Origin of the sequence: Synechococcus sp. 60AY4M2 (assembly GCF_002760375.1) — a bacterium.
GTDB lineage: Bacteria > Cyanobacteriota > Cyanobacteriia > Thermostichales > Thermostichaceae > Thermostichus.
The window spans coordinates 1,018,436-1,072,948 of the sequence record NZ_AUMZ01000001.1 but is presented as its reverse complement, the minus strand read 5'-3'; the positions used below and the strand labels follow the sequence as shown (position 1 = coordinate 1,072,948).

Here is a 54,513-nt window from a genome sequence, read left to right as displayed (position 1 = left end):
TGGGCCAAGTTGAGGTCGAAGTGCCCGCAGCCAAGGCTCGGTTTCGCAACCCAGATGTGATGGTTTTACATCCTGACCATGTGAGCTTGCTGGGGAACGGTCGCGGAACCCTTCGGCTGCCCATGCCCCCGCCGCTGCTGGTGGTGGAAGTGGTTTCTCCTGGAATAGACAATGAAAAACGTGATTATAACGTGATTATCAAGACAAGCGCAAAGACTATGCTGCCCGTGGGATCCTGGAATACTGGATTGTGGATCCCGCCAAGCAGTCGGTGTCGCGCTGGGTTGGCGGGGAATACGAAGACGAGGTTAAAACCGGCCCTGAACGCATTGTTTCCTCGGTTTTGCCCCAGCTAGATTTGAGCGCGCAAGACCTCTTGCAAGCGCATCGTTCTGTGTAGTGTTCTGTACTTTGCCAGGAGAAACTTATGCCGATTGGAGTGCCTCGCGTTCCCTACCGTCTGCCCGGTGAGCCCTACAGCCAGTGGATCAGCCTCGACGACCGCCTGTACCAAGAGCGGATCTTGTTTATCGGCGAGCCCATCGACGACAACCTGGCCAATACCATCGTGGGGGTGATGCTCTACCTCAACTCCCAGGATCCGCAAAAGGATATTGTGATGTACATCAACTCTCCTGGTGGCTCTGTAACGGCGGGCATGGCCATTTACGACACCATGAACCACGTCAAGCCCGACATTGTTACCGTTTGCGTGGGCCAAGCAGCCTCGATGGGGGCCTTCTTGCTGGCTGCCGGCACCAAGGGAAAACGCTTTGCCCTGCCCCACTCCCGCATCATGCTGCACCAGCCTTCCCTGGGGATGATCCAAGGTCAGGCCAGCGATATCGAAATTCGCGCCCGCGAAACTTTGCGGGTCAAGCGGCGTATGAATGAGCTCTTGGCGCAAATGACTGGCCAGCCGCTGGAGAAAATCGAGCGGGATGTGGAGCGGGATTTCTACCTCTCGGCTACGGAAGCCCAAGCCTACGGCATTGTAGACCGAGTGATCCAAGAGCGCTCGGAAGCAATGGCCGGCTAAGGGGGATTTTGGCTCGCTGCAAAAAGACGGCCTGGGCAAGATCCCGAGTAAGATTAGGGAGCTGAGGACTGGCTCGCTGTGGTTTGACCGTTTGACGGGCCTGGATTCCGGCAGGTGTGATGTTCCCCGGCTTATACGGTACTGGTTCTAGGGTGCCGGGAGAGGGGCTGAGGATCCCTGGGGTAGCTAGGATAAGGCGGAGTGGACCGAGAGATTTGCATCCGGTGAACCGAAAGCATTGGGTCAAAAGGAGCAGTGGATGGGCCAGTCTGCTGGTGTTCCTGCTGTATCCGCCGAATCAGGCCTTGGCTTTGCCCCCGGCTTCTGAAATCCCTGAGGAGGTGCTGCGGGCGCAGCCAGATTTGCAGGCTCGCTCTCCGGTCGATAATCAGCCCCTCACCGCTGGCGAAGCTCTGCAACTCCAGGCAGCCCTGGCAGCCCGGCCCGAAACCGGATCTGTTTCTCCAGAGGTGGAGCGGCTGATCTTTTTGCTCAAGCTGCGCAGGGGTTTCCGCGACCTGTTTCCTTTTTTGTTCCCATAGCCCTCCTAGCTAGCCCAACAGTTTTCCGAACCCTTAGGGGCGAGGGGGAAATACCACAGGGATCCTTTTCTGGTAGCGGTAAGGGCCGGCGCGGGATCCCCAAGTTTGTTGGCCGGTGGTGGCGTCGAAGCCGCGATCCCAGGTGATGAATTCCTGGGCTGTGAGGTCAAACTCGATGTGGATGTAGGTGCTGTCGCCGGGGTTGAGGCGGCAGCCACCGCCCGGCAGCATCTGGCCGTGGTAGCAGTCTGCGCGCTTTTCTACGAGGATGCGACAACCGGGCAAATGCTGCAAGTCAGACAGAGAAAGCTGCGCCAAGCGCTGCAGATCCTGAGAGGCACCTGCCCAAGCCGCTTGATCCCGCAACTTATAGTTCTCGATCCGCAAGGGATCCGCCAATACCTGCAGCACCCGGCTGCGGTAAAACCGGCCCGGCGTGTGCTCGTTAAATTGCTCGGTAAAAAAGCCGATTCCTTCTGAAAACAGGTGGGGAAGGCGCACGTACCAAAGGCTCACCGGTACAAACCACACCGGTTCTGCCATGGCTTGGGCGCGGTTGCTGTAGTAACCTTCCAGCCAATCGGCAAAAGTATTGAGGTCGGAATCGGAAGTTGCCGCAGCAGAAGCTGTCATATGCAAGAAGGAGGATCGCCTGTCTTCGGGATTTCTCGATCCTAGGGTTATTCTCACCCCCAACCCTGCTTCCGGAGGGAGAAGGTTGGGTGCCGAACCGGAGGGCTCAGTGTTGAGGAGCTTGCTCTGCTGAAGGCAATTTTTCTTCTACTATAGAAAGCTATGACAAAACTCACCCCCAGCTCCAGCTACAGCATTGCTCTACGTCTGCGCCTGCCCAACCAGCCAGGAGCGCTGGCCCGTGTTACCCAAGCTATTGCCGAGGTGGGAGGCAGCCTCAGCCAGATCGACCTCATCCACCAATCGGCAGCCGAAACGGTGCGGGAAATCTGCGTGGATGCCGTTAGCAGCGAGCATGCCGAGCAAATTCGCGCCGCTGTTGCCTCTTTGCCCAACGTAAAAGTGGAGCGGGTGGTGGATCGCACCTTTGAGCTGCACCGGGGGGGAAAGCTACAGGTGGTGGCCAAAAGCCGCCTGGAGAGCGCCGCCGATCTGGCCATGGCCTATACCCCGGGCGTGGGTCGGGTGGCGCTGGAAATTGCCGCCGATCCCAGCGCTGTGTATGAATACACCATCAAGGGCAATTGCGTTGGCATCGTAACCGATGGCAGCGCCGTGCTGGGCCTGGGGAATATCGGCCCGGAGGCGGCTCTGCCAGTGATGGAGGGAAAAGCAGCCCTGTTCAAACGCTTTGCTGATATCGATGCTTTCCCGCTCTGCCTGGCCACCCAGGAGGTGGGGGAAATTGTGGAGACGGTGGTGCGCCTGGCGCCGGGGTTTGGCGGCTTCAACCTGGAGGACATCAGCGCCCCCCGCTGCTTTGCCATCGAGTTGCAGCTCAAGGCCCGTCTCAACCTGCCGGTGTTCCACGACGATCAGCATGGCACCGCCATTGTGGTGCTGGCAGCGTTGTTGAATGCCTTGAAGGTGGTTAAAAAAAGCCTAGAGGAGGTGCGCATTGTCCTCAACGGGGCAGGAGCAGCCGGTATTGCGGTAACTCAACTGCTGCGACGGGCCGGGGCCAGACATATCCTGGTCTGCGACCGCCAAGGGATCCTCAGCCGCTCCCGCGCCGACCTCACCCCCGAGAAAGCTGCCGTTGCCGTTGAGGAGAGCGGATCCCTGGCAGAGGCTTTGGTGGGAGCAGATGTGTTCATCGGGGTGAGCGTGGCCAATGCTTTGACACCAGAGATGGTGGAGAAAATGGCGCCGGATCCCATTGTCTTTGCCTTGGCCAACCCGGTGCCAGAGATCCAGCCCGAGCTGGTGGCAGATCGAGTCGCCGTGATGGCCACCGGGCGCAGCGACTACCCCAACCAGATCAACAATGTGCTGGCCTTCCCAGGGGTGTTCCGCGGCGCTCTCGATTGCCGCGCCAAGCAGATCAACACTGAGATGTGCCTGGCTGCCGCCCAGGCCATTGCCAATTTGATCCCACCGGAAGATTTGGATCCCCAGTGGATCATTCCCTCGGTCTTCGATGGGCGGGTAGTTCCTCAGGTGGCTGCCGCCGTGATCCAAGCTGCCCGCCAAACAGGAGTGGCCGGGATCCCTTGAGGGTTCCCCCTGGCCAAAAGCGGGTGGAAGGCAGCAGGCCTCAGCTAGAAGCCGCAGGAGCCCCGCACTGTACCCCCCTCAATCCCCCCGCCCCCCTGCCCCCCGTATACGGGGGGTTGGGGGGGAAGGGGGGCGGTCGGAGCCGGGTAGTTTACGATTTGCTTTTGCGGAGATCCGCACTATCAAATTGCTCTATCCACAACTCCCAGCAATCGGCGCGCCGGTTGCAAAGTTGCTCAAGATATTTGCAATAAGATCTTTGGGCTCTGACAGAGTTAACCGGAGACTTGCTTGTTATTTTTGTTACAAGATCGGGGATCCTCTCTACCTAGAGTCGAGGAAGCCGGACTAAGTCCTGATAGGCTGGAGGAAAGTTTGGGATCCCTGCCATGTTCTACTTGCCGGTCTCGCTGTTGCTGTTTTTGATGCTGGTGCTGCTGCTGCCTTTCCTCTGGCTGGGGCTGGCGGTGGATGTGGTGGCGTTGGCGGTGGGCAAGTTGGGGTTCTCGCGGGAGGGGGCGCTGTTGCTGCTGCTGGCTATCCTGGCGGGCAGCTCGGTCAATATTCCCCTGTATCGTGTGAAGTGCGAGGTAACGCTGGTGGAAGACCTGGCCAGCCTGTGGATACGGCAATTTTGGGGGATCCCGTTGGCCAAGATCTCTCAGGAGACCGTGGTTGCTCTGAACGTGGGCGGGGGGCTGATCCCGGTGCTCTTGGCCCTGTATCAATTTGGCCGGGCCGATGGGCTGTTGATCCTGGCCGTAACGGCGCTGGTGACTGTGGTCAGCTACTATGCTTCCCACGTGGTGCCCGGAATCGGCATTCAGATGAATCCCTTGACCGCCCCGGCTACGGCAGCCTTGGCCGCCATGTTCTGGGCTGGAGATCAGGCGCCGGCGGTGGCCTTTGCTGGCGGGGTTTTGGGCACGGTGATCGGAGCGGATCTGCTGCACTTGCCGGAGGTGCTGCGGCGCAATTGCTCGGGCATTCTCAGCATTGGCGGGGCCGGAGTTTTCGATGGCATTGCTCTCTGTGGCCTGTTTGCCCTGTTGCTGAGCTAAACCAGCAAATAGGTGAGGGAAAGGGTAACAGCCTGGCCGGGATCCAGCCAGCGCAAGTCGGGATCCCCTTCGGGGGCACGCTGGGTCAACTCCTCGAGGAGAATTTGCGTCCATTCCAGCGGCCCATTGAGCAACAGCGGCGAACGGGCTACCCCCAGCTTGCGGGCCATGGTTTTGAGGGCTTCCAAGCTGGCCGACAAGGGGCGAGTGCTGGCCACAAACAGCAGCTCGGTCAGCCCCTGGGCATGGCAGGTGAGCAGATCGGGATTGACGGCAGAGCGCGAATTGCCAGCCATCTCAGGCAGAGGTGGCAAAGTCAGGCTGCTCTTGGCCTCCAGGCGCAGCGGCAGGGCAAAGTCCTCCTGGGGCATGGGGGCCAGCAGGTGCAGTTGCCCGCTGGAATCGACCATCAACAGGTACCCGAACAGATCCTGCTCGCCCTCGTTGCGCAGAGTGAGATAGAGGGGATCCCCGCGCATAAAGCGTGGCATGCCTGGCTCGCCAGGAGCAGCGGCCCCTTGGGCAAGCCGTGACCCCCGCAAGGGTTTGCCCTTGGTGGACAATTCCCCCACCACCGCCAGCGGCGAGATTGCCGCGTTGAGGGTAGCCCGCAGGCGCTTGGCCGCCAGCAGATGGGCCAGACGGGGCACCAGCCGCTGCACTGCCGTAGCGGCAGCTTCCCCAGCCGGCCCGCAGGAATTGAGCAGCAATTCTCGCCCCGGCCAAAAGAGGCTGTAGCTGTTGACTTCCAGGGGTTTGGGCAGAGCGTCCAATTGAAAGGCGGCGGCCATTTCGGGGGTGATGCGGCCCAGCAGGCAATCCACCTGGCGCTCGCGCGGGTTGGCCGTCTCCATCCAGCTGTAGCCGGCGATGGCGTTGGTCAGATCTACTTTTTCAACGCGGCCTAAGTTGTCTTCCAGACCCACCAAAAGCTTGAGGCTGCTGGAGAGGCTGCGCAACTGCTCCCGCACCAGCGTGCCCACGGGGGGAAATTGACCTTCCCCGTTGGCCGGCTGCACCTGTGCCAACAGGCCGCTGCGAGAACGAATCAGCAGCGGCACCGGCGAGGCGGTGGAAGGCTCGGCAGCAATGGGAACCAAAAGAGTACCTGGCTGCAAGCCGCAGAGTGCCGCCGGTGGGATCCCACCCAGCCACACCTGGGCCCGATTCCCCTTCACTTCCTGGATGGCGCCGCTGACTCCCACCTGAGGGGGGGTGAGGAAGTAGGGCGGGATGCGCCGAGCCGTTTCTTTGCCCTCCAGGATGGGGCGCTGACAAGCAAACAGGCCCAGCTCCCGCTGACCGGCCACTTGGTTGAAGGCTATCAGCAGGCGGGTGGCAGGTGTGGTCTCCCACAGGTACTGCGTCAACAGGTAGGTGAGTATCCCTGCATGAAATCCCGGCCAAGCGGCTTCTGCCGCCAAATCTTGGGGGGTGGTGGCGGCAATTAACAACCCCTTGGGCGGAGAGGGCCAAATCTGCTGCACTTCACCAGAAGGCAGGCGACCGGGAGCCACCGCCTCTGGGGAGGTAGAGGCTACTTCCTTGGGGACTTTCGGCGGGCGGGAGCGCAGTTGCAAGTTGCCCCGTACTGCGGGTGCAACATAGGTAAAGCCACAATCGAGTACGGTCGTGAGCTGGGCTGTGCCCAAGCTTTGCACAAGCTGGAAAAAGCGCTCCAGACCCATAGCCGCCGCTTCTTCAGGGCCAGCCAACAGCAGCGCCGGCTGCCAGCGCTCGGGCGAAGATCCCGCCTGCCATTGGCCGTAGCCGCTAAACTGCACCACTACCGTTTCAGCCGTCTGACTTGCACTTCCCAGGTGCTCGGCAAAGGCTGACTGGATCGCGCTTGAAGTGGCAGCTCCATCGGTGAGGATGAGAATGTCTGCCGGGTCAAAGCCAAAGCGATACCGCAGCAGCTCCCGCTGCAGCTCCACATCCGTGACACACCCCTGTAACGGGGATCCCTCGCCGGGGTAGCGGTTAATGCCTATCAAGAGAGCCAACTTGCGGGAGCTGGCCGCCAAAGCTTGCCCGTAGCGCTCAGCCTGACCCACCAACCAGCCGGGAGAGAGACCAAGGCCGGCAGCAACCAGGAGTAACTTTTGTAGAAAAGACCGCCTTTCCATGTCAACCCTGTGGGCTGCCTCGCTGGCGTAACAGCCACCCTGTTGGCGAACGAGCCACAGCTCAACTCTGCACCGGATCTGTTGCTGCCTATTTCAGGATATCCCCACCCCTCCAGCTTTTTCGAGGGATCGGGTGACAGTTTTTGGCGTTTCGTTTACATTCTTGGCGGGATCCCGCCTCAAGTCCTTTCCGTCTGGGGATACCGACGCCAAGGCCGCTTAGGAGTTCAGCTAGAAACGGCAGGAGGCCCGCCCTTTTCCTCCTGTACACGGGGGATACGGGAGCGTGTCAATCAACAGCCGCGCAGCAAAACAGAGCGTTGGCGGTCGAACAGTTGGGCGTTTTCTCAACTGAGGCAGTTTCTGCACTCCAAGGCGGTGGGGCCGGGGTCAAGGTTGTGGTGGTGCCGCCTGCCGACAGTTTGCAAACCGGCCACCGATGTTTATGGCTTGGCCAGCAGGAAGGGAAGCGTTTTCGTTGTGTGAACCCGGCCTGGGGCTGGGAAGGGGAGGCAGATTTTAACGGTGCCAATGTGATTGCGGTTTTGGGGGCTGCTGTAAGCCGGCCTGCCCCCCGTACACGGGGGGTGTGGGGGGCCCTTGGTTGGCTTGCCAACTGCAGGGCTACCCAAAGCCTGCACTCTATGTGTCAGCATGAGTGCGGGCAATTTACAAAATAGGGCAAGTGAGCCCCCCGTTCCGGCCAATCGCAGCGGAGGAAAGGGATCACGATGAACCCAGCCAAAACTAGACAGCACAGGCTGTAGTAGAGGTGAAAGCTCCCGATGGGATCCACCTGTTCCACTACCCCTCCTCCCAGGGATCCCAGCGCTAGAGCCAGGATATTGTTCAAAGCATGGGCCAGGATGGGTAAGCTCAAGGAGCGTGCTTTCAAGTAGAGCAGCCCCATCACCAGGCCAAACACCGTCAGCCCAAGTGGGTTAGGGTGCAGTAGGCCAAAGACCACGGAAGAAGCCAGCAGGCCTCTGTCAAGCCCCCACTTGAGGCTCCAGCGGTGGAGCAAAATGCCGCGAAACAGCCATTCCTCCGTTATGGGGGCCACCACTGCAATCGAGAGCCAGCGCAACCCCTGGTACACCTGCGGCCAGGCTGTCTCCCCCTCCTCTTCCCCCAGGGAGTCCAGCATCGACTCCGCCAGCTCCGGGAAAGACAGCGACACCCAGTAGAGCATCAGCAAAGTGGTGCCCATGGAGAGCACAACCAAAGCCGGCACTACCCGCAGCAGGGATCCCCAGGGAATCGCAGCTCGCCAGTTGCCCCACAGCCGCCTCATCTGCAAATGGGCTCGTCGCCCGCGCTGCCAGCTCCAGATACAAGTGAGCACAAACGTGACGCAATAGACAACGTAGGCCAGCACCGGATCGTCCGAGGGCAGAGGCAACAGCCTGGCCAAAGCGACAACTCCCAGACCCACCCCCCCGTTGATCGACAGGAAAGCCAGCAGCAGATAGCGGGCCTTCAGCGCTGAAAATCCGGCTGAACCCGGCTCGGCAGGCGGCAAGGCGGGGGATCTGGACATAAAAAAGTAAGAGGTAGGAGTTTTCCCATCTTATAAGGGTGGGGGAGAGAGCACCGACTTTGGAAAGCCAATCCTCCGGGCAAGCTACCTCGTGGAAGGGGAAAGCCCCCCTCTTCAAAGGGAGAGGAGGTCACTGCTTGCGCTGAATCCAATAGGTGGTAAATAGCTCGCCACTGGCCTGTTTCTGGATTTTGCCCCCCAAGTCGGCGATGCGCCGCTCCCACTCCTGTAGGGGCGTGAGAATCGGCTCGCTGCCTTTGAAGAGCTCAATCAACCCCCACTGTTCGGCCCACACCGACTCAGGATTGACCACTTCGATAATCACTGGCGCAGCCGGACGCAACACCCGCCTCAGTTCTGCCCAAACCGCGTCAAAGTAGTCTATCGGGTAGTAGTACAAAAATCCTGTAGCAATGGCCAGATCGAACTGCTCTGGCCCGTAGTTTTCCAGGTGATGGGCGGATCCCTGCTGCATCGACTTGAACAGCTTGGAGTTAAGCTGCGGTGCCCGCGAGCGCACAAAGCGCACGATCCCCCCGCTCAGCTCATGGCCGTAAAAGTAGGCCTGCCAATCGTTCCAGGGATAGGTCAGGAAACTCACTCCACAGCCCAGATCCAAGCAGGCTTCCCGCTTTTTGGGGGCGCGCAATTGCCAAAAGGGGATCCCCAGGCGTTCCTGGAGGTGATCCCGCTTTTGGGCTTGCCAAAAGGGCAACTGTTCCAGGTCGGGGGGAAGCTGCCAACTGGCCCGACCCAACTGCACCTCCAGCTCCCGGTTGAAGCGGGCGGCTACGGCGGCAAGATAGGGATCCCAGCGTTCCCCGCTTTGCGGTAGCTCCATCTTTGGCCGGCTCTGTTGTGGAGGCTTGGGCGCTTAACTGGCCTTTAACCTAGACTACCAGGAGGCCCGGCCCATAGGCCCCCGGCTGCAGGGATCCATTGACCCAACTGTAGCTGCCGAGGATGGTGCCGGCGGGGACTTGAGCTTGGGAGCCCAAGCGCGTGTAAGCGCCGATGTAGCAGGGCGCGTGCAATTGAACGTCAGGGTGGATCTCGGCGGTCTTGTGAACCCATACCCCTGGCGCCCGTTCTTCCACATCCTCGAGAGGGAAATCCCTCATCCGGCTCAGGAGAATGTCCAGTTGGCCGTGGTAGTAGCTGGCCGGCGTGCCCAGATCCCGCCAGTAGCCAGTGTGCAGGTAGGCTTGCAGCCGTCGCCCCTGCCGCAGCAAGTCGGGGAAGATACGCCGCTCGAAGCTGAGGGGATCCCCGCTGGGGTAGTCTTTGAAAATAGCCGGATCGAGGACATAGGTACCAGCGTTGATGGTGTTGGTGGTGAGGGTGAGGGCTTCGGCAGCAGTGGGCTTTTCCCGAAAGGATTGGATCCGGCCCCCTTCCCCTACCTCCACCAGGCCGTAGGCGGTGACGTCCTCCACCTGGGCGAGGGTGAGGGTGGCGACGGCCCCGCTCTGCAGGTGGCAGTGTATCAAATCTAATAAATCCAGATCGGTGAGGATATCGGCATTGAAGACCACTAAGGGATCCCCGCTGAAGTAGGGTTGGGCCAGCACCAAAGCTCCCGCTGTATCTAGCGGCGTCTCCTCGACGACGTAGCGGAGCTTTACCCCCCAAGCAGTGCCATCTCCCAGAGCCGCCTCGATCTGTCTGCCCAGATACCCCACGCTGAGCAAAATGTCCGTCAGGCCGGCCCGGCGGCAGCGCCCGATCAGCCAGTGTAAAAAAGGCACCTCTAGCAACGGCAGCAGAGGCTTCGGTTGCCACAAGGTCAGCGGCCGTAAGCGAGTTCCTTGCCCCCCTGCCAAAATCACCGCCTGCATAGCTATCCCCAACCCATTTTCCCAGCCTAGATGGTAGGGGAAAAGGATCCAGCCTGCCACAGCCAACTGGCTGAGGCCAGAGGCAGGGAGAGCCCCCCTTTGCCGCTGTTCTGCTGGGCAGCGAAGGCCCGCTAGGCTGGCGGCGACGGCTGGGGATCCCGGCAGGCGGCCAGGATGGCCTGGGCGGCCAGGTGGCCGGAGAGGGTAGCCCCTTCCATGCTGTCGATATAGTCTTGGGCGGTGTAGCTGCCGGCAAAGAAGAAGTTGGGCACGGGGGTCTTCTGGTGCGGGCGATAGGGATCCATGCCTGGCGCTTCTCGGTAGAGGGAGTGGGCCAGCTTGACGACGCTGTACCAGGTCATGTTCAGTTGCCGCGACGAAGGAAACAGCTCGTGCACTTGGCGCAGCACGTGCCGGGCAATTTGTTCGTTGGACATGGAGATGAAGGGATCCCCCGGCGTGAGCACACACTGCAGCAGGGATCCCTGGCCGGGTTTGTAGTAGTCGGCGGGGCTGGTGAGAGCCAGATCGGCAAAGCAGGAGAAATCGGCATCGGGGGTGTAGAGGAGGTTGTCGATGCCAACTGGCTGCGGGTGGTCAGCGGCGCGTTTGGCCCGGCCCTTCAGCTCCGTCACCCAGCCGTCGAAGCGCAATTGCACCGTTGCCACGGGTACGGATTCCAGCTTGTAGAGGTTGTCGAACTGGGGCCACTGCCGCCACACCTGGGGGATCAGCCGTTTCGCCCCTTCCACGGCTGTTGCACACACGTACACATCCGCTTCCACCCGCTCGCCATTGGCCAAGACCAGACCGGTTACTGCGTAGGGAGGAGAGTCGCTGACTTCAATGCGGCTGACCCCTCTGCGGGTGTAAACCTGGCCGCCGCGGGCTTGCAGGTAGCGGACGATGGGCTGGGTGAGGTAGTTGTCCGGGGATCCCTTGAGGAGGTTGAGCTTGGAGGCATCGGTTTTGCTGGCAAACATCTGAAAAATGGTCAGCATGCAGCGGGCGGAAATCTGCTCCGTATCGATGAAGCCCAGGGCATAGGCAATCGGGTTCCACATCCGCTTCAGGCTGGCCTCGGATCCCCCGTGGCGGCGGAACCACTCGGCAAAGCTCATCCGATCCAAAGCGCGAATCTGCCGCATCGCCCCCTCGTAGTCCAGCAGGCCGCGAATCAGAGGGCTGGTGCCCAGCGCCAGGGCGTTGCGCAGCTTATCGGCCCAAGAGAGCTGCTCGGTGGCAAAAAAAGCCTTGAGGCCGTTGAAGGGCGCCCCTAGCGGGAAGCGAAAATCGAGGCTGGCCACCTGCCCCCCGCGGTTGACAAAGGTGTGGGTGTGTTGCTTGGGCAGCAGGTTCTCGTAGGCCCCCACCTTCTTCATCAGGGCAAACAGGTTGCTGTAGTTGCAGAAAAAAACGTGCAGCCCCATCTCGATGTGGTTGCCCTCGGCATCCTGCCAGGAGCCCACCTTGCCGCCCACAAAGGGCCGCGCCTCGTAGATCTGCACCTGGTGCCCCGCTTCCACCAAATCCACCCCTGTGACCAAGCCGGCCAACCCGGCCCCGATAATGGCTACCCGCATCGTGATCCCCTCAAATGAGCTCAGCCAAAGGCTGAGGCAACTGCAAAGAAAGATAAACTTCTCTCATTCTGGAACAAAATGCGCCAGGGATCCCTGGCTTGACAAACGACCGCAAAACTTGCCATGATAGATGTCCGATGCGGATGTAGCTCAGTGGTAGAGCTTCTCGTTGCCAACGAGACGGTCGCGCGTTCGAATCGCGTCATCCGCTTTTCGATCCCTCACCCCCGTCCCCTCTCCCAAGGGGAGAGGGGAGGTGTTAGCGCTTGTAGAAGGTCTCCAGGCTGTGGCGGTCGCCCACAAAGCGCCAGTGCCAAGGTTCGTAGTTCACCCCCTGCGGATTGTTTCTGGGGAAAGACAGCTCAAAGCCAAAACGGGCGGCATTTCTCTCCAGCCACCGGAAGGCAGGGGTGGTCTCAAAGGCTTCTTGAGTGTCCCACTGAGGAAACTGGGCATCGCCAATATCAATGGCGTAGCCGGTGTGGTGCTCGCTGTAGCCGGGGGGAGCGCTGAGCGCAGCCCGTTCTTCCGGTCGCAAGGCTCGCGATTGGGCCAGTTGAAAAAACAAAAACTCCTGCTCCGCTATCGAGCGAAACCCAGAGATAGGGACAAGGCGGATCCCGTCGGCTTGGGCTGCTTCACTCATGCGCAGGTAGCTCTCGGCAGCCGCCTGGCGCAGGCGCACCTCTCGACCACGGTAGCTGCCCACCACCCGCAAGCTGTCTGCAGGGGCTTCGGAATAGGCATAGTGCCCCAACAGAGAAGGTCGCCCATTCTGCACAGTTGGCTGCGGCAGAGAGGGCTGACCGGCTTCCTCCAGAACTTGGGGATCCGCCGCCTGCTGGGATCCCGGTAACTTCTCTATCCCCCAACCCGCCAGGAGCACTAGCCCAACCAGCACCAGGCCCAAGACTAGACGGGACCTCAGGGCAGGCACCGAACTTTGCGCTTTTTTCGCCGGAGTGGACTGGCGACGGGCGACCGGAATGTCGTCGTTCATGCGCAAAGGCCGGGATCTAGCGAGGAGTACTGAAAAGAGGCAGCGCTTCTACAAACCCAAATCCGCCAAAATATCGCGGGCGTGGGTTTCGGTGTTGATGTTCTGATAGACCTTGGCAATTTTGCCCTCGGCGTCGATGACGTAGGTCACCCGCTTGGCGTAGCCGCCTCCATCCACATCGTAGGCGCGGGCGATCACCCCACTGGTATCCACCAGCAGAGGGAAAGGCAAGTTGTACTTCTCGGCAAACTTTTGGTGAGAGGCCTGGTCGTCCATGCTCACCCCCAACACCACCACGTTTTTGCTTTGATAATCAGCGTAGGCGTCGCGGAAGCCGCAGGCCTCTTTGGTGCAGCCAGGGGTGTCGTCTTTAGGGTAAAAGTAGAGGACAACGGTTTTCCCGGTAAAATCAGCCAGAGAAACTTGGTTGCCGTGGGTGTCGGTCGTGTTGAACCCTGGAGCAACGGTGCCAACAGCGAGAACCATAGACAGGTGACCTGAAGAGTGCAAGAGAGAAAGCTGCCCTCAGCATTTTCTTCAGCCCTGGTCGTCTCTGTCAAGCTGTTGCCGGCCCCGACCCGGCTGCCCGTTGCAACTCGACCACCAGCTCTTGGAACTCCACTGCCAGCCTAGAAGGCAGCCGTCGCCCCAGGATCTCCGCCAGCGACCGGTAGTACCACAGGGATCCCTCTTTGCCGCCGGAGAAGCGCTCCCAGAGCTGATCCCCCAGTTGGCGAAAGTCGCGTAGGATGCAGCGGACGTTGTGCAGCTTGTCGGAGGCGGCCACCAGCAAAACCGAGGCATCTGCGGTTTCCAAGTGCTTGAGATAGGCCACTTTGCGCTCTTTCCAGTCTTCTTTGGGCTCGCCCAGGGAGCTATCGCTGTCGGTGTCCGTGCATCCCAGGACGATCTGCAGCACCCGTTCTCCGAAGTGCTCCCGCAGCTCCCGTTCAATCTGAGCCCGCGGCTCGCCGCTGTAGCGGGGGCCATCCTCCAGGCTGTCGTGGAGGAGGGCAGCAATGGCCTCATCTTCGTCGGCGCCATGCTCCAGGGCGATGGACGCCACCGCCAGCAGGTGGCTGAGGTAGGGGATCCTTGTTCCCTTGCGGGTTTGAGCGGCATGCCAGCGGTAGGCGTAGCGCATGGCCTCGGCAAACCGCGGCGTCAACTGGGTAGACATAGGTATCTCTCCGGTCGAGGTTGGCAGTTGAGGGGATTGGTATTGGTAGGAAATCGTATCCAGAAAGCGTCTATTCCAAACCAAGCTTTGACCTGGTTGCCGAGCGGCACTCTGACTTTTGCTTCTTGGAACTTAAGCCACTTTTTCGGGTATGCTACTGAGAACATCCCCTTCTTACGGTAGCGCGGCAGGTTTGGTCTTAAACTCATTCCTTCTTGCCAGGAGAGCCTCAGCTTTTTCTTAGAGCTACTGAGTGCCTCAGCTACAGACTTACACGTCTGTTGTGCGGCGGAAACATACATTGCGATAAAGTGCTTGTTTTGGGTTCTGGCCATCTCATCACAAAGCTCACCATAGCTTGCCCATCGCTTCGTTTTGAAATAGACTTGTCTCGCATCGTACAGAGCACAGTTGCTTATTAGACTGTTGACACAACTCTAATAGGGGGACTAGCTCCCTGTTCTTGACTCGAACCTGCTGACAGCCGTACTCCATCATTGTTGATGAGCAGTATGATAACTACAGTCTGACATGAGTAAGCGATAATGCGAGAGGAAAGTCAACGGTACAATCACTACAACCATGCTGTGGGGCTAGCGGTTGTTTATCTCATTTTTTGGCCAAAGAGAAGGAAAAAAGTCTTGGTAGGAGAAGTCAGGAAGAGGTTGTTTGAGCTATGAAACTATATCAACGACCCCCATCATGGGTAAGCGACTAAAGTGGCTAGCGGGCTTTTCCGCCCTGCACTCAAGTGCGGGGCTACCAAGCTATCCTTTTGTGTGCAGGTGGGGACTGGCCCGCAGGGCCTGGATCACCGGAGCCAGCTCGATGGCTGCGGGCCGCGTACCCAAGATCACAGAAACCAGGGGAAGGGTGGCCATAGGCTCATGGGCAGCGGCACCTGTAGAGGCTGGAAAGAGCTGATCCACTCCGCGCAGCTCATTGGGGTGAGCCTCTTAAAAACACAGGCAGCATAGGGCAGCGTTTTCCCAAGGTCACAAGCTGCCAGGATGGGGACTCTACTCAGTCAGGCTGCGAGCAGAACCCGGAAGAGGTTGTGCTCTCTTGTTCGCTTACCCCGATCTTAACTCCCCATCTGCTCCGCTGATCGTTCACCGAATATGCCAGAAAAAGGTTGACGGGATCCCCTTCCTGCAACTAGCCTAAAAAGGGCTGAAGAGATCCTCTTCGGGCTGTCCGGGTTGTTCCGGTTCAACTCTTTCGGAGGAAAACGTTCAACAACATGGACGCTTCTGGCAGTTGTAGCACCGGCCAGCGGAGATCGCTCTTAGGAGCTCAAGTCCTTGGAGATCTGCGCCTTCCTGGTGCCTTCCATTTTCCCGCTGACAGCCTCAGTCGTCGCTTGAGAGGATCCCGTTTCGCCAACGCGAAGGGACAGGAGAGCTTTCTCAAATAGCTTCTGGCTTGGGTGGCTCTCTCGGTCGGCGACGAACAGATGGGCTGAGCAGAGCTCGACCTGAGCATCGGAAAAGGGAAAAGCAGGAGTGCTTCAAAGGGGACTTCCCCTAGCCTTGGGTTTTGTATTTGTTGTTCGTGGGCCAGGGGGAGCCCTTTGGATTCCCTTTTATCGACTTGGGCTTGTGGGCGTCGAGTCGGGCCTAAGACGTTGAGAGGCGTTCAGCTTCAGGGCTCCCATGAGCCTCGGAGCAGGGGTTGGTCGTTGCCCTCCGGGTCTTTTATCCGGCTGACTCCAACCTTCGGAGGTTTGTTATGCAGCAAAACATTCTTCGCGATCTTCTCTCTCCTGCCTCTTTGGAAGCCGCCAAGCGAGCGGCCAACCGCGCCCCTATTGCCGAGCTGGTGCAGCAGTTGATGGAGATTTCTCCGCGGCAGCGGGTACTGGCTTTTCGGTTGCTGGAAAAAGACAAGGCCATGGCGGTATTTGAGTATTTGCGGCCTGAAGAACAGGCCGATCTCATCCGCAGCATGGAAAACCCAGAGGTGATCCGGCTGGTGGAAGCATTACCCCCAGACGAGCGGGTGCGCCTGTTTGAGGAGCTGCCGGCCAAAGTTACCAAGCGGCTGATCGCCAACCTCAGCCCAGAAGCCCGCGAAGCCGTGAATATCCTGCTGAACTACCCGGAGCGCAGTGCCGGTCGGCTGATGAACCTGCGCTACTTGGCGGTGCGCGATACCCTCACCGTCGGGGCAGCTTTGGCCAGTGTGCGCGACTCCCAACTGGGGGATGACGAGCTGGATGTGATCTTTGTGGTCGATGACCAGCGGTTCTACAAAGGTCTGGTGCGCACCGTGCGGCTGGTGAAGGCGGATCCCGACCTGCCCATTCGGGAGCTGATCGAGGGATCGGATATTGTTGCTCGGGTTACCGACCGGGATCTCCAGGCAGCTCGTTTGCTCAAAGATTCCGGCTTGCCGGCCATTCCGGTGGTAGACAGCGAAGGGCGCTTGGTGGGGGATATCACCTTTGAGGATGTGATCAACTTGGTGGAAGAAGAAGCCACCGACGCCGCTCTGGCCCAAGCAGGGGTGGGCAACTTGCTCAGCCGAGACAAGGTTTGGAGCGAGCGCCTGGTTAAAGGCTCCCGTTGGTATGCCGTCCGCCTGCGCATCACGTTTTTAGTCATCACCTTGATTGGCGGCATGGTGGTGGGGGGAGTGATCCAAACCTTTGAGGAAGTGTTGGAGGCGGTGACGGCAGCGGCTGTTTTCATCCCCTTGGTCATGGATATGGGCGGTAATGTCGGCACCCAATCTACGACCATCTTTGCCCGTGGCTTGGCTTGGGGCCACATCAACGTGCGGCAGTTTCTCCCCTATTTGCTGCGGGAAGCCAGCATTGGTGGCATTATCGGAGTGATCCTGGGGGTCACGGCTGGGGTGATTGCCTACTTCTGGCAGGGGGCACCCAATGGGATCCCACAATTGGGTCTAGCGGTGGGCTTGGCTCTGGCCATTGTCCTCACTTTGGGGGCTATCTTGGGCGCCATTTTGCCCTGGGTGATGTTAAAGCTGGGCTTTGACCACGCTCCCGGAGCAGACCCTTTCATCACTACCATCAAAGATTTCACCGGCCTCTGGGTGTATTTCACCTTGGTAGCTTGGCTGGTCGGCGTTGAAGTCGAGTTCTGAGGCTGCTCTCTTCGCCTTGCAGTCCAACTTTGGCTCCCAGGCTACCCCCGGCCTGGGGGAGCTGGATTCAGATTGAATCCGATTATTCGTTCAGGAGGTGTGCCATGACTTTGAAAGCTCCTTCCACCACAGCTCAGTTCCGGTTGCTGCTGCAGCGCTACGCCCATCGAGTCAGCATAACCTGCGCTTTAGAAACGGGTGGTAAGCTGGCCCCAGAAGTGGCCTTTGCTCAACTGGAAACCCTCTGGCAGGCTCTGGAACAGGAGGCCAAAGCCCTGGGGATCCCAGATGTGGCCGGCTAGCCCTCACTCCTCCACGGCAACTGGAGCATGCCCTATGACCTGGATTGACTTCACCTTCCGCCTAACGGTTGCCTTTATCTTGGGATCCCTTATCGGGCTGGAGCGCCAGTGGCGGCAGCGCATGGCCGGCCTGCGCACCAACACCTTGGTGGCCACTGGCGCAGCCTTGTTTGTCATGCTCTCAGTGCTCACCCCTGATGAAAGCAGTCCAACTCGCATTGCCGCCCAGGTGGTGTCGGGGATCGGCTTTTTGGCCGGGGGCGTGATCCTCAAAGAGGGGGCCAGCGTGCGCGGCTTGAACACCGCTGCCACCATCTGGTGTGCAGCAGCCGTAGGGGCTTTTGCCGGATCAGGGTACATTCCCCAAGCCACCATTGGGGCAGGAGCCGTGTTGATCGCCAACATTCTGCTGCGCCCCCTGGGCTACCGCATCAACCAACAGCCCCTCAAAGGCACGGAGCTGGAACTGGTCTATGAGTGTTCATTTATCTGCAAAAGCCATGCGGAAGCCCACCTGCGCGCCCTGCTGCTGCAGGGCATAGCGCCCACCCATCTCAAATTGCGAGCCCTCTACAGCGAAGACCTAGAAGACAAACCCGACCTGGTCAAAGTTGAAGCGGAGCTGGTCACCCAAACCCGCGACGACCAGGCTCTAGAACTTGTCGTCAGCCGCCTCAGCCTGGAGCCAGGAGTGATTACTGCCAGATGGCGAATTATCGAACAGGAATTTGGATAATCCGAACTTTTTTTCCGACTTCATGGGAGTTCTGCAGCCAAAAGGCAGAATGTGCCCAGCTCAACAAAGAGCGGACCTTCGCGCCATGAAGCGAGAGGAGATTTTGCAGTCCAAGCGGGAGCAGCTCCTACGGGTATGGTTGTTTCAAACCCGATTAAGACGCTCCTCCAGTGCTCGGCTCCACTGACGCAACGAGCTGTTTCATTGCTCTTTGAAATAACTACAGTTGTTTATCCTAACAATTCCCAACTGGTTACCAACGCAAACAGCAGAAACAAGCCGCCCCCCACCCAATGCACGGCCCGTTCAGAGATGTGGGCTGCTAAGAAGCGACCGCCCACCACCGCCAACCCCACCATCAGCCCATGGCCGAGGGTGGCCCCTGCCCAGACACTCAATCCCGGGTGGGTGGCTGCCAAGGAAACGGTGGCAATCTGGGTTTTGTCCCCGAACTCGGCCAAGGCGGTCAGGCTAAAGGCCTCCCACACAACAGCCCAAGCCCCGCCGCGGCCAGCGCCTTTTGCTTCGGCTTGCTCCACCAGCCTGAGGGCTTCTTCCTCTTCTTCCTTCTCCTGCTGGGGAGTCATTTGGTAAGCTTGCCAGAGCATTCTTAGCCCAAAAGCCGCGAAAACTCCAGCCGATAGCACTCGCACGCCCAGGGGTGGCAGCAGCTCAAAAAGCACTTTCCCGGCCACCACAGCCAGCAAGGTCATCGCGGCCAAAGCCAGCCACGTTCCCAAGAAGACCCAGCGGCGTGGGTGCCGCATAGCCAGAATCAGGGGGGTAAAAAAGGTCTTATCCCCAAACTCAGCTACTGTGACCAACAACAAACTGGACGCAAAACCGGCCCACATCGTTTAGCCTCCAACCTCTCTTGTGTGCAGAATCGGTTCACACCTGGAGGCGAAGGCTGGGAAAGTCAGACGGACTCACCAAGCTCACCTCCGCGTGAACTCAGTGAAAGTCTCGTCACCAAGGCAAGACGATGGGCTTGCCTTGTCTCTGGCACCGGGCTGCTTTTAGCCAGTATGTCGATGCAGAGGGCGGTAAGCCGCCTGACTACTCCCTTTCTAGCCTGAATGGTAGCATGCTCAGCTCATCCAGGAAAGCTCTCCGTTCGCGCCCGTAGGCCTTTGGGATCCCTGCCTTGCCGATGTTGATGCTGCTTCCCACAAGAGGGCTATGCAGGAGAGACAGGCTATCATGGTTACGGTTCAGGAGGAAATCAGGAGAAGGCCACGTGGATGCAAAGCTAGTCTTGGTGGGGGTTGCTTTTGCCCTCTCTTTGGCAAGTTTTTACTTCGGCACCCGCAACGGCTTTTACGACACCGATAAATATCACGGCAACGGCTCTGCCCACTAGGGCCAAGGGGGGAGCGATTCTGAATAGTTCCTTCGAGGAGTTTGTATCTAGGTAGGCTGGGGATCCCTTGCCCAAGCGAACTTCTCTCCAAAACATGGGCGAGGCTGGCGAAGCTTGTGTGCGGCAGTACCTGGAGGAGCAAGGCTGGCAGATCCTGGCGCAACAGTGGCGCTGTCGTTGGGGAGAGCTGGATCTGGTGGCCTCTAGGGCAGGGGAGTTGATTTTTGTGGAAGTGAAAACCCGCAGTGGCCAGGGCTGGGATCAAAAGGGGCTTTTGGCGGTTGGGATCCAAAAGCAGCAGCGCCTAATCCGGGCCGCCCAAGCTTTCTTGAGCCAGCACCCTGATCTTGCTGAACTAGCTTGTCGCTTTGATGTCGCGCTGGTGGAACAGCGACCGGGCAAGGAAGGGGTGAGCTACGCCTTGGCAGACTATCTGCAGGGCGCTTTTGAGCTCTGGGAATAGCGCCGCTCGTCCAGCCAAGTTTGGAGAATCACTGCCGCCGACTGCTGGTCGATAAGCGCTTTCTGGGCCTTAGCCGGGGTCCCGGCCTGGCGCAGATCCCACTCCGCCTGTACGGTGCTCAGGTACTCGTTGACCGTAACCACCGGCAAATCCACGGCCGCCTGCAGCGCCCGCACAAACCGCTGCACCTTGCGGGCCTGGGATCCCACCGATCCATCCGCCAAAAGCGGGATCCCGACCACCACCACGGTGGCTTGGCGGCGGCGGATCCACGCCTGCACTTGGGCGATATCTTCCGGCAGGGAACGGCGCCGGATCACCCCCAGCCCCGTGGCCAGCAGCCCCAGCCCGTCGGAGCCGGCCACGCCGATGCGGCGGTTGCCCACGTCCAGCCCCAGCGCCGAAAAGGGATCCCTTGTGGCAGAATAGTTCAGGTCTGTTGACATCTGTTTGTCCCTCTTGCCGACATTGTAACGGCCTGAAACTCCCTCTCTCTGGCCGTGTAGCTCGGCTGAACCTCTATCCTTTTTCGACAACTCTCTTTGGAGCCTTCTCGATGACCAGCGCCACCCTGTCTCTCCCCAAGCACGAAGTTAAAGACCTGGGCCTCGCCTCTCTGGGCAGGCAACGGATCCAGTGGGCGGCGCGGGAGATGCCGGTGCTGGCCCAGATCCGGGAGCGCTTTGCCCAAGAAAAGCCCCTGGCCGGCCTGCGCCTGGTGGCCTGCTGCCATGTCACCACCGAGACGGCCAATCTGGCCTTGGCGCTGCAGGCAGGGGGAGCGGAGAGCGTCCTCATCGCCAGCAACCCCCTCTCCACCCAAGACGATGTGGCCGCCAGCCTGGTGGCCGACTACGGCATCTCGGTCTTTGCCATCAAGGGGGAAGATGTGGAAACCTACCGCCGCCATGTGCAAATTGCCTTGGATCACCGTCCCAACTTGATCATCGACGACGGCGGCGATGTGACGGCGGAGCTGGTGCAGCATCGCCAGGAGCAGCTCCCGGAGATCATCGGCACCACGGAAGAGACCACCACCGGCCTGGTGCGCCTGCGGGCCATGTCTAAGGCGGGGGTGCTCAGCTTCCCGGTGATGACCGTCAACGATGCCGAGACCAAGCACCTGTTCGACAACCGCTACGGCACCGGCCAATCCACCCTGGACGGCATCCTGCGCTGTACCAACATTCTTCTGGCCGGAAAAACGGTGGTGGTGGCCGGCTACGGCTGGTGCGCCAAGGGGGTGGCGATGCGGGCCCGCGGCATGGGATCCCAGGTAATCGTGACCGAGGTCAACCCGGTGCGGGCCCTGGAGGCGGTGATGGACGGCTTTCGGGTTATGCCCATGGCCGAGGCCGCTTCCCTGGGGGATCTGTTCATCACCGTCACCGGCAACAAGCACGTCATCCGCGGCGAGCACTTCGACCGTATGAAAGATGGGGCGATGGTCTGTAACGCCGGCCACTTCGACATCGAGATCGACCTGGTGGCGCTGCAAGAGCGGACGGTTTCCCGGCAGACGGTGCGCCCCTTTGTGGAAGAATACCGTCTCCAGTCGGGCAAATCGGTGTTCGTCCTGGGAGAGGGCCGGCTGATCAACCTGGCTGCCGCCGAAGGCCATCCCGCCAGCGTCATGGACATGAGCTTTGCCAACCAGGCCCTGGCCTGCGAGTACCTGGTGAAAAACCGTGGCCGCCTGGCGCCAGGGCTGCACCCCATTCCGGCAGAGATCGACGAGGCCATCGCCCGCCTCAAGCTCAAAGCCATGGGGATCTCCATCGACAGCCTTACCCCGGAGCAGATCGAGTACGGCAACACCTGGACGGCAGGAACCTAGAGAGAGCCCCTCACCTCCGCGGTGGCAAACCTGGCCCACCTGCGCCGTCGTGCCAGCAGGCAAGCGGCTTGACACCTCCCCCCCAGCAGGCTAGCCGGTTGACCAGCACCCCGGATGGACAAATTGCCTGGCGGTAGAGTTCAAGCACCACTGCCGCGGTGCACCTGCGCCCAAGTGCGGGTAGGCAGGCCCCAGATGTAGATGAAGCCTTCGGCAGCCCGGTGGTCGAATTGATCCCCTTCCCCGTAGGTGGCCAGCTCCGCGTTGTAGAGGGAGTAAGGGGAGCGGCGGCCCACGCAGACCGCCTGGCCCTTGTGCAGGCGCATCCGCACCACGCCGGTAACGCTTTTTTGGGTGGTGCGGATGAAGGCGTCCAGGGCCTCCCGCAGCGGCGAGTACCAGAGGCCGTTGTAGACCAACTGGCTGTAGGTGGTCTCGATGCCGTACTTGTAGTGGAGGACCTCGCGAGTGAGGGTGAGGCTCTCCAGCTCGCGGTGGGCCTGGATCAACACCGTTAGGGCCGGGCACTCGTAGATCTCGCGCGACTTGATCCCCACCAGCCGATCCTCGATCATGTCGATGCGACCGACACCGTGGCTGCCGGCCAAGGCGTTGAGCCGCTCGAAGAGGGCTCTGGGGCCGAGGCGCTGCCCGTCCAGCTCCACCGGGATCCCCTCTTCAAAGGCGATCTCCACGTAGGCGGGCTCGTCGGGGGTTTGAGCAATAGAGCGGGTGAGGGCGTAGACTTCCTCCGGCGGCTCTTGGTCGGCGTCCTCCAGGATCCCGGCTTCGACGCTGCGGCCCAGGATGTTGAGGTCGATGCTGTAGGGGCTGGATTTTTGTACTGGCATAGGGATGCCGTAGCGCTCGCCGTAGGCGATGGTCTCCTCGCGGGTCATGCCCCACTCGCGCGCCGGGGCCAGCACCTTGAGCTTGGGGTTCAAGGCGGCGATGGCCAGGTCGAAGCGGACTTGGTCATTGCCCTTGCCGGTGCAGCCGTGGGCCACGGCGTCGGCGCCCACCTCTTCGGCCACCTCCACCAACAGCTGGGCGATCAGGGGCCGGGCCAGGGCAGTGGAGAGAGGGTAGCGCTGCTCGTAGAGGGCATTGGCCTGGATAGCGGGGAAGGCGTAGTCGGCAATCAGGGTCTGGACGGCCTCCCGCACCAGGGATTGCTCGGCCCCGGCCCTCAGGGCCTTGGCTTGAATGGCCTCCAGCTCCGCCCCCTGACCCAAGTCCACCGCCAGGGTGACCACCGATTCCACCCCCCACTCGTGCTTGAGATAGGGGATGCAGACGGAAGTATCGACGCCCCCCGAATAGGCCAATACCACTTTCTTTGCCCGTCCCATGCTGCTGCGGATCCCTGTTCAAAAGAAGTTGCTAGCCCATTATGCCCTGTGGCTTGGATCTTGAGGCGGGGGGTGGCAGCGGACGAAGGGGAGACATCACGGTATCGGGGCGCGCCAAGGGATCCCTCCTCGGCCAGGCTTACGGAGGGAGGAAGAACGCCTTGTGCGCAAGGACGGTTTCCACCCTCGACCCAAGCCCAGAGGGCAGGCAGCAAGGCCGAAAAGGCAACAGCAATCGAGCTACCGGAAAAAAGCTAAAAGGGATCCACGGTTACCGAAAAGCGCCACAAAGCCCCTCCTGATCAAGGCTCCAACTGCTTACCCTGAAATTGGGGATGGCTTCTTGCAAGACTGGTTGGAAGACTGCTACTGGAATTGGGATCCGCAGCGTTACCCAAGTCGCAAAGCCCATCATCTGGCCCGCTGCCAATGGCAAATCCATTTCTACCAGCATCTGATGCAGATAGGGCTCCCACTCCCGGAGTCCACACGCGCCCGTGCCGCGACAGAAGTTTTTTAAATTTGTGTTAATTTAGGGGCAGCCTCCTCTTCGTTGCGCAATCCCTATGAACAGCATTCAACTTCCCCAATGGCTGAAGCTGGCTTTGCCCTTCTTTCACCCTGTGCTGATGATTTTCGCCTTTGCCCTAGCTCTCTACGCTCTTTACCTGGGCCTGCAGGTGCGACGGCTGCGCACTGCTTCTGCACAAGAGCGCAAAGAACTCGTCAAGGGTAAGTTTGGCCAGCGGCACTTTCTTGCGGGATCCCTGTTCTTGCTGTTGATGGTGTTCGGGGCCCTGGGCGGCATGGGGGTGACCTACCTCAACAACGGCAAGCTGTTTGTTGGCCCCCACTTGCTGGCGGGATTGGGCATTGTGGCCTTGGTGGCTAGCTCTGCGGCTTTGGCGCCCCTGATGAAGGATGGCCAAAAGGCCTGGGCTCGCAATGTCCACCTCCTGCTGAATTTGGTGATTTTGGGGATCCTGGGCTGGCAGGCGGCGACTGGCTTTCAAATTGTGCAGCGCATCGTCAACCAGATGCTAACCTCTCCTCAGGTGGCCTAGCCCTTTTCCGGCCAAGGGCGATCGATCTGGAAGGCGTCCATGCCACAATGGACGCTATCTCTTCTTTCTCGTCCTCCCATGCCTGTTAGCTCTCTTCCCAGTTGGGTCAAGCGCTCTATCGGCAAGGCCAGCGATATCTCGGCAGTGCAGCAGGTGATCAAGCAGCGGGGCCTGCACACCATCTGCGAAGAGGGGCGCTGTCCCAATCGGGCCGAATGCTACAGCCAAAAGACTGCCACCTTCCTGCTGATGGGCGGGATCTGTACCCGCGCCTGTTCCTTTTGTCAGGTGGCTAGCGGGCGGCCCGCGCCGTTGGATCCGCAGGAGCCGGAAAAGGTGGCTGAGGCCGTTGAGCTGCTGGGGCTCCGCTATGTGGTGCTCACCTCGGTAGCTCGCGACGACCTGCCCGACCAGGGATCCGGCCGCTTCGTGGAGGTGATGGAAGCGATTCGGCGGCGCTGCCCTGGGATCCAGATCGAGGTGCTCACCCCCGATTTTCGCGGGGAGCGCGACTGCATTGCCCGTGTGGTGGCGGCCCGACCGACCTGCTACAACCACAACATCGAAACGGTGCGCCGGCTGTCGCAGGCGGTGCGGCGCAGCTCTGGCTACGACCTGTCGTTGCGGGTTTTGCGAACGGTGAAGGAGCTGGATCCCGGCCTGCCCACCAAGTCCGGCCTGATGCTGGGGCACGGCGAGACCCGCGCAGAAGTGCTGGAAACCTTTCGAGATCTGCTGGCGGTAGGCTGTGACCGGCTCACCCTGGGGCAGTATCTGCAGCCTTCCCTGGCCCATCGCCCGGTGCAGCGCTACTGGACGCCGGAGGAGTTTGTCGAGCTGGGCCAGATTGCCCTCCAGATGGGGTTTCGCCAGGTGCGCTCTGGGCCCCTGGTGCGCAGCTCCTACCACGCCGCCGAAATGGCTCAGGATGGCCGGGAAGAGGAACCCTAGGCCTTTTCAGCCAGCTCTTGGCTGCTGATGAGATCCCGCAAGAGGGCCCCTAGGCCGAACCCCTCTGGGGCAAACCGGAGCAACACCCGTGGCGCCAGGGATCCCAAGCGGTACAAACTCGCCCCCGCCACCAGACCCGGCAAGAGGCTGTTGCTCCAGCCTCCCCACAGCCAAGAGCTCACCCCCTCGGCCAAAAGCAGCAGCGCCCCATTGAGCAGCAGCAGTCGCCACAGCCCCTCCTGGGCGGATCCCAGCGCCTCCCGTAAGGATCCCCAGGGCAGGCGCAGCCGCATTCCCAGGCCCAACAGCCACAGCCCATCCAGTAGCGGCGCCAACAGCAGATCTAGCCCCAGTGGCGCCAAGCCCACCGCGATCCCCTTGCCGAGGGCGCAGGCCGTGCCCCATTGCTCGACAAAGCGGGCGTGGTGCTGCCACTGCTTTTGCCAGAGCTGGGCCTGGAGGTGCTCCAGCCGCTTCAGCACATTGAGGGCCAAGAGGGATCCCGCCTCTGCCTGCAAAATTTCCACAATGCGCCCTCGCAGGGCCTCGATCTGGGGTGCGGGCCGCTCCCATTCCAAGGTGATGCGGCCATCTGGCCAGTGGGTGCGCACCTTAGTGGGCTTGGGACGGGCGGCCACCGTCAAGATCTCCTGCGGCAACACCCAGCCCAAGTGGCGGCTGATCTGGGCGCGAATGGCCTGCAACTCGGCTTCCGAATAGAGATCGCACTTGTTCAACACCAGCAGGATGGGCTTGTGCAGGGTGCGCAGCTCCAACAGAGCCTGGTACTCCAACTGGGTCAGGTCTGCGGCGATGACAAACAGGATCAAGTCGGCGGCGCGGGCCACCTCCCAGGCCAACTGTTCGCGGGCTTCTCCGTTGATCTCGTTCAAGCCGGGCGTATCGATGAACCGTACCTGCCAAGGGATCCCCGGCCCCGGCTGCCACAGCAGCGATTGCGGCTGTTGCGTCACCCCGTTGAGGGGCCCTACCTCCAAGCGGGCCTCGCCGGTCAGGGCGTTCAAGACAGCCGACTTGCCGCGGTTGACCAGACCAAACACCGCAATGGAAAACACCCGAGTGACAAGACGCTTGCGCAGAGTGGATAAAGCTTTGAACTCCGGCTGCAGATCCTGACGGCTGGCCAGAGCTTGCCAGTGATCCCAGCAACGCTGAAAAACGGTTTCGGCTTGAGTTAGAGGAGTGGTCATCGACAACAAAAATGGCCTAACCCCCACTCTAAAAGGAATTGGTCCCCATAGCCACGCTGGTATTCCCCCCCAGCGTGGGGAAGTCCGCCGGGATCCGAAGCTCACAGAATGGGGCATGATCACCTTGGGGCATTGGCGCTCCTAAGTTAGGATCCCATCGACTGTTGCTATGCTGTACCGCCTCCCCAACTCTCTCCGCTGGCTCCGCCTTGGCGGATCCCATCGCTCCAAACAAGAGCGTCAAATTGTGCGCAGCCTGCTGGCCTTTGCAGGTGCCCTCCTGGTCGTGGATATCGTGCTCCTGAGCGCCCTTTACTAGTCCGATGGCATTTCCACGCTTGTCGGGAAAAAGCGCTATCATGGAGATCCATTGGTCAAGCTCCGTTGATGGCTCTGTAACTCCTACGAGGCAGGTCGGATGGATTGGGTAGAAAAAGTTCTCGAAAAGATCCGCGAATGGGTGGAACGTGTGATTGATACTCTTCTGGGAAGTCCTCAGCCCCAACCTGCTCCCATTCCCGTAGAAAATGGATCCCATCGTCGTCGTTAATCCGACTGCCATTGCTTCCGCTGGTGAGCTCCTAAGCCTTCTGGTTCTGCACGGCCCCAACCTCAACTTGCTGGGGGTGCGAGAAGTAGGCATCTACGGCTCGGTGTCCTTAGAACAGATCGATCGGGCGCTCCACCAGCAGGCAGAAGTTCTTGGGGCAAAGCTGGAGATCCTGCAGTCTAACCATGAGGGGGTGTTGGTCGATGCCATTCACCGGGCTCGCCAGCAGCACTCCGGCATCCTCATCAACCCTGGCGCCTACACCCACACCAGCATCGCTCTGCGGGATGCCATTGCTGCCGTAGGGCTGCCCACGGTGGAAGTTCACCTGAGCAATATCTATCGCCGCGAACCTTTCCGGCAACACTCCTACATTGCTGCTGTAGCCATCGGCCAAATCAGTGGATTTGGAGCCCACAGCTACCTATTGGGCCTACAGGCTCTAGTTCAGCACCTGCGGCTGCAGGCTGCCCAAGCCTAACCGAAGAAGTTTGGCCTTACCTCGACGCTGCCGAGACAGTCGCTGCTTGGCGATCCTCAACCGCGGGGACTCCCCCACCTGGAAGAGGTAGGCGCTGGTTTTCCCGGTGGAGAACATCCGTCCTCAGCGGCGTGGGAGAGGGGGGCGGGCGCAACTCAGGGAGCGGTTAACTGGCAAGACCAGTGGGCGGCTTAGAGGGACAGTTGGGAGCCTCAAGCCCGACAACTGGGAGCTCCTAGGTCTCTATCCATGGCTGCGCGGATCCGCCTGATGCGGGAGGACAGGCCTGCCCCGATCCAACTCAGACACCTGTCCGGCATTGGTCAACTGCAGGGGCTGCCCAGTTGCCAGAGCCAACACATTGCCCCGCAAAATGGCGGCAGGCTGCTCTCCGATGGCAAATCCCAGCACTTCCCCTTGACCATCCAAAAAGAGAAAGTGAGGGATCCCGTTCACCCGGTAGCGGCTCAACTCCGGCAGCCACTTGGGGTTGTCCACGTTCAGCATGACGAAGTTCACCTGATCGGCAAATTCTTTCTTCAGGCTGGCCAGGAGAGGTGCCATCGCTCGGCAGGTGGTGCACCAATCGGCGTAAAACTCCACCAGAGAAGGCTTGCCGTTGGCCTGCGCTTCCTCCCAGGACACTGCCTCTGCAGCCAAGTCAGCCAAGCTGGTGCCAGCCTGACGAGCTTGATTGGCTAAAAACAAGCCTGCCGCCAGGAGCACGGCCACCACGGCAACTAAACTGTTGCGCAACCGTTTTGCCCAGTCTTCCTTCATAGCTCCATCACTCCGCCATCTGGTGTTCCGCCTTCCCCGTTCTAACATCCCCCTCGCTCCGCAGTGGGCCAACTAGGTTCTGGATGGCTGTCTCCCGGGATCCCGGCTGGCGAGGAGGGCAGATGGACGTACTCCCCCTAGCTATAGCTTGCTCCGGCCCAGCAGTAAGCCTAGGAACTCTTAGTTACTGGTTCCGCAACCGCACTTGCTCCTTCGGGTTGCTCCGCCTCAGCAGCAGTGCCAGTTTCCCTGGTGGGCTCAGGGCGGTGGGACAACCGTTTTCTGGCTGTGGCAAAACTTGGGATCTAGCCAATAACTTCATAAACTGGAGCAAATGGCTCATCGCCATTGCTTTGCAGCGACCAGAGCCGCCCTTGTGATCCCAGTTCGCCTGACCTTACACAATTTTCTCTGCTACTCTCAGGCGGTTTTGGATCTGCGCGGGATCCACACCGCTTGCATTTGCGGCCCCAACGGGGCGGGCAAATCGGCTTTGCTCGACGCCCTTACCTGGGGCCTCTGGGGACAGAGCCGGGCCAGCAACGACAGCGATCTCATCCGCAAGGGGGCCAGCGAAACCTGGGTGGAGGTGGTCTACCGCTCGCGGGGGCAAACCTACCGCGTCCTGCGCAGTCGCCACCTCGCGGGGGAAGGATCCCTGGAGTGGCAAATTCAAACTGGAGAAAGCGACGGCCAAGCCCGTTGGCGCAGCCTCACCCGCCGCGGCCTGCGTGCCACCCAACAGGCCATCCAAAATCAGCTCGGCCTCGACTACGATACCTTTGTTCACTCGGCCTACCTGCGGCAGGGGCAGGCCGATGCCTTTACCCTGAAGCGTCCCGGCGAGCGCAAGCAGATCTTGGCGGACATGCTCAAGCTGGGGCAGTACGATCTGCTGGCGGAGCGTTGCCGCGAACAGGCCCGCAGCGCCAAGCTCAAAGCCGACCTGCTCCAAGAGCGCCTGCACAAGCTGGATCAACACCAGGTCTCTATCGAGCAGATGCAAGCCGAACTGGAGCAGCTTCAACAGCGGCAAATCCATCTGCAACAGCTCCTGGCCCAACAGCAGCAGGAATTACAGGCCCTAGAACGCGCCTATGAACATCGCCACACCCTGGAGGAGCGCCACCAGCAGCTTGCCCAGCACCTGAACAAGCTCAGCGTCAACCTGCACCACACCGAACAGCAGTGGCGAGCTCAACGACAGCACCTGCTCCAGTTGCAAGAGCTGATTGCCCAAAGCGAGGAGATCCTGGCGGGCTACGAACGCTATCAAACCCTGATGGCCCAGGATCGCCATCTTCACCACCTCTTCGAGCAACAGCAATACCTGCTCCAAGAACGCCAAAAGCTGCAGGCCCAACAGGCCGAGCAACAACAGCAGCAACTGCGCAGAATGCAGCGGCTGCAACAGGAATTGGCCGCCTGCCAGGCCCAAGCCCAGGCCGATGCCCAGGTGCTGGCCGAACGAGAGCGCATCGAAAACGCCCTCCACCACTACCGGCAAGCCCAGGAGCGCCTGCAAAGCTTAAACGAGGCCCAGGCCCAAGCCGCTGCCCTCCTGGAGCAACAACGGCACTGGGAGGAGGAGATCCGCCGCGAGGGAGAACGTCTGCAAGCCCGCCTCCAGTTCCTCCAGGAGCACCTGCAAAGCCAGGAAACCCTGGCCCAACAGCAGCAGCACCTGGCCCAGAAAATTGCCGCCAGCGCTGCAGCCCTGGCCGAGCTGGAGCGGCAGCGCCTCTACCAGCAGCAGGTGTTGGAAAAAATCCAGGAGCGCCGCCTCTTTGTGCAGAAGCTGCAGGAGCGGCAGCGGGTTCTCCAGCACCAGTGGCAACAGGAGGAGGAACGCTGCCGCCTGCTAGAGGCTCCTTGGGAAGAGTTTCCTGTTGGCGATAGCGGAGCGGAGTCCCTCCACGCCGAGCGCTTGGATCCTGCAGAGCTAGAAGATCTGGATCGCCCGGATCACTTGGGCCCTTCGGATCCAGACTCTGGCCGGTGCCGTCCCACCCGTGCTTTGACGGGGGCGAAGGCCATTGCCGAGGGAGCTGCAGAACCGGGATCCGAAGTAACCGCAGACCCCCTCTTCTCAGAGCAGCCTGCCGAGTCCATGCCAGCACCGCCCACCAAAGTGCCGACCGCCCCAATTTGGGTTTGCCCTCTCTGTGCCCGTCCGCTCAGCCCGTCCTTGAGGGCAGTGGTGCTGAAGAAACACCGCCAGCGGCAAGAGGAAATTGCTGGCGAGCTGTTTGTAATCCGCGAGCAATTGGCGGTGGCCGACCGGGAGATCGGGCTGCTGCAGGAAGAAGCCCAGCGTCTTGGCCAAGAGTTGGCCACCTGGGACGAGCGCCTGCACCTTCAGGGGCGCCTGCAACAGCAGTGGGAGGCTGAGCAGGAGCGGCAGCGGCAACTGGAGGCGCGGCGGGCAGAAGCCGCAGAACTGGAGCAGATCCTCAGCCAAGAAGCTTATGCCCAAGAGGCGCGGCAGCAGCTTGCCCAGATCCAACAGGCCCTGCAGCAGCTGGGCTATGACGAGCGGGAACATGCCTTGCAACGGGGAGAGGTGGAGCGCTGGCGCTGGGCCCTGGGCCGCTCCCACGAGCTGCGCAAAGCCCAGGAGCGCCGCGCCCGCCTAGGCGAGCAAATCGCCTCCCTGCAAGCGCAACTGGAGGCCCTGCAACAGGCGGGATCCCCTGACTCGCCGCTGGCAGAACGCCTGGCCCAGATCGAGCAGGCGCTGCACCAGGTCGGCTACGACGGATCCCTGCACCAGCAGGTAAAAGCAGAACTGGCCCAGGCGCAACTGTGGCCGGCCCGCCTGCAAGCCCTCCAGATGGCCCGCCAGGAGCTGCCGGAAGCCACAGCCCGCAGCCAGGCCCTGTCCCAACGCCTGCAGGAAAGCCGGCAACACTTTGCCCAGGCTGCCCAAGAGCTGGAAGCGCTGCAGCGACAACTGGCCGAGCACCCCGATGTTTCCCCGGCTCATCTAGAAGGGATCCGCCAAGCTCTGCAGGAGAACCGGCAAGAGCTGGATCTGGTGCTTTCTCAAATCGGGGCGGCCCGACAGCGGCTGCAGCAGGCTCTTGAACAGCAGGCGGAGCGGACGGAGCTGGAGCGACAACTGCAGCAGGCCCGCCGCCAGCAGCAGGTGTACCAGGAGCTGGCCAACGCCTACGGCCGCAACGGCATTCCCGCCCTGATCATCGAAAATGTCCTGCCAGAGCTAGAGGCCCAGGCCAACCAGATCCTGGGCCGCCTCACCCAACACCGCCTCCATCTGCGCTTTGTAACCCAGCGCTCGGGGCGGCGCTCGGAGAAGCTGATCGAGACCCTCGACATCCTCATCGCCGATCCCCGCGGCACCCGTCCCTACGAGACCTACTCTGGGGGAGAGGCTTTCCGCATCAACTTCGCCATCCGCCTGGCTCTTTCCCGCCTGCTTACCCAGCGCTCGGGATCCGACCTGCAAACGTTGATCATCGACGAGGGGTTTGGATCCCAGGACGCCACCGGGCGGGCCCAGTTGCTGGCGGCCATCAACGCCATTGCCTCCGACTTTGCCTGCATCCTGGTGATCACCCACATCCCCAGCCTGCAAGAGGCCTTTCCCCACCGCATCGACGTGCAGCCCTCCCCCCAGGGATCCCGCCTCTTCATTCGCGGCTAGTCATTTGGCTGGTCATTTGAGGATGAGGAGTTGTCGGCCCGGCTTTGCAACCACTGCTGCAGCAGGGGAACTATAGTCTCGCCAAGCTGGCTCCACTGGCTGGGCTTTTGGGCCGTGGTTAGCAGCTCCACCCGCTCCCCCCGGATCACCAAAAAGCCCACCGGCTCGATGCGCACCCCGCCCCCCGCTCCGCCAAACAGGCTGGCCGGATCCCGTCCGTTGCTGCGAAAGCCGCTGGCCGTTTTGCCAAAATGGCCCCCTCCTCCCCCAACGCCAAAGTAGAGCGACACGTAGGGGACAATCGTTGTGTCGCCAATGGTAATCGGCTGGCCAAAGGTCTGTCCCGTCTCCGCCAAAACCTTCAGCTTGCTCAGCACCGCCTCCAGGACGGCTGCCACCTCGAAATCGGAACTGGAATCGGATCCCATTGGTGACGTTTGCGCAAACGCTGCAGGCCAGCTCCAGAGGCCACTGGGTGAAGAACCAGATTGACTGCAGTTGTCTCAGACAAGATTAAGATACCTTGCTGCCTACCCAAGCGCCCCGCGCCGCTGCCCTCACCCCTGGCCTCTCTCCCTGAGGGAGAGGGGAGTTGGGGATAGTTCTCGGCGCCAAATGTTTTACTGCAACTTCATCCAGGAAAGGCTGCTCACCCCCACACCTGACTCGGGCCGACACCGAGAAAGGGGGAGCTCCTGCGCCGCTCTTGAACTCCCTTTTTTAGTCCTCGTCGGGAGAGCCAGAGTAGAGATCCTCCAGGCGGCTGCGGGCCTCTTCCAAGCTGGCCGAGCGAATGACCAGCAAGGGCTCTTCCGTCAGGTTGCCTTCTTCATCCAACAGCTCTGGGTGGGGCACCTGCCGGCGGCCTCGACGTGGCGAGGCCTTGCGCTCTTCTTTGCTCAGAGTAACCACGTTGGCCACCAGGTTGCGCAGGGCTACAAAGGCAATGGCCACAAAAGCGATGAGGTAGAGGATCTGCAGCATCACGGGTCAGATGAGTCGGAGGAGGGGTGAATTTGGCGAAAGCGACGGCCCAGCTCGGCGCACTCCATCAGCAGGCGATGCCATTTTGCCATCAGGGCCGGGTCAACGCCAACTTCATTATCCGACAACTGATAGAGGGCTTCCGCTGCCTGGAGCTCCGCTTGGGCAGCCAAAACCCACTCCAGGAGGGCCTGCTGCGCCTCTGGGCTGATGAATTCTAAAGTTTCTTCTTGCAAAAAGCGACGAGAGCGCTCAAACCAGTAGCGGTAATCTTCCAGCAGGGGCCCCAGAATCTCTCGCAACAGCTTGGCTTTGCTCATGGATCGGGATCCCTCCGCGTCTGGTTTGCTGAGAGCATCTTAGCCGAACTTAACCTTCCCCCGCCAGGGATCCCTGGGTAGCCTCCAGGCGGGCTTCCGTCTCCAGCATCAGGGCTTCTAGGTGGGGCACCAGCTCCGGCGCCTGCTCTTGCCAGTAGCCCCGCTGGTGGGCTTCCAGCAGCCGCTCGCTCATGTCCCGCAGCGCCCAAGGGTTGTGGTTGCGCAAAAACTGCTGCACCCGGGGATCCAGCAAGTAGGCGCGGGCCAGGCCAGCGTACATAAAGTCCGGCACGGCGTGGGTGGTGACGTCGTAGGCGAAGAGGTAGTCCAGGGTGGCGGCCATCTCGAAGGCGCCTTTGTAGCCGTGGCGCATCACGCCGGCAATCCACTTGGGGTTGACGACGCGGGCGCGGTAGACGCGGTCGATTTCTTCGGCCAGGGTGCGGATCTTGGGGTTGTGGGGACGGGCGTGATCCCCGAAGTAGATCTGGGGGTTGCGGCCCTGGAGCGCCCGCACCGCTGCCACCATGCCTCCCTGAAACTGGTAGTAGTCGTCCGAGTCAAGGAGATCGTGCTCGCGGTTGTCTTGGTTGTGCAGGACAATTTGCAGGCGGGCCAGTTGCCGCCGCAGGGCTGCGGGGGCCGGCTCTCCTTCGCCCTCGGCCCGGTAGGCGTAGCTGCTCCAGTTGAGGTAGGCGCGGGCCAGATCCGCTTCCGTTTCCCAGTTTTGCGCCTCGATCAGCCCCTGCAGGCCGGCTCCGTAGGCCCCCGGCTTGGAGCCAAAGATGCGCAGCCGCGCTTGCTTTGCCGCTTCTGAAGGCGGGATCCCTTGCTCCTGCCAGTACTGGGTATCGGCCAGCACCTGGGCCCGCAGGGGGTTGTCGCTTTCCGGCTCCTCCAGGGCGGCCACGGCCTGCACGGCGCGGTCGAAGAGGGCAATCAGGTTGGGAAAAGCATCGCGAAAGAACCCAGAAATGCGCAGGGTTACATCCACGCGGGGCCGGCCCAAAACCGCCACGGGCAAAATCTCAATATCCACCACCCGTCCCCCCTCCCAGCGGGGCCTGACTCCCAAGAGCGCCAGCGCCTCGGCCCAGTCGTCGCCGCCGGTGCGCAGGGTAGAGGTGCCCCAAACGGATAGGCCCAGGTGGCGGGGATATTCCCCCTGCTCTTGCACGTAGCGCTCCACCAGCCGCTCGGCAGCCAGCGAGCCAACCTGCCAGGCGGTGGGGGTAGGGATGGCGCGGATATCCACCGAGTAGAAGTTGCGCCCGGTGGGCAACACCTCCACCCGGCCCCGGGTGGGGGCACCGGAAGGGCCGCTGGGCACATAGCCGCCGTTGAGCCCGTGCAGGAGATGCCTCAGCTCCTGGGGGGTTTGCTGCAGCCGAGGGAGCAAGTCGGTCTCGATCCAGTGCAGCACTTGTCTGGCCGCCGGCCCCGGCGGCGGATCGTAAGGGATCCCCTGCAGATACTGGGCAATCCAGCGGCGGGCCTGGGCCTCCAGGGCGGCTACTGCGTCTCCAAAGCGGCGAAAGCTCTCGCCCATAGGGCTTGCTTGCCTGGCTAATTTCTCAGATAAACGGCTGCCCCCAGTCCGACCAGCATTTCTTCGGGAGTAATTTTGCCATCTTGGTTAGTGTCGAGGGCATCGAAGACGCGATCTGCTCCCATCCACTCCTCGCGGGTGATGAAGCCATCCCCATCCAGGTCGTAGATGCGGAAGACATCCTGGGCGGCGTGGGTAATCGTTTCCTTGGCGCCCTCCAGCTTCTGCAGCCGCTCGGTGAGCAGTTTTTCCAGCACCTCCAGCGCCTTGGAGAAGCCCTGGATCCCTTCTTCTAGTTTTTCCGAGGCCATGCGGTTTTCCCGGTGCATCTGGTCGAAGGTGGCCCGATCCATCACCAGGCGGGGAATATCCATTTTCTTAGCTTTTTCCGGATCCAGCTTGCGCTCCAGGTGGCCCTCGGTGTTTTGCAGCTCCGCCAACAAAGCCGGCGAGATGGTTAGGAGATCGCAGCCGGCCAGCTCGATGATCTCGCCAATGTTGCGGAAGCTGGCCCCCATCACTTCCGTTGGGTAATCGTATTTGCGCAGATAGTTGTAGATCTGGGTTACCGACTGCACGCCTGGATCTTCGGCGGGCGGGTAGCTCTCCCGGCCTGTGTGTTTTTTGTACCAATCCAGGATGCGGCCCACAAAGGGCGAGATGAGGGTTACCCCCGCTTCGGCGCAGGCAATGGCCTGGTGCAGGCCAAACATCAAAGTCAGGTTGCAGTGGATCCCTTCTTTTTCCAGGATCTCGGCGGCGCGGATCCCTTCCCAAGTAGCCGCAATCTTAATGAGCACCCGCTTGGGATCCGCCCCTGCCGCCTTGTAGAGCTCGATGAGATGGCGGGCCTTGGCCACGGTGGCTGCTGTGTCGTAGGAGAGCCGGGCGTCCACCTCCGTCGAAACCCGACCGGGGATGATGGACAAAATGCGCACGCCAAAGGCCACCGCCAGTTGGTCGATGGCGTGGGCCACCACGGCTTTGGTGTCGGCTTTGGATCCCAGGTCTTGGCGGGCCTTGAGCAAGGTCTCATCGACAATGCCCTGGTACTGGGGCATTTGGGCGGCTGCTGTAATCAAAGAGGGATTGGTGGTGGCATCCTGCGGCTTAAAGGTCTCGATGGCGTTGATATCCCCCGTGTCGGCCACCACCACCGTCATCTCTCGCAACTGCTCCAGCAAGCTCCTGCTCATACTCCCCTCCTTAGATATCGCGCTTCTGCGACCTAGCCCCAGTGTCGCCCACCTAGGCAAGGGATCCCGGTAGATGTGAGATTGTCTTAATTGTCTAGCCGGCTACTCCCACAGATGTGGGGACAACGTACAGCAGGAGAACTACCAGGGGGCTCATAGATTGGTTCACCCCCACGGGTGTGGGGACAACTCTCAGCACTGGAGATTTGTGAGCAGATTGAGCGCGGTTCACCCCCACGGGTGTGGGGACAACGCTCTGCTGGCGGCTCATCTGGCGCGTCCGGCGGCGGTTCACCCCCACGGGTGTGGGGACAACGGGTTGTTCACTTCCATCGTGAATCTCTTACTGGCGGTTCACCCCCACGGGTGTGGGGACAACCCAAACTGGAGCCGGCGGGGCGCACCAGCACCACCGGTTCACCCCCACGGGTGTGGGGACAACTGCCCAACCTGGCCGACGCGGTGCGACGGGTGGCCGGTTCACCCCCACGGGTGTGGGGACAACTCTCCGGGGAATAGGTGAACCTTGGCGCAACGCCTGGTTCACCCCCACGGGTGTGGGGACAACTCGGCAAATGACGCACCAGCTGGCTGTATTTGTCGGTTCACCCCCACGGGTGTGGGGACAACGAACCAGCGCACTTCTTGTCTTTTGTGGCACCAGCCAATCACGTAGGGATTGGTGCCGCGGTAGATGTGCAAGAGATAGGGATCCAACTCCCGTTCCGACACTTGATCGCCTCGGCTGGCGGTGCGATAGCGCATCCACACTCGTCTTTTCTCCCGACAGGCATCCTCCAACCGCTGCCAAATCTCCCAATCCAGATGGGTTTCTGCCCCTGCCCGAAAGATGAGCCGCTCATCGGCTAGCTGCTGGAGATCCAGCCACTCCTGCTCTGGAAGCCGTTGCGCCAACCGCCCAATTGCCGAGCGCAACTGCGGGGCATAGGCCGATCCGGCGTAGGCTTCCAGCATTCTCCCTCCCAAAGTCAGGGCAAACAGCTCCCCCTTAGTGAGGGGTATCGTCGGCAAGCGCCATTCCCGATCAGTGTAGTGATACCCTTTTTCACGGCTGACTTTGATGGGGGCTTGAAAGCGATCCTTCAAGAAACTAATATCCGCTCGAACCGTTCGTTCACCTATTTTCGGGCTGGAGGCCCGCACCATAGCCGCAGGCTTGGTGCCGGGAGGAAAGCCCGCCTGCTAGTCAAAGCCTGGATGAGCTACAATAAGCCCATGAGCCAGATTATCTCTGTACGTTGCAAGCTGATAGTCCCACAAGAGTTGCGTCAAGAAATTGACCGCACTTTGCAGGGCTTTGCGAATGCTTGCAACCAGATTCTCGACACCGCCAAACAAAAGAACTGCTGGAACACCGCCAAGCTGCACCACTTGGTTTATAGGCCAGTGAGAGCGGCAACGGGGTTGAAAGCCAACCACGTCTGTCAGGCGCTCCGCCGTGTGATTAGCAACGCCAAAGCGGTGAAACAAGTCCACAAGTTTCGCCCCACCAGCCTGACTTTGGATGTGCGTACTTTTAAGTACCGAGAGTCCGACCAAGCCGTGGGCGTGACCCTGATGAGCGGACGGGTTTGGCTCAAGCTCAAGATTGGCGGTTATCAAATCGCTTTGCTGCGGGGGCAAACGCCCACCAGCGCTACTCTGTCCAAGACCAAGCAAGGGGACTACTACATCAACATTGCGGTTGAGTTGGACACTCCCCCGACCGGTAAAACTCCAAAGGTAATCGGAGTTGACTTGGGCAGGCGGGATATCGCCACCGCTAGCAACGGACGCTCTTGGAGTGGAGAACACATCCAGGCCGTCCGTGACCGGTTCAGCCGTGTACGCGCCAAGGTTCAATCCAAACGCACTCGCAGCTCTAGGAGGCTGTTGAGAAGGCTCTCTGGGAGAGAACGGCGCTACCAGACATGGCTGAACCATAACATCAGCAAAACCTTGGTCAGGGATGCCCAGGCTATTGGTGCGGCACTGGCTTTTGAGGACTTGACAGACATCCGAGAGCGCTTGAATCAGAAACCTCGGAGTAAAGCTGAGCGCCGCAGAACCAATAACTGGGCGTTCTACCAACTCAGGATGTTTGTGACCTACAAGGCTGCCATTGCTGGAGTGCCTGTGGTGCTGGTGCCGCCTGCCTACACGTCGCAGACCTGCCACAAATGCCTGCACATCCACCCTGAGCAGGGTAAGTCCTACCGCAGCGGCAAGTTGTTCAAGTGTGGACACTGCGGGTGGGAAGGGGATGCTGACTATAACGCTGCTCAAGTAATCTCTCTCCTTGGGGCGACTGTAAACTCGCCTGAAATTCCGAAACTTAGCTGTCCTCTGGGTCAGCTAGGGATTGGGATAAAGCCCGCACCCTGCGCATAGCGCGGGTGTCGGGTAGTTTACTTACCTCCAAAGCCTCAGCCAGCGAAGCGGCTGTCTTTCGCTGTCCGGAGCGCAGCAGCATATCTAGCTTCAGGATCCGCTCTATCTGACGTAGCATTGCTTACCTTGGCCAGGATGAGCGCATTCTAAACAACTCACCTGGCAAAAATACTTCCGACTTCTCTAAAGATTTGCTGAAGGCTGAAACTTCTTGGGGACGGGGATCAGCATGAACCCCAATTGGACAGGCTAGACAGAGCGGAGAGCGACCTCTGAGGCTGCCTAGCCGGCCTGGCTGCGCAACTGCCGTAGCAGCCGCTCGAACTCTTCCGGCAGAGGGGCGGTAACCTGCAGCGGCTGGCCGGTGCGCGGGTGGACAAAGGAGAGCTTCCAGGCATGCAGAGCTTGGCCGCTGAGTTTGACGGGGCTGGTTTTGCTCTGGGTGTAGAGGGGATCCCCGACAATGGGCAGGCGCAGGTGGGCGGCGTGCACCCGAATTTGATGGGTGCGCCCGGTCTCCAGCTCAAACTGCATCAGGGTGTAGTTGCCCAGGCGCTCCAGCACCTGCCAGTGGGTTACCGCCGCTCGCCCTTGGCCGGGGGGCAGGACGGCCATCTTCTGGCGATCCACCGGGTGGCGGCCAATGGGGGCAGAGATGGTACCTTGGCTTTGGGCTGGCCGGCCAAACACCACCCCTAGGTAGATGCGCCGAGCGGTCTTGGCTTGAATCTGAGCCTGCAGGTGCTGGTGGGCCTGATCGTGTTTGGCGATCACCAGGGCGCCGGTGGTGTCCTTGTCGAGGCGATGGACGATCCCCGGACGCTGCTCGCCGTTGATCCCAGAAAGGCGAGGACAGTGGGCCAGCAGCGCATGCACTAGGGTGCCGCTGGCATGTCCAGGAGCCGGGTGCACCACCAGGCCGCGCGGCTTGTTGATGACAAGCAGATCCTCATCTTCATAGAGGATATCTAAGGGGATCCGCTCCGGCTGCAAGGGGGTGGGGGTGGCCGGCGGGATCCGCACCTCGATTTGATCCCCGGCCTGCAGGGGGCGATCCTTATCCAGGCAGGGCTGGCCGTTCAGCCAAACTTGGCCCTGGCGGATAAGCTGCTGCAGGCGCGAGCGCGACAGCTCCGGCAGTTGTTCTGCCAACCCCCGATCCAGCCGCAAGCCCTGCTGTTTTTCCGTCACTCTTACCTGGCGAATTGCTGCCACTGGATCTCTGGGGTCTTCCATTTGCCCTGTTTCCGCCAACTGCTGCTTTGAAAACATGGTGGCAGAGCGGTTACTTTTGCATTAGATAAAAAAGGTCGAAGATTTGTGGCAACCTTCTCAGATGGATCCTGGCGAGATGGCTTTGTGTCAACCCCTTCTCAGCCTTTTCTAGGGGGTTGCGCCGGGATTTTAACCAGCGGAAAACCCTCAGTACAGTGAGGGTATAGACCCTCAAAGCCAGGCCAGATTCTGGCTGGGGGATGGTTTTTGGCTGCACGTAAGTATTACAGCCGTGGTTCACATTTGAGTCTGATGGGCATAAGGAGACAGAGCATGTCGGATGGAGCAACGCTGGGATCCCAACTTCAACAGCCCTCTCAACGCCAGCTTGGCTCAGAGCCGCCCTTGGTTGTGCCCCTCACCGAAGTGGGGCTGCGGGACGTGGCCCAGGTGGGCGGGAAAAACGCCTCCTTGGGAGAAATGCTGCAGCAGCTAGCCCCCAAAGGGATCCGCGTGCCCCTGGGGTTTGCCACCACCGCCCATGCCTATCGCCAGTTCATCGCCGCTGCCGGCCTCGAGGAGAAGCTGCGGGAGATCTTCAAAGACCTCGATATCGAGGATGTGCGGAACCTGCGCGAGCGGGGCAAGGCCGCCCGCACCTTGATTTTGCAGACGCCTTTCCCCCCAGAGCTGGAGCAGGCCATTGCCAAGGCCTACCAGGAGCTGTGCGAGCGCTACGGCCCCGATACCGATGTGGCGGTGCGCTCCAGCGCCACCGCCGAAGACCTGCCGGATGCCAGCTTTGCCGGCCAGCAGGAGACCTACCTCAACGTGCACGGGATCAAGGCGGTGCTGCAGGCCTGCCACCGCTGCTTTGCCAGCCTGTTTACCGACCGGGCCATCTCCTACCGCCAGATCAAGGGCTTCGACCACTTCCAGGTGGCCCTCTCGGTGGGGGTACAGAAGATGGTGCGCTCGGACTTGGCCTGTTCGGGGGTGATGTTCTCCATCGACCCAGAAACGGGCTTTAAAGACGCGGTGCTGATCACCGCCGCCTACGGGCTGGGGGAAAACGTGGTGCAAGGGATCGTCAACCCCGACGAATACGTGGTCTTCAAGCCCACCCTCCAGCAGGGGCGGCGGCCCATCCTCTCCCGCAAGCTGGGCAGTAAGGCCCTGAAGCTGGTCTACGACGAGGAGGGATCCCGTTCCACCAAAAACGTACCCGTCCCCGAGAGCCTGCGCCGGCAATATGCCCTCAAGGACGACGAGATCCTAGAGCTGGCTCGCTGGGCCTGCCTCATCGAAGAGCACTACTCGGCGCTGCGGGGCCGCTTCACCCCCATGGACATCGAGTGGGCCAAAGACGGGATCAGCGGCGAGCTGTTCATCGTCCAGGCCCGCCCTGAGACGGTGCAATCCCAAAAGGCCGCCAACCGCCTCAAGACCTATCGCTTTACCCAGCCGCAGGCCCGCCCAGAACCCCTGGTGCGGGGACGGGCGGTGGGAGAGGCCATTGGCCAGGGCACGGCCCGCGTCATTTTGGATGTGCGCCGCTCGGATCAGTTCCAAGCCGGCGAGGTGCTGGTGACCGAAAAAACGGATCCCGACTGGGAGCCGATCATGAAAAAGGCCAGCGCCATCGTCACCAACCAGGGGGGCAGAACCTGCCATGCGGCCATCATTGCCCGCGAGCTGGGGATCCCGGCCATTGTTGGCTGCGGCAGCGCCACGCAAGTACTCCGCTCCGGCGATCCCATCACCATCTCCTGCGCCGAGGGGGAAGAAGGGCGCGTCTATCCTGGCTTGCTGTCCTATGAAGTTACAGAGATCCCCCTCGAGGAGCTGCCCCGCCCCCGCACCCAACTGATGATGAACGTGGGCAACCCGGAAAAAGCCCTTGGCCTCAGCGAGATCCCTTGCGATGGCGTGGGTCTGGCACGGCTGGAGTTCATCATCGCCAACCACATCCAGGTCCATCCCTTGGCTTTGCTCCACTACGAGCAGGCCGTCAAGGAGGAGCCGCGCCTGGCGGAGCTCACCGCCCAGTACCCTGACAAGCCGGAGTACTTTGTGGACAAGCTGGCCCAGGGGGTGGCCACCATCGCCGCCGCCTTCTACCCCAAGCCGGTGATCGTGCGGCTGTCGGACTTCAAGAGCAACGAATACGCCCACCTGCTGGGCGGAGCCCGCTACGAGCCCCACGAGGAAAACCCCATGATTGGCTGGCGGGGGGCCTCCCGCTACACGGATCCCCGCTATCGCGACGGCTTTGCCCTTGAGTGCCGGGCCATGAAACGGGTGCGGGACGAGATGGGCCTGGCCAACGTCATCTTGATGATCCCCTTCTGCCGCACCCCCGAAGAGGGACACAGGGTGCTGGAGGAGATGGCCCGCCACGGCCTGGTGCGGGGGGAAAACGGCCTGCAGGTGTACGTCATGTGCGAGCTGCCCAGCAACGTCATCCTGGCCGACGAGTTCTGCCAGATCTTCGACGGCTTCTCCATCGGCTCCAACGACCTCACCCAGCTTACCCTGGGGTTGGACCGCGACTCCGCCCTGGTGGCCCATCTTTTTGACGAGCGCCACGAGGCCGTTAAGCGGCTGATCGCCCAGGTAATCCAGACGGTGAAAAGCCACGGGCGCAAGATCGGCATCTGTGGACAAGCCCCCAGCGACTACCCCGACTTTGCCCGCTTCCTGGTGCAGCAGGGGATCGACTCCATCAGCCTCAACCCCGATTCCCTGCTGAAAACCCTGTTGGTGGTGGCCGAGGCAGAAGCTGGCCGATAGGCCCAGGGGGCGGCGCCGGGATCCCGTCTGCTGGGTTACAATCTTCTCTGCTGTGTTGCCATCCCCGCCATGATCCACGAACTCTCCATGCCGGCCCTCAGCTCCACCATGGAAACGGGCAAGATCGTCGCCTGGCTGAAAAACCCCGGCGACCGGGTGGAGAAAGGGGAAAACATCCTGGTGGTGGAGTCGGACAAGGCGGACATGGACGTGGAGTCCTTCCACAGCGGCATTCTGGCCAGCATCCTCATCCCAGCAGGGGAATCGGCGCCGGTGGGCGCCCCCATCGCCCTCATTGCCGAAACCGAAGCGGAGGTGGCCGAGGCCCAAGAGCGAGCCAAGGCCCTCTCTAAGGGTGCTCTACCGGCAACTGCACCTACTGCAGTCCCCACCCCCACAGTTCAACAGCCAACCCCTGTCCCTGCGGCGATCCCCACCCCCACCCTTCCAACTGGCTCCAACGGGGCCGGATCCCAGCGGATCCTGGCTTCCCCACGGGCGAAAAAATTGGCAGAAAGCCTGGGGATCGACCTGCGCACGGTGCGCGGCTCCGGCCCTGGTGGGCGCATCGTGGCCGAAGATGTGGAGCGGGCTGCAGCTCAGGCCGCCTCTACGCAAGCGGCAGCTCCCCCCCCTGTCTCTGCGGCTGCCCCGTTGGGAGAAGTGGTTCCCTTGAGCACGTTGCAGGCGGCGGTGGTGCGCAACATGAACGCCAGCTTGGGCGTGCCGGTGTTCCACGTCGGCTACACCATCACCACCGACAGCCTGGATCAGCTTTACCAACAGGTGAAGCCCAAAGGGGTAACCCTGACGGCCCTTTTGGTGAAAGCGGTGGCCCTGACCCTAGAAAAGCATCCCCTCCTCAACGCCAGCTACACGGAAAACGGGATCCACTACAAAGCCGAGATCAACATTGCCGTGGCGGTGGCCATGGAAGACGGCGGCCTGATCACCCCTGTGCTCAAGCAGGCCAACCGGACCGATCTCTACGAGATCTCCCGCCGCTGGAAGGATCTGGTGGAGCGGGCGCGGCGCAAGCAACTGCAGCCGGAGGAGTACAACAGCGGCACCTTTACCCTCTCCAACCTGGGCATGTTTGGGGTGGATCGCTTCGACGCCATCCTGCCTCCCAACCAAGGAGCTATTTTGGCCGTCGGCGCTGCTCGCCCCACCGTGGTGGCCACACCAGAAAAAGCCATCGCCATCCGCTCCCAGATGCAGGTCAACCTCACCTGCGACCACCGCGTTATTTACGGCGCCCACGCGGCGGCCTTCTTGCAAGATCTGGCCCAGTTGTTAGAACAAAAGGTGGGATCCCTGACGCTGTAGAAGCTCAATAAGTGGGCAGGCTGGGATCCACCTCAAGAGCCCAGGCGTGGATGCCGCCGCTGATGTTGTAGACCTGGCTGAAGCCGTTGGCCAGCAGCCACTGGCTCACTTGGGCAGAGCGGATGCCGTGGTGGCAGAGGACAAAGGTTGGACAATGGGGATCGAGCTCCCTCAAGATTTGCTCGCGCCACTCTTGGTACTGGCTCAAGGGGTAGTTGCGAAACCCGAGGGCACTGAGATTGGCCAACTCCAACTCGGCCGGTTCCCGCACATCGATGAGTTGCAGAGGGCCAGCCTCGGGATCCCTCAGGCGGGCAGCTAGCTGCTGCGGCGCAACCGAGCGAACGAAAGAGGACATGGCTGACCTGTAACCCTATCTGGACCCGTTCTCAGGATATAGCGGCTCAGCGTCTACCCTGGTCTGCTTGCCATTGTTGCAGGTCGTGGTTGGCCGGCAACCCTTCCTTCAGCAACCCCCTGTCGAGTTACTTGGGGCAGCCCCCCTAGAACTCCAAATTTCTCGAAGAAATTTTAACTGTACTGATTGCGGATCCTCTGCCAAGTTCAATAGGGCAGGGATCCCTTTTGGGAGGCTCTGCTTGAGAGAATTGGATCCCAGGGGTTCATCCGGGCTCTAGGTATCCGCAGTTCTGATAGGCTTGACCGATAGGGACTTGCCAAGGATTTTCCACCGATGAAAGGCCCCCTTTCCACAGACGGCCAAGTATCCCGATCTAGCTGGCGAACCGGTTCCCTCTTGCTGACTCTGTTGGCAGGGATCGCTTTCGGCTGTGGAGGAGGAGGCACGGGCAACTCTCCTCCCCCACCATCGCCAGGTGGTGGGCCCGTCATCCTGCAAGTGGATCCAGCCAAGGGCCCCTTTACCAAGCTGGCCGATGCTGTGGCACAGGCGCAGCGGCTGCAAAATGCCACAGAGGGGCTAGAGGTGCTGATCCAGATTTTGGGGGCGGGCAAGGAGAGGCTAGAGAAGGATCTGGCCTTGGATGGGGGCGACGGCACCAATGGCGGGCGGATTCGGATTACCAGCTCCACAGCTTATGAGATCCTGGCCGGGTTGTTCGACGTGATCGTAGCCAGCCAAACCAGCCTGCAAGGGGTGGAGGTGGTGTTGGAAGGCGGAAGGGTGCAGGTCAACGGTGGCACCTTTCAGCCGAGCAAGGTTACCCTCAACGACCCCCGCTCCAACATCTTGGTCAACGGCAACGCTGCCGTTTTGGAGGGAGCTTTAAACCAATTGGCCCAGATTTTTTGCCAGCAATTTTTGGATCCCTGTGTGCAGGTCTCGGGCAGTGGCCGTATTGCAAGCATCTCAGTCAGTGTCAGCAAGGCAGGAGGCGTAGGTGTAGGCACTGTGCCGGGGAGTAACCCGCTCCTGGAGAACAACGCGATCCTTCTGCAAGCTTTGGGAGCTTTGGCAGTTCGCTACAGCAACAACTCCGGCGGGATCTTCCGCAACAACCAGATCGAAGGGGATCCAGCCACCGCCGCGGCTGGCTTGGCGTTGCAGGCGCGGCAAAGAGACATGGCTGGCACCACCGGGATCCAACTGGATGGAGCGGGATCGGCGCCAGCGATTCAATCCAACCGGATCGGCGTGGGCAGGATAGTCGGCAGTGTCGGCATTCGCATTTTGCAAGGAACCCAGGCTCGCACCATTGTTGGGAATACGTTCCTAGCTCGGGGCGAGGGCGCGGGGGTAGCCATTCAAGTGGCCCCCGGCACGCCAGAGGCAGTAGTCGCTGCCTACTTGGCCGGCAACAGCTTCCAGGGCAACTTTGCTGAGAGGATCGGCGGCGGATCTGCGCCTACCCCGATACCGACAGTTACACCTGCCCCAACCCTGGCTCCTGCCCCGATACCGACAGTTACACCTGCCCCAACCCTGGCTCCTACCCCCACTCCGAGGCCATCGCCAACTCCTCGGGTGCTCGGCACCGGCCCTATTCAGATTACTCTAGCCTGGAACACTATCGATGAGCTTGACTTATATGTCACGGATCCCGGGCAGCAGACGGTGTTTTTTAACAATCGGGTTATCCCTTCTGGAGGACGGCTGGACGTGGATGCCAATGCCGACTGCGTTGCCGTAACGGAAAACCCTGTGGAGAATGTCTTTTGGGCCTCCAGCCCGCCCTCAGGCCTGTACCTTATTGAGGTTTATTGAGGTGAGCTTGTTCCGTCGCTGTTCGCAGGTAACCGCTCCCGTTCCGTTCACCGTAACGGTTCGCAAAAGCGGAAGCGCCGCACAAACCTTCAGCGGATCGGCCACCTCTCCTGGCTTGGCAGGTAGGTTTACCTTTTCCTTTCCCTAAAGTTAGCTAAAGCTGGCATCCATCCATCTTGGACACCCCCATTCAAATTAATTCTTGACTCAGGGATCCAGAAAACTTTTCTCCCACAAGTTCAAACAGCCATAGTAGCCACAAAACACCTTCTTAAAGCAGAGTCTACATCCCCTCTCCCCCTGGGAGAGGGGTCGGGGGTGAGGGACAGCAGTGCCGAGTGTTTGGAAAGTGAAAAAGCTGTAGTCTTACTTGAGACGACAATACCGCTGCCGAACCACCCATATACAAACAGACGGGATCCCTACTCCAGGGATCCCGGTCATCTGTTCAGGCTATTCTACGGCGGCCTTGGCTGATTTCGCTTCCGCCTCTTTGGCTGCTTTCATCTCGGCCAGAATCTCCTCCGGTCGCTTGCCGGCCCGCTGAGATCCGGCAGGCAGCTCGTGGGGATCGATCACCCCCTTGGGCAGATAGGCAAACTCCCGCAGCGGCGTCACCATCGGGTCTTCCGTGACCTTGGAAGGCAAGCGGCCCAGCGCCACCTGGTGGTAGTTCAGCTCGTGGCGGTCGTAGGTGGCCAGTTCATAGTCTTCGGTAACCGAGAGGCAGTTGGTGGGGCAAAACTCCACGCAATTGGCGCAGAAAATGCACACCCCAAAATCGATGCTGTAACTGTAGAGCTCTTTCTTCTTCAGCTCGGTGTTGTAGACCCAGTCCACCACCGGCAGGTCGATGGGGCAAACCCGAACACAGATCTCGCAGGCAATGCACTTATCGAACTCAAAGTGAATGCGTCCCCGAAAGCGCTCAGAGGGGATCAGCTTCTCAAAGGGATACTGGACAGTTACAGGCCGGCGGTTCATATGGTCGAAGACCACTCCCATCCCCTGACCGATGTACTTGGCTGCTTTGAAGGCATCGCTTACGTATTCGCCAACGCGCTTGAGAAAAGTCATGGCCTGTCCTCTCCCTCTCTCGCTTTCTTTACTTTTCATTCAACCCCCGAAAACGCTCGGGAAGGCAAGTTTCAAAGCCGCCGTCAACAGCAAATTCACAAACGAGACGGGCAGCAGAAATTTCCACCCCAAATCCAACAGCTGGTCAATGCGCACCCGCGGCAGGGTCCAGCGCAAGAGGATGGCCAAAAACACAAAGATAAAAGCCTTGACCATCGTCATGAGAATGCCCAACACCGCCGCGCCGATCTGCAAAAAGGGGTTGTCCAACGGGATCCCGAGCCAGGCGGCAATTGTTTCCACCGGCACCACAAACGACCAGCCGCCCAAGTACAACACCGCCGCAATGAGAGAGGCCAGCAGCAAGTTGGCGTAGGATCCCAGGTAAAACAGGGCAAATTTCATGCCGGAGTACTCCGTCTGGTAGCCGGCCACCAGCTCCTCTTCGGCTTCCGGCAAATCAAAGGGGATCCGTTCGGTTTCCGCCAGCGCCGAGATCAGGAAAATGACAAAGCCAATCGGCTGCCGCCACACGTTCCAACTGAGGATCCCCAGCCCACTCTGCTGCTCCACGATCCCCACGGTGTCCAGGCCGTTGCTCATCAGCACCACCGCCAGCACCGACAAGGCCAAGGGCAGTTCGTAGCTAATTGACTGGGCCGCCGCCCGCAGCCCCCCCAGCAGAGAATACTTGTTGTTGGAGCCGTAGCCCGACATCAACAGGCCGATGGGCTGCACGCTGGAGGTGGCGATCAAGAAAAACACCCCGATGGCGATGTTGGAGATCAATAGGTTCTGGCCGAAGGGAACCACCAGATAACACAAAAAGACCGGCAGGAAAACCAGGATCGGCCCCAGCGTGAACAAAACTGGGTCGGCCAAGCTGGGCAGCACATCTTCCTTCGTTAAGAGCTTGATGCCATCGGCAATCGGGATCAGTACCCCGTGGGGCCCAGCCATGTTGGGGCCAATCCGCTGTTGGGCCGCCGCCGAGATCTTGCGCTCTAGCCAGGTCATGACCATCACTCCCAAGGTGGCGGCGATGACCATGAGCAACATGGGCAAAGGTACCCACAAAGCGTGGGCAGCGCCTGGGCTCAGGCCCAAGTTTTGCAGGGCTGTTTCAAAACCAAGCTGTAGGTCAATGCCGGCGGCTGTCATGGGGTTGAGTGGCTCCCTAGAGACGGTGAGTCAAAAAAGGCACTGGAGTCTGTGGATCTAATAACTAGGCTTTGCCGTTGGGATCCGACTGAGGGGGACGGTGGCGGCGGCGCAGCTCCTGCTGAATGATGGCCTGCAGGCGGGCGTCGGATAACTCTTCGGCGCGGCGGCGCCTTTCTTCTTGGTACTTGGCCCATTGCTTGGGACCGATAATCGCGGCAATAGTTACGACAATCAGGAGCGGCAGAAGCAAGATCGCCCAGGCCATCGCCCTTGTCCTCCCTTTCCTACGAGTATCTTAGCGATCCACCTCCCCCATAATGATGTCGATGCTGCCCAAGATGGCGATCATGTCGGCCACCTTCATGCCGCGAATGAGCTGAGGCAACACCTGCAGGTTGACAAAGCCGGGTGGACGGATCTTCCAGCGCCACGGACAGACGTTGTCGTCGCCGACGATGTAAATGCCCAGCTCCCCTTTGGCGCTCTCCACCCGTACGTAGGCCTCTCCTTTGGGGATCTTGAAGTTGGCCGAGGGCTTTTTGCTGATGAACTGGTAGTCGCCCTTGTTCCACTCCGACTTTGGCCCCTCCAGCATGCGCTTGGCTTCCAGATTTTCAAAGGGGCCACCGGGCAGGGCCTTCACCGCCTGCTGCACAATTTTGCAGGACTCGCGCATCTCCTTCATGCGCACTCGATAGCGGGCCAGGCAATCCCCCTCTGGGTAAACCGCCACCTCCCAGTCGAAGTCGTCGTAGCACTCGTAGTGATCCACCTTGCGCAGATCCCAGTTGACGCCGCAGGCCCGCAGCATGGGCCCAGACAGGCCCCAGTTGATGGCATCTTGCTTGGAGATGACCCCTATCCCTTCCAGCCGCCGGCGGAAGATGGGGTTGTCGGTAACCAGCCGCTCGTACTCATCTACCTTGGGCAGGAAGTACTCGCAAAAATCGAGGCATTTTTCCGTCCAGCCGTAGGGCAGATCCACCGCCACGCCCCCGACGCGGAAGTAGTTGTTGTTGATGAGGCGCATGCCGGTGACGGCTTCAAACAAATCCAAGATCCACTCCCGCTCCCGCATGGCGTAGAGGAAGGGGGTTTGGGCGCCCAGGTCGGCCAAGAAGGGGCCAAACCAGAGCAGGTGGTTGGTGATGCGGGTCAGCTCCAACATGATCACCCGCAGGTAGCTGGCCCGCCGGGGCACCGGGATCCCAGCCAGTTTCTCGACGGCGTTGACGGTGATGGCCTCGTTGAACATGCCGGCACCGTAGTCCCAGCGGGAGACGTAGGGCAGGTACTGCACCACGGTGCGGTTTTCGGCAATTTTTTCCATGCCGCGGTGCAGATAGCCAATCACCGGCTCGCAGTCGACGATGTTTTCGCCATCGAGGGTGACCAGCAGGCGCAAGACCCCGTGCATAGAAGGATGGTGCGGCCCAAAGTTGAGCAGCATCCGGTCAGTACGGGTCTCGATCATGGGCATGGGCATGGCCGCCGCCTCCGCAACTGAAGAATGTTTATGGTCTGCAACATTTGCAGTATAGCGGCTTTCCCGCGGTTCCTCGAGCTCTCGGGCCATCAGGGATCCCAATTCTTGCTATTGAGGAGCTCTTGATGACTCAGCTAACGTGAAAAAAAGGAGGGAGAGCAATGGCTGGTTCCCCTACAAACAGCTCCTCTCGACGGGAGCAGCAGCATCCGCAATACGACACCGATCGGGCTCTTCTCAACGAGCTGATGGCCCAAGTGCAGGAGAGCCCCCCCTCGGATTGGGTGCTGGCCGAAGTGGCCCGTCTGCGCATCCGCTACCACGGCTTTCCCGGCGCCTGGGATCTGCAGCGGGATTTGGATCAGATCTTGGAACAGTGGGGCCTGAGCGAAGAGGAGCTGTTTGCCCGCACCCGCCAGATCCACGCCCGCGGCCAGGTCTACGGCCGCAGCTTCAGTACACGGGATGACTGGGCCTAGGCAGCAGCCTTTATGGAAGGGTGTCTATCCTTCTGCCCCCTTTTTTGGCAAAAGAGGGGAGTTCCTCCATCCTTCATCAGAACCTGGGAAACTAGGAAGCCTGGAGCTGCTCGGCAAAGATGGGATCCAGAGGCACATCCAAAGCGGCGATGACCTTGGTCCAGAAGTTCATAAAGCCAATCCAGGCCGAGAGCTCCACCAGATCTTCGTCTGACCAAATGGTTTTGAGGCGGGCAAAGAAGCTGTCGGTCACCACCATGCTGGGCACGGTCATGCGCTCGGCGTACTCGATGGCCAGCTTCTCGGCTTCGGTGTAGAGGGCGCTGGTGCGGGCCTGGGCCACCGCGGCAATTTTGGCCGGGGAGGCGCCGTGTTTTTGCGCCTGCAGGGTGTGGTAGGGCAGGCAGTAGTGGCGGCAGCCGTTGATCTGGGCAATGCGGATGCTGACCAGCTCTTTTAGCTCCTCGGGCAGGTTGGGGTTGTCGGTGTGCAGCGCTCCGTACAGGTTCATCACCGCCCGCATCAGCTGCGGCTTGTGGGCCATTACCTGTAGCGGGTTGAGGGCGGTGCCATAGGTTTTTTCTAGGCTTTCGTAAACCTTCTGCAGTTGCTTGTCGGCTTTTTCCGGAGGAACAGGAGGGATCCGCATGGATGATCTATAAAAAATTGCAGCATTCTCGACTTTAGCGCGTTTGGGGGATATCTCCTCCTGCCCGCCACAACTAATTGCCCAAGGACTGCTCGAGGGCTTCTACCTGCTGTTGGGTAGCTGTAGCCCCTTGGTTGAGGGTTTGCTGGAGCTGTTCCCGCGATTGGTAGATCTGCAGCGGCCCTCCCTGGGGGATCCCTTGCTGGGCGGCTTCTGGGCTGGCCTGCTCTGGACTTGGCTCTGAACTGAGCGGGTTGCGGTAGAGCCGGTTCACCACCAGAAAGCCCACCAGCACTACGGCAGTTGCCACCAAAAGTCGAACCATACCCGGATCCCTTGCAAGCGTCTAGTTCTAGAATGCCCAAAAAGAGTATCAGGTATCAGAGGTCGGGCAAAATGGCGCAGACTGCTCAGCCGGTGCGGGTTGGCATTGGCGGCCCGATGGGATCCGGGAAGACCGCCCTGGTGGAAAAGCTCTGTCTGGCACTGCGGGATCCCTTGTCTTTGGCCGTGGAGACTAATATACCCGCGAAGATGCCGAGTTTTTGGTGCGGGCCAAGGCGCTGGCGGCGGAGCGGATCATCGGCGTGGAGACCGGCGGCTGTCCCCACACGGCCATTCGGGAAGACGCCTCCCTCAACCTCGATGCCATTCAGGAGCTGGAGCGCCGCTTCTGTCCCCTGAATCCCATCTTGGTGGAATCGGGAGGGGATAACTTGGCGGCCACCTTCAGCCCAGAGCTGGTGGATGCCTGCATCTATGTTATTGAATGTTATTGATGTGGCCGAAGGGGACAAGATCCCGCGCAAGGGGGGCCGGGGATCACCCGCTCCGACCTGCTGGTGATCAACAGGATCGACCTGGCGCCCTATGTGGGGGCGGACTTGGGGGTGATGGAACGGGATGCCCGCCGCATGCGGGGAGACAGGCCCTTTGTCTTTACCAACCTGCGCACGGGCGAGGGACTGGATCAGATCCTGAGCTGGCTGAAGCGGGAGGTGCTCTTTTGCCCCATCCAGGCTAACTCCCCCTCTGTAAGCCGCCTGTGACCTTCGGCAAGGCCCTCTTGAAGATCAGCCGCCAAGGCGAACATGCCCGCATTTGGGAGTATTCTCAGGCCCCCCTGCAATGGCTGGGATCCCCCGGTGAGCCGCCCCTCTATTACCTGCGCAACCCCAACGGCGGCCTGCTGGGCGGGGATCGCCACCGCATCGCGATCGAGCTGGGGGCAGGCGCAGGGCTGGCAATTCGCACCCAGGGGGCAACCCGCCTCCACCCCGGCCTGATCCGGCAACAGGCCAAGGTCAAGCTGGCCCCCACCAGCCAACTGATCTGGATCCCTCACCCGACCATTCCCGGCGCAGGAGCAGACTTCCGCCAACAGGTGCAGATCGAGCTGGATCCCAGTGCCCGCCTGGCCTATGCCGAGATCTGGACGGCCGGGCGGCTGGCCATGGGGGAATGCTGGCAGTTTCGGCGCCTTTCCAGCAGCTTGCGGGTTTGGGTCGCTGCCGGGAGCCCATCTGCTAGCCGCCAGAAAAAGCTCTGGCTGCAAGAACACATCGATCTCCGCTTTCCCCACCAGCATGTCTCCACCGCGTCGGTGCTGGGATCCCATCTCTGCTGGGGATCCCTGTATTTGCTGGGGGACTGGCCGGAACCCACTTGGCCGACCGTTCACGTCAGCGGGACAGAATCCCCACACTGGCTGGTCAAGTCTCCGGATCCCGTCTGTCAGGGCTGGATCCTGCGCCAGGTGGGGCCACAGGCAGAGGCCATCTGGCAGCAGTTCGGCCAGGTTGTGCAACAGCTTGCCGCGGCCCAGAGAAGCTCAAGCCAGGGGTGGTAGGCTAGGGCTGGCTTCACCCGACCCGTTGCCCGAGATCATGAACGCGGCCCGACGCATTATCAAACGTTCTGTTCGCAAGGGACGAAGTCGCTGGCTGCTCCTCTACGAAAGAGGAATGGCTCTGCTGGCCCTGGGCAACCTGTGCTGGGTGCTCTTCGACCTCAGCTACGTGCCCTGGCGGGACTTTTGGCTCCAGGGGCGGGTGCAGATCTTCGGCGCCTTTGGCCCTCCCATTCCCCTGCCCATCCTCTCCCAACAGACCAGCCGCTCCCCGGTAACCGACCTGTATGACCCGGTGAAAGGCATTGAGCCCAACCCGGAAACCCAGCGCTACTTGGCCCTGGTGGATGAGCTGCGCCAGGTCACCCTGCGCTTTGGGGTGGAGTCGGAAGCGGCGGCGCCGCTCCTGGCCCGCTTGCGGCAACTGAGCGACGAGATGATCGAGACCAACCCCTTTCAGGCCGCCAACAAAACCGGCCAGTTTGTGCGCATCCTCAACTTGATGCGGGAGCACATCCCCGGAGCCGACTCGGCCAGGGCCGCCTTCGCCCGCTTCTGGACTGCCGAATACTTGGCCAGCGTCGATCCCAAAGACGGGATCGAATTTTTCCAGGCCCGGCTGCGCCCCCTCTTCGAGACCAACTACTCCCGCCCCATCGGCGAGAGCGGCAGCCCCGTGGACTTTTTTCCGCTGCTGGATTTTCCCTTTGTGTTGCTGTTTGGGCTGGAATTTGTCCTGCGCACGGTGGCCATCAGCCGCCGCTACACCGGCGTCAATTGGCTGGATGCCATGCTCTGGCGCTGGTACGATGTGCTGCTGCTGTTGCCCTTTTGGCGCTGGCTGCGGGTGATCCCCGTCACCATCCGGCTGGGACAGGCGCAGTTGCTGGATCTGGAGCGGGTCCGGGCCCAGGTAAGCCAGGGCTTTGTCACCAACTTCGCCGAAGACCTGACCGAGGTCATCGTCGTGCGGGTGATCAACCAAATCCAGGCATCCATCCAGCGGGGATCCCTGCCCCTGCTGCCGGCAGCCGATCCCTCCCGCAGCTACATCGACCTCAACGAGATCAACGAGCTGGAAGCCATTGCCAACCTGGTTTTTCGCACCGTCCTCTACCGCGTCTTGCCCCAGGTTCAGCCGGAGGTGGAGCAATGGCTCCGCTACAACCTGGATGGCCTGCTCAAACAACTCCCCGCCCTGCAAACCCTGGAACGGCTGCCCGGCCTCGGATCCCTGCCCAGCCAACTGACGGAGCGCCTGGCCGGCGAGCTGACCACCACCACCTACAAAGCCTTGACCAACAGCTTCGAGGATCCCGTCGGCTCCAAGCTGGTGGCCCAACTGTTGCGGCGATTTGGCGAAGTCTTGGCAGGTGAACTTACCCAGCAACATGCTCTGGATGAGATCCGCTCCCTGCTGCAAGACTTGCTGGAAGAGATCAAGATCAACTACGTAGAGCGCCTCTCCCAGGAAGATCTGGAGGAGGTGATGGAGCAAACCCGCAAGCTGCGGCAAAAAGCCCAGCAACTCGAGCAAGCCCCCGGCGCGTAGGGGTGGTTGACGAGGTTTCGCCGGTTCAGTAGGATAATGGTTCAAGCCTGGGCGAGTGGCGGAACTGGTAGACGCACCGCACTCAAAATGCGGCGGGAAACCGTGTCGGTTCGAATCCGACCTTGCCCATGGCAAAGCGACTCTAGCCTTGGCGTTTGCTCTTGAGAAGGAGCTGCCTCCATCGACAGGATCCCACTCCGGCAACTGGCTTTTCCGAGCTGCGTAAACTACCCGGCTCCGACCGCCCCCCCTTCCCTCCCAACCCCCCGTATACGGGGGGCAGGGGGATTGAGGGGGGTACAGTGCGGGGCTGCTGCGGCTTCTA

General features: G+C 60.7%; 49 protein-coding genes, 2 tRNA genes, 5 pseudogenes and 1 CRISPR repeat array (1 of these 57 running past the window's edge). Of the genes and pseudogenes, 28 read left to right on the top strand and 28 right to left on the bottom strand.

Annotated features, from left to right (window positions below):
• From SYN60AY4M2_RS04660 to SYN60AY4M2_RS04645, 3 genes are all read left to right on the top strand, one after another.
• Nucleotides 1-356, top strand: the 3' portion of a protein-coding gene (locus SYN60AY4M2_RS04660; RefSeq protein WP_099812383.1) for a Uma2 family endonuclease. 193 nt of this gene lie to the left of the window's left edge; only the last 356 of its 549 coding nucleotides appear in the window; its start codon lies off the left edge, out of view; its stop codon occupies nt 354-356.
• A 71-nt stretch (nt 357-427) separates the two neighbouring features.
• Nucleotides 428-1,039, top strand: a complete 612-nt coding sequence (locus tag SYN60AY4M2_RS04650) for an ATP-dependent Clp protease proteolytic subunit (protein ID WP_011429555.1) — start codon at nt 428-430, stop codon at nt 1,037-1,039.
• 275 nt (nt 1,040-1,314) lie between these two features.
• The gene (locus tag SYN60AY4M2_RS04645) at nt 1,315-1,581 is read left to right on the top strand and encodes a hypothetical protein (protein WP_041438869.1); all 267 of its coding nucleotides are present in this window, start codon (nt 1,315-1,317) and stop codon (nt 1,579-1,581) included.
• 33 nt (nt 1,582-1,614) lie between these two features.
• Here SYN60AY4M2_RS04645 and SYN60AY4M2_RS04640 read toward each other — a convergent pair whose 3' ends face one another.
• Nucleotides 1,615-2,214: a chromophore lyase CpcT/CpeT gene (locus SYN60AY4M2_RS04640; RefSeq protein ID WP_071813501.1), complete on the bottom strand. Its 600-nt coding sequence runs from the start codon at nt 2,212-2,214 to the stop codon at nt 1,615-1,617.
• Between the two features lie 162 nt (nt 2,215-2,376).
• Between SYN60AY4M2_RS04640 and SYN60AY4M2_RS04635 the strand changes: the two genes are divergently transcribed.
• Both SYN60AY4M2_RS04635 and SYN60AY4M2_RS04630 read left to right on the top strand, forming a co-directional pair.
• The gene (locus tag SYN60AY4M2_RS04635) at nt 2,377-3,771 is read left to right on the top strand and encodes a malic enzyme-like NAD(P)-binding protein (RefSeq protein WP_011429558.1); all 1,395 of its coding nucleotides are present in this window, start codon (nt 2,377-2,379) and stop codon (nt 3,769-3,771) included.
• A 389-nt stretch (nt 3,772-4,160) separates the two neighbouring features.
• Nucleotides 4,161-4,832 (top strand): DUF1614 domain-containing protein, encoded by a 672-nt coding sequence (locus SYN60AY4M2_RS04630; protein ID WP_011429559.1) that lies wholly within the window; start codon nt 4,161-4,163, stop codon nt 4,830-4,832.
• Here SYN60AY4M2_RS04630 and SYN60AY4M2_RS04625 read toward each other — a convergent pair.
• Nucleotides 4,829-6,961: a caspase family protein gene (locus tag SYN60AY4M2_RS04625; RefSeq protein ID WP_099812381.1), complete on the bottom strand. Its 2,133-nt coding sequence runs from the start codon at nt 6,959-6,961 to the stop codon at nt 4,829-4,831. The genes SYN60AY4M2_RS04630 and SYN60AY4M2_RS04625 overlap by 4 nt on opposite strands.
• 273 nt (nt 6,962-7,234) lie before the next feature.
• On the opposite strand from SYN60AY4M2_RS04625, the pseudogene SYN60AY4M2_RS14375 reads away from it, so the two are divergent.
• Nucleotides 7,235-7,641: pseudogene (locus SYN60AY4M2_RS14375) on the top strand (zinc ribbon domain-containing protein); the annotation flags it as partial.
• Here SYN60AY4M2_RS14375 and SYN60AY4M2_RS04615 read toward each other — a convergent pair.
• The 4 genes from SYN60AY4M2_RS04615 to zds all read right to left on the bottom strand — a co-directional run bounded on the left by SYN60AY4M2_RS04615 (nt 7,611) and on the right by zds (nt 11,922).
• On the bottom strand, nt 7,611-8,501 hold the full coding sequence (locus SYN60AY4M2_RS04615; protein WP_099812380.1) for a type II CAAX endopeptidase family protein: 891 nt from the start codon (nt 8,499-8,501) through the stop codon (nt 7,611-7,613). The pseudogene SYN60AY4M2_RS14375 and the gene SYN60AY4M2_RS04615 overlap by 31 nt on opposite strands.
• Before the next feature lie 130 nt (nt 8,502-8,631).
• Nucleotides 8,632-9,342, bottom strand: coding sequence for a class I SAM-dependent methyltransferase (locus SYN60AY4M2_RS04610; protein WP_011429562.1), 711 nt, complete (start codon nt 9,340-9,342; stop codon nt 8,632-8,634).
• A gap of 49 nt (nt 9,343-9,391) precedes the next feature.
• A complete protein-coding gene (locus SYN60AY4M2_RS04605; RefSeq protein WP_011429563.1) occupies nt 9,392-10,339 on the bottom strand; it encodes an NDP-sugar synthase in 948 nt (315 codons plus the stop codon).
• Nucleotides 10,340-10,470: 131 nt separating this feature from the next.
• Nucleotides 10,471-11,922, bottom strand: a complete 1,452-nt coding sequence (zds, locus tag SYN60AY4M2_RS04600) for a 9,9'-di-cis-zeta-carotene desaturase (RefSeq protein WP_099812379.1) — start codon at nt 11,920-11,922, stop codon at nt 10,471-10,473.
• Between the two features lie 139 nt (nt 11,923-12,061).
• On the opposite strand from zds, the gene SYN60AY4M2_RS04595 reads away from it, so the two are divergent.
• Nucleotides 12,062-12,133: transfer RNA gene (locus SYN60AY4M2_RS04595), tRNA-Gly, on the top strand.
• A gap of 48 nt (nt 12,134-12,181) precedes the next feature.
• Here SYN60AY4M2_RS04595 and SYN60AY4M2_RS04590 read toward each other — a convergent pair.
• From SYN60AY4M2_RS04590 to SYN60AY4M2_RS04580, 3 genes are all read right to left on the bottom strand, one after another.
• Nucleotides 12,182-12,922 (bottom strand): M15 family metallopeptidase, encoded by a 741-nt coding sequence (locus tag SYN60AY4M2_RS04590; RefSeq protein ID WP_099812378.1) that lies wholly within the window; start codon nt 12,920-12,922, stop codon nt 12,182-12,184.
• A gap of 48 nt (nt 12,923-12,970) precedes the next feature.
• Nucleotides 12,971-13,408 carry a peroxiredoxin gene (locus SYN60AY4M2_RS04585; protein ID WP_011429567.1) on the bottom strand — a complete coding sequence of 146 codons (438 nt, stop codon included), beginning with the start codon at nt 13,406-13,408 and terminating at the stop codon, nt 12,971-12,973.
• 70 nt (nt 13,409-13,478) lie between these two features.
• The gene (locus SYN60AY4M2_RS04580) at nt 13,479-14,102 is read right to left on the bottom strand and encodes an HD domain-containing protein (RefSeq protein ID WP_011429568.1); all 624 of its coding nucleotides are present in this window, start codon (nt 14,100-14,102) and stop codon (nt 13,479-13,481) included.
• Nucleotides 14,103-14,647: 545 nt separating this feature from the next.
• Here SYN60AY4M2_RS04580 and SYN60AY4M2_RS04575 point away from each other — a divergent pair.
• From SYN60AY4M2_RS04575 to SYN60AY4M2_RS04560, 4 genes and pseudogenes are all read left to right on the top strand, one after another.
• Nucleotides 14,648-14,779, top strand: a pseudogene (locus tag SYN60AY4M2_RS04575) (IS200/IS605 family transposase); the annotation flags it as partial.
• A gap of 1,054 nt (nt 14,780-15,833) precedes the next feature.
• Nucleotides 15,834-17,213: a magnesium transporter gene (gene mgtE, locus SYN60AY4M2_RS04570; RefSeq protein ID WP_099812377.1), complete on the top strand. Its 1,380-nt coding sequence runs from the start codon at nt 15,834-15,836 to the stop codon at nt 17,211-17,213.
• A gap of 104 nt (nt 17,214-17,317) precedes the next feature.
• Nucleotides 17,318-17,515 (top strand): hypothetical protein, encoded by a 198-nt coding sequence (locus tag SYN60AY4M2_RS04565; RefSeq protein ID WP_099812376.1) that lies wholly within the window; start codon nt 17,318-17,320, stop codon nt 17,513-17,515.
• A 34-nt stretch (nt 17,516-17,549) separates the two neighbouring features.
• Entirely contained in the window at nt 17,550-18,251 is a 702-nt protein-coding gene (locus tag SYN60AY4M2_RS04560; protein ID WP_011429571.1) for an MgtC/SapB family protein, read from the top strand.
• A 230-nt stretch (nt 18,252-18,481) separates the two neighbouring features.
• Here SYN60AY4M2_RS04560 and SYN60AY4M2_RS04555 read toward each other — a convergent pair whose 3' ends face one another.
• Nucleotides 18,482-19,105 carry a TMEM165/GDT1 family protein gene (locus SYN60AY4M2_RS04555; RefSeq protein ID WP_011429572.1) on the bottom strand — a complete coding sequence of 208 codons (624 nt, stop codon included), beginning with the start codon at nt 19,103-19,105 and terminating at the stop codon, nt 18,482-18,484.
• 386 nt (nt 19,106-19,491) lie between these two features.
• Here SYN60AY4M2_RS04555 and SYN60AY4M2_RS14625 point away from each other — a divergent pair, with 386 nt between their 5' ends.
• The gene (locus SYN60AY4M2_RS14625; RefSeq protein WP_041438124.1) at nt 19,492-19,614 is read left to right on the top strand and encodes a hypothetical protein; all 123 of its coding nucleotides are present in this window, start codon (nt 19,492-19,494) and stop codon (nt 19,612-19,614) included.
• 94 nt (nt 19,615-19,708) lie between these two features.
• On the top strand, nt 19,709-20,077 hold the full coding sequence (locus SYN60AY4M2_RS04545) for a YraN family protein (RefSeq protein ID WP_049749715.1): 369 nt from the start codon (nt 19,709-19,711) through the stop codon (nt 20,075-20,077).
• On the opposite strand, the gene ruvX is transcribed toward SYN60AY4M2_RS04545, so the two are convergent.
• A complete protein-coding gene (gene ruvX, locus SYN60AY4M2_RS04540) occupies nt 20,044-20,523 on the bottom strand; it encodes a Holliday junction resolvase RuvX (protein ID WP_099812375.1) in 480 nt (159 codons plus the stop codon). The two genes, SYN60AY4M2_RS04545 and ruvX, sit on opposite strands and share 34 nt — an antisense overlap.
• A gap of 110 nt (nt 20,524-20,633) precedes the next feature.
• On the opposite strand from ruvX, the gene ahcY reads away from it, so the two are divergent.
• Complete coding sequence (ahcY, locus tag SYN60AY4M2_RS04535; protein ID WP_011429603.1) at nt 20,634-21,914, top strand: adenosylhomocysteinase; 1,281 nt, start codon at nt 20,634-20,636, stop codon at nt 21,912-21,914.
• Nucleotides 21,915-22,054: 140 nt separating this feature from the next.
• Here ahcY and SYN60AY4M2_RS04530 read toward each other — a convergent pair whose 3' ends face one another.
• Nucleotides 22,055-23,266 carry an argininosuccinate synthase gene (locus SYN60AY4M2_RS04530; protein WP_011429604.1) on the bottom strand — a complete coding sequence of 404 codons (1,212 nt, stop codon included), beginning with the start codon at nt 23,264-23,266 and terminating at the stop codon, nt 22,055-22,057.
• 566 nt (nt 23,267-23,832) lie between these two features.
• On the opposite strand from SYN60AY4M2_RS04530, the gene SYN60AY4M2_RS04520 reads away from it, so the two are divergent.
• Both SYN60AY4M2_RS04520 and lipA read left to right on the top strand, forming a co-directional pair.
• A complete protein-coding gene (locus SYN60AY4M2_RS04520) occupies nt 23,833-24,330 on the top strand; it encodes a DUF4079 domain-containing protein (RefSeq protein ID WP_011429606.1) in 498 nt (165 codons plus the stop codon).
• A 78-nt stretch (nt 24,331-24,408) separates the two neighbouring features.
• Nucleotides 24,409-25,281 (top strand): lipoyl synthase, encoded by an 873-nt coding sequence (gene lipA, locus SYN60AY4M2_RS04515; RefSeq protein ID WP_011429607.1) that lies wholly within the window; start codon nt 24,409-24,411, stop codon nt 25,279-25,281.
• Here lipA and SYN60AY4M2_RS04510 read toward each other — a convergent pair.
• Nucleotides 25,278-26,492, bottom strand: coding sequence for an Era-like GTP-binding protein (locus SYN60AY4M2_RS04510; RefSeq protein ID WP_011429608.1), 1,215 nt, complete (start codon nt 26,490-26,492; stop codon nt 25,278-25,280). The genes lipA and SYN60AY4M2_RS04510 overlap by 4 nt on opposite strands.
• Before the next feature lie 169 nt (nt 26,493-26,661).
• Between SYN60AY4M2_RS04510 and SYN60AY4M2_RS14040 the strand changes: the two genes are divergently transcribed.
• The gene (locus SYN60AY4M2_RS14040) at nt 26,662-26,811 is read left to right on the top strand and encodes a hypothetical protein (protein ID WP_011429610.1); all 150 of its coding nucleotides are present in this window, start codon (nt 26,662-26,664) and stop codon (nt 26,809-26,811) included.
• A gap of 208 nt (nt 26,812-27,019) precedes the next feature.
• Nucleotides 27,020-27,523, top strand: a complete 504-nt coding sequence (gene aroQ / locus SYN60AY4M2_RS04505) for a type II 3-dehydroquinate dehydratase (protein WP_011429612.1) — start codon at nt 27,020-27,022, stop codon at nt 27,521-27,523.
• A gap of 243 nt (nt 27,524-27,766) precedes the next feature.
• Here the strand turns inward: aroQ and SYN60AY4M2_RS04500 are convergent, their stop codons facing one another.
• Nucleotides 27,767-28,303: a thioredoxin domain-containing protein gene (locus tag SYN60AY4M2_RS04500; RefSeq protein WP_011429613.1), complete on the bottom strand. Its 537-nt coding sequence runs from the start codon at nt 28,301-28,303 to the stop codon at nt 27,767-27,769.
• A 376-nt stretch (nt 28,304-28,679) separates the two neighbouring features.
• Here SYN60AY4M2_RS04500 and SYN60AY4M2_RS04495 point away from each other — a divergent pair, with 376 nt between their 5' ends.
• Nucleotides 28,680-31,970 (top strand): SMC family ATPase, encoded by a 3,291-nt coding sequence (locus SYN60AY4M2_RS04495; RefSeq protein WP_099813242.1) that lies wholly within the window; start codon nt 28,680-28,682, stop codon nt 31,968-31,970.
• On the opposite strand, the gene SYN60AY4M2_RS04490 is transcribed toward SYN60AY4M2_RS04495, so the two are convergent.
• From SYN60AY4M2_RS04490 to SYN60AY4M2_RS14370, 6 genes and pseudogenes are all read right to left on the bottom strand, one after another.
• On the bottom strand, nt 31,967-32,398 hold the full coding sequence (locus SYN60AY4M2_RS04490; protein WP_011429615.1) for a GerW family sporulation protein: 432 nt from the start codon (nt 32,396-32,398) through the stop codon (nt 31,967-31,969). The two genes, SYN60AY4M2_RS04495 and SYN60AY4M2_RS04490, sit on opposite strands and share 4 nt — an antisense overlap.
• A 292-nt stretch (nt 32,399-32,690) precedes the next feature.
• Nucleotides 32,691-32,954, bottom strand: coding sequence for a DUF2973 domain-containing protein (locus SYN60AY4M2_RS04485; RefSeq protein WP_041438126.1), 264 nt, complete (start codon nt 32,952-32,954; stop codon nt 32,691-32,693).
• Complete coding sequence (locus tag SYN60AY4M2_RS04480) at nt 32,954-33,274, bottom strand: DUF2605 domain-containing protein (RefSeq protein WP_099812374.1); 321 nt, start codon at nt 33,272-33,274, stop codon at nt 32,954-32,956. Before SYN60AY4M2_RS04480 ends, SYN60AY4M2_RS04485 begins: the two co-directional genes overlap by 1 nt.
• A 49-nt stretch (nt 33,275-33,323) precedes the next feature.
• Nucleotides 33,324-34,880: pseudogene (locus tag SYN60AY4M2_RS04475) on the bottom strand (cobaltochelatase subunit CobN); the annotation flags it as partial.
• Nucleotides 34,841-36,019, bottom strand: coding sequence for a transaldolase (locus SYN60AY4M2_RS04470; RefSeq protein ID WP_011429619.1), 1,179 nt, complete (start codon nt 36,017-36,019; stop codon nt 34,841-34,843). The gene SYN60AY4M2_RS04470 and the pseudogene SYN60AY4M2_RS04475, both read right to left, overlap by 40 nt.
• A 98-nt stretch (nt 36,020-36,117) precedes the next feature.
• A CRISPR array of direct repeats spans nt 36,118-36,649; the repeat unit is 28 nt; unit sequence GGTTCACCCCCACGGGTGTGGGGACAAC.
• 54 nt (nt 36,650-36,703) lie between these two features.
• A pseudogene (locus tag SYN60AY4M2_RS14370) lies at nt 36,704-36,784 on the bottom strand (hypothetical protein); the annotation flags it as partial.
• Nucleotides 36,785-37,255: 471 nt separating this feature from the next.
• Between SYN60AY4M2_RS14370 and SYN60AY4M2_RS04460 the strand changes: the two are divergent.
• Nucleotides 37,256-38,410, top strand: a complete 1,155-nt coding sequence (locus tag SYN60AY4M2_RS04460; RefSeq protein WP_099813241.1) for an RNA-guided endonuclease TnpB family protein — start codon at nt 37,256-37,258, stop codon at nt 38,408-38,410.
• A gap of 282 nt (nt 38,411-38,692) precedes the next feature.
• On the opposite strand, the gene SYN60AY4M2_RS04455 is transcribed toward SYN60AY4M2_RS04460, so the two are convergent.
• On the bottom strand, nt 38,693-39,646 hold the full coding sequence (locus tag SYN60AY4M2_RS04455) for an RluA family pseudouridine synthase (RefSeq protein WP_099813240.1): 954 nt from the start codon (nt 39,644-39,646) through the stop codon (nt 38,693-38,695).
• A gap of 312 nt (nt 39,647-39,958) precedes the next feature.
• Between SYN60AY4M2_RS04455 and ppsA the strand changes: the two genes are divergently transcribed.
• Nucleotides 39,959-42,418: a phosphoenolpyruvate synthase gene (ppsA, locus tag SYN60AY4M2_RS04450; RefSeq protein WP_206336812.1), complete on the top strand. Its 2,460-nt coding sequence runs from the start codon at nt 39,959-39,961 to the stop codon at nt 42,416-42,418.
• Nucleotides 42,419-42,487: 69 nt separating this feature from the next.
• A complete protein-coding gene (locus SYN60AY4M2_RS04445) occupies nt 42,488-43,747 on the top strand; it encodes a dihydrolipoamide acetyltransferase family protein (RefSeq protein WP_099812373.1) in 1,260 nt (419 codons plus the stop codon).
• A 4-nt stretch (nt 43,748-43,751) separates the two neighbouring features.
• On the opposite strand, the gene SYN60AY4M2_RS04440 is transcribed toward SYN60AY4M2_RS04445, so the two are convergent.
• Nucleotides 43,752-44,105 (bottom strand): rhodanese-like domain-containing protein, encoded by a 354-nt coding sequence (locus SYN60AY4M2_RS04440; RefSeq protein WP_099812372.1) that lies wholly within the window; start codon nt 44,103-44,105, stop codon nt 43,752-43,754.
• A gap of 399 nt (nt 44,106-44,504) precedes the next feature.
• Here SYN60AY4M2_RS04440 and SYN60AY4M2_RS04435 point away from each other — a divergent pair, with 399 nt between their 5' ends.
• Nucleotides 44,505-45,932, top strand: coding sequence for a right-handed parallel beta-helix repeat-containing protein (locus SYN60AY4M2_RS04435; protein ID WP_276307357.1), 1,428 nt, complete (start codon nt 44,505-44,507; stop codon nt 45,930-45,932).
• Nucleotides 45,933-46,385: 453 nt separating this feature from the next.
• Here SYN60AY4M2_RS04435 and ndhI read toward each other — a convergent pair whose 3' ends face one another.
• From ndhI to SYN60AY4M2_RS04415, 4 genes are all read right to left on the bottom strand, one after another.
• Complete coding sequence (gene ndhI, locus SYN60AY4M2_RS04430; RefSeq protein WP_099812371.1) at nt 46,386-47,009, bottom strand: NAD(P)H-quinone oxidoreductase subunit I; 624 nt, start codon at nt 47,007-47,009, stop codon at nt 46,386-46,388.
• Between the two features lie 39 nt (nt 47,010-47,048).
• The gene (nuoH, locus tag SYN60AY4M2_RS04425; protein ID WP_099812370.1) at nt 47,049-48,170 is read right to left on the bottom strand and encodes an NADH-quinone oxidoreductase subunit NuoH; all 1,122 of its coding nucleotides are present in this window, start codon (nt 48,168-48,170) and stop codon (nt 47,049-47,051) included.
• 64 nt (nt 48,171-48,234) lie between these two features.
• Nucleotides 48,235-48,438, bottom strand: coding sequence for a hypothetical protein (locus SYN60AY4M2_RS04420; protein WP_011429640.1), 204 nt, complete (start codon nt 48,436-48,438; stop codon nt 48,235-48,237).
• A gap of 30 nt (nt 48,439-48,468) precedes the next feature.
• Nucleotides 48,469-49,653 carry an NAD(P)H-quinone oxidoreductase subunit H gene (locus tag SYN60AY4M2_RS04415; RefSeq protein WP_011429641.1) on the bottom strand — a complete coding sequence of 395 codons (1,185 nt, stop codon included), beginning with the start codon at nt 49,651-49,653 and terminating at the stop codon, nt 48,469-48,471.
• A 167-nt stretch (nt 49,654-49,820) separates the two neighbouring features.
• On the opposite strand from SYN60AY4M2_RS04415, the gene SYN60AY4M2_RS04410 reads away from it, so the two are divergent.
• The gene (locus tag SYN60AY4M2_RS04410; RefSeq protein WP_011429642.1) at nt 49,821-50,138 is read left to right on the top strand and encodes a DUF3288 family protein; all 318 of its coding nucleotides are present in this window, start codon (nt 49,821-49,823) and stop codon (nt 50,136-50,138) included.
• 91 nt (nt 50,139-50,229) lie between these two features.
• Here the strand turns inward: SYN60AY4M2_RS04410 and SYN60AY4M2_RS04405 are convergent, their stop codons facing one another.
• Nucleotides 50,230-50,787: a carboxymuconolactone decarboxylase family protein gene (locus tag SYN60AY4M2_RS04405; protein WP_011429643.1), complete on the bottom strand. Its 558-nt coding sequence runs from the start codon at nt 50,785-50,787 to the stop codon at nt 50,230-50,232.
• Nucleotides 50,788-50,860: 73 nt separating this feature from the next.
• Nucleotides 50,861-51,112, bottom strand: a complete 252-nt coding sequence (locus SYN60AY4M2_RS04400; RefSeq protein ID WP_011429644.1) for a hypothetical protein — start codon at nt 51,110-51,112, stop codon at nt 50,861-50,863.
• Nucleotides 51,113-51,183: 71 nt separating this feature from the next.
• Here SYN60AY4M2_RS04400 and ureG point away from each other — a divergent pair.
• From ureG to SYN60AY4M2_RS04380, 4 genes and pseudogenes are all read left to right on the top strand, one after another.
• A pseudogene (ureG, locus tag SYN60AY4M2_RS04395) lies at nt 51,184-51,836 on the top strand (urease accessory protein UreG).
• The gene (locus SYN60AY4M2_RS04390) at nt 51,833-52,636 is read left to right on the top strand and encodes an urease accessory protein UreD (RefSeq protein WP_099812369.1); all 804 of its coding nucleotides are present in this window, start codon (nt 51,833-51,835) and stop codon (nt 52,634-52,636) included. The pseudogene ureG and the gene SYN60AY4M2_RS04390 overlap by 4 nt, the downstream one beginning before the upstream one ends.
• 37 nt (nt 52,637-52,673) lie before the next feature.
• Complete coding sequence (locus SYN60AY4M2_RS04385) at nt 52,674-54,188, top strand: hypothetical protein (RefSeq protein WP_099812368.1); 1,515 nt, start codon at nt 52,674-52,676, stop codon at nt 54,186-54,188.
• A 49-nt stretch (nt 54,189-54,237) separates the two neighbouring features.
• Nucleotides 54,238-54,317: transfer RNA gene (locus SYN60AY4M2_RS04380), tRNA-Leu, on the top strand.
• Nucleotides 54,318-54,513 lie beyond the last annotated feature (196 nt).

Excerpts from the sequence above, each read along its gene's own strand:
- SYN60AY4M2_RS04650 (WP_011429555.1), top strand. The coding sequence starts at position 428 with ATGCCGATTGGAGTGCCTCGCGTTCCCTACCGTCTGCCCGGTGAGCCC.
- SYN60AY4M2_RS04640 (WP_071813501.1), bottom strand. The coding sequence starts at position 2,214 with ATGACAGCTTCTGCTGCGGCAACTTCCGATTCCGACCTCAATACTTTT.
- SYN60AY4M2_RS04635 (WP_011429558.1), top strand. The coding sequence starts at position 2,377 with ATGACAAAACTCACCCCCAGCTCCAGCTACAGCATTGCTCTACGTCTG.
- SYN60AY4M2_RS04630 (WP_011429559.1), top strand. The coding sequence starts at position 4,161 with ATGTTCTACTTGCCGGTCTCGCTGTTGCTGTTTTTGATGCTGGTGCTG.
- SYN60AY4M2_RS04625 (WP_099812381.1), bottom strand. The coding sequence starts at position 6,961 with ATGGAAAGGCGGTCTTTTCTACAAAAGTTACTCCTGGTTGCTGCCGGC.
- SYN60AY4M2_RS04615 (WP_099812380.1), bottom strand. The coding sequence starts at position 8,501 with ATGTCCAGATCCCCCGCCTTGCCGCCTGCCGAGCCGGGTTCAGCCGGA.
- SYN60AY4M2_RS04610 (WP_011429562.1), bottom strand. The coding sequence starts at position 9,342 with ATGGAGCTACCGCAAAGCGGGGAACGCTGGGATCCCTATCTTGCCGCC.
- SYN60AY4M2_RS04605 (WP_011429563.1), bottom strand. The coding sequence starts at position 10,339 with ATGCAGGCGGTGATTTTGGCAGGGGGGCAAGGAACTCGCTTACGGCCG.
- zds (WP_099812379.1), bottom strand. The coding sequence starts at position 11,922 with ATGCGGGTAGCCATTATCGGGGCCGGGTTGGCCGGCTTGGTCACAGGG.
- SYN60AY4M2_RS04590 (WP_099812378.1), bottom strand. The coding sequence starts at position 12,922 with ATGAACGACGACATTCCGGTCGCCCGTCGCCAGTCCACTCCGGCGAAA.
- SYN60AY4M2_RS04585 (WP_011429567.1), bottom strand. The coding sequence starts at position 13,408 with ATGGTTCTCGCTGTTGGCACCGTTGCTCCAGGGTTCAACACGACCGAC.
- SYN60AY4M2_RS04580 (WP_011429568.1), bottom strand. The coding sequence starts at position 14,102 with ATGTCTACCCAGTTGACGCCGCGGTTTGCCGAGGCCATGCGCTACGCC.
- mgtE (WP_099812377.1), top strand. The coding sequence starts at position 15,834 with ATGCAGCAAAACATTCTTCGCGATCTTCTCTCTCCTGCCTCTTTGGAA.
- SYN60AY4M2_RS04565 (WP_099812376.1), top strand. The coding sequence starts at position 17,318 with ATGACTTTGAAAGCTCCTTCCACCACAGCTCAGTTCCGGTTGCTGCTG.
- SYN60AY4M2_RS04560 (WP_011429571.1), top strand. The coding sequence starts at position 17,550 with ATGACCTGGATTGACTTCACCTTCCGCCTAACGGTTGCCTTTATCTTG.
- SYN60AY4M2_RS04555 (WP_011429572.1), bottom strand. The coding sequence starts at position 19,105 with ATGTGGGCCGGTTTTGCGTCCAGTTTGTTGTTGGTCACAGTAGCTGAG.
- SYN60AY4M2_RS04545 (WP_049749715.1), top strand. The coding sequence starts at position 19,709 with ATGGGCGAGGCTGGCGAAGCTTGTGTGCGGCAGTACCTGGAGGAGCAA.
- ruvX (WP_099812375.1), bottom strand. The coding sequence starts at position 20,523 with ATGTCAACAGACCTGAACTATTCTGCCACAAGGGATCCCTTTTCGGCG.
- ahcY (WP_011429603.1), top strand. The coding sequence starts at position 20,634 with ATGACCAGCGCCACCCTGTCTCTCCCCAAGCACGAAGTTAAAGACCTG.
- SYN60AY4M2_RS04530 (WP_011429604.1), bottom strand. The coding sequence starts at position 23,266 with ATGGGACGGGCAAAGAAAGTGGTATTGGCCTATTCGGGGGGCGTCGAT.
- SYN60AY4M2_RS04520 (WP_011429606.1), top strand. The coding sequence starts at position 23,833 with ATGAACAGCATTCAACTTCCCCAATGGCTGAAGCTGGCTTTGCCCTTC.
- lipA (WP_011429607.1), top strand. The coding sequence starts at position 24,409 with ATGCCTGTTAGCTCTCTTCCCAGTTGGGTCAAGCGCTCTATCGGCAAG.
- SYN60AY4M2_RS04510 (WP_011429608.1), bottom strand. The coding sequence starts at position 26,492 with ATGACCACTCCTCTAACTCAAGCCGAAACCGTTTTTCAGCGTTGCTGG.
- SYN60AY4M2_RS14040 (WP_011429610.1), top strand. The coding sequence starts at position 26,662 with ATGCTGTACCGCCTCCCCAACTCTCTCCGCTGGCTCCGCCTTGGCGGA.
- aroQ (WP_011429612.1), top strand. The coding sequence starts at position 27,020 with ATGGATCCCATCGTCGTCGTTAATCCGACTGCCATTGCTTCCGCTGGT.
- SYN60AY4M2_RS04500 (WP_011429613.1), bottom strand. The coding sequence starts at position 28,303 with ATGAAGGAAGACTGGGCAAAACGGTTGCGCAACAGTTTAGTTGCCGTG.
- SYN60AY4M2_RS04490 (WP_011429615.1), bottom strand. The coding sequence starts at position 32,398 with ATGGGATCCGATTCCAGTTCCGATTTCGAGGTGGCAGCCGTCCTGGAG.
- SYN60AY4M2_RS04485 (WP_041438126.1), bottom strand. The coding sequence starts at position 32,954 with ATGCTGCAGATCCTCTACCTCATCGCTTTTGTGGCCATTGCCTTTGTA.
- SYN60AY4M2_RS04480 (WP_099812374.1), bottom strand. The coding sequence starts at position 33,274 with ATGAGCAAAGCCAAGCTGTTGCGAGAGATTCTGGGGCCCCTGCTGGAA.
- SYN60AY4M2_RS04470 (WP_011429619.1), bottom strand. The coding sequence starts at position 36,019 with ATGAGCAGGAGCTTGCTGGAGCAGTTGCGAGAGATGACGGTGGTGGTG.
- SYN60AY4M2_RS04460 (WP_099813241.1), top strand. The coding sequence starts at position 37,256 with ATGAGCCAGATTATCTCTGTACGTTGCAAGCTGATAGTCCCACAAGAG.
- SYN60AY4M2_RS04455 (WP_099813240.1), bottom strand. The coding sequence starts at position 39,646 with ATGGAAGACCCCAGAGATCCAGTGGCAGCAATTCGCCAGGTAAGAGTG.
- ppsA (WP_206336812.1), top strand. The coding sequence starts at position 39,959 with ATGTCGGATGGAGCAACGCTGGGATCCCAACTTCAACAGCCCTCTCAA.
- SYN60AY4M2_RS04445 (WP_099812373.1), top strand. The coding sequence starts at position 42,488 with ATGATCCACGAACTCTCCATGCCGGCCCTCAGCTCCACCATGGAAACG.
- SYN60AY4M2_RS04440 (WP_099812372.1), bottom strand. The coding sequence starts at position 44,105 with ATGTCCTCTTTCGTTCGCTCGGTTGCGCCGCAGCAGCTAGCTGCCCGC.
- ndhI (WP_099812371.1), bottom strand. The coding sequence starts at position 47,009 with ATGACTTTTCTCAAGCGCGTTGGCGAATACGTAAGCGATGCCTTCAAA.
- nuoH (WP_099812370.1), bottom strand. The coding sequence starts at position 48,170 with ATGACAGCCGCCGGCATTGACCTACAGCTTGGTTTTGAAACAGCCCTG.
- SYN60AY4M2_RS04420 (WP_011429640.1), bottom strand. The coding sequence starts at position 48,438 with ATGGCCTGGGCGATCTTGCTTCTGCCGCTCCTGATTGTCGTAACTATT.
- SYN60AY4M2_RS04415 (WP_011429641.1), bottom strand. The coding sequence starts at position 49,653 with ATGCCCATGATCGAGACCCGTACTGACCGGATGCTGCTCAACTTTGGG.
- SYN60AY4M2_RS04410 (WP_011429642.1), top strand. The coding sequence starts at position 49,821 with ATGGCTGGTTCCCCTACAAACAGCTCCTCTCGACGGGAGCAGCAGCAT.
- SYN60AY4M2_RS04405 (WP_011429643.1), bottom strand. The coding sequence starts at position 50,787 with ATGCGGATCCCTCCTGTTCCTCCGGAAAAAGCCGACAAGCAACTGCAG.
- SYN60AY4M2_RS04400 (WP_011429644.1), bottom strand. The coding sequence starts at position 51,112 with ATGGTTCGACTTTTGGTGGCAACTGCCGTAGTGCTGGTGGGCTTTCTG.
- SYN60AY4M2_RS04385 (WP_099812368.1), top strand. The coding sequence starts at position 52,674 with ATGAACGCGGCCCGACGCATTATCAAACGTTCTGTTCGCAAGGGACGA.